The sequence below is a fragment of the Methylophaga sp. genome, assembly GCF_030651745.1.
The window spans coordinates 1-57,671 of the sequence record NZ_JAUSCC010000079.1; the positions used below are offsets into that span (position 1 = coordinate 1).

Sequence of the window (57,671 nt, forward strand, 5' to 3'; positions counted from 1 at the left end):
TACCCAAAAATGCAACTCATCATCGCCATCGGCCCGCTTGCCCCAGCTGAATAACAGCCAGCCACTGAATCCCAACATAAGTGGTGCCAGATAAGCAGGTAAACCAAAAGCAAACAGCAAAGTATCTGCAAGCCATGCGCCGACAATACCACCACGGTTAGCGATAAAGTCATCCGTTCCGGTGGTTGACCAGCCAGGATCGGTAGGTTCGTAGGTGATTAAAGACAATAATAGATAAGCCGCCAATGCCAGCGCCAGGATCAGCGCTGCTTCCCGAAGTCTGAAGCCGACTGCGCCAGCGGAGACATCTGGTTTATTTTTGTCGTTTGCCCGTGTCGCTTGTGCCAATGTGATATTTCCAATGAAGCCAATTGATTAAACGCAGATTCTAACACAGGTTTTACAAGCTGATGCTTGTCCAAAGGCAAAGCAATGGGTACTCTAGGGCCTCTTTATCTTTCACAGCCGCCGCTGTTGTGAATTGAAAAAACGTCACACAAGGCGCGAGGAGTGAAGTTTAGTTATTCTAAATAGATGACGAGCAACACCGGGTGGCGTTTTTTCAATCACAACCCGAAGGGCTGGGACTCTTTTTCCGGCCTCCTGCGTTGGAAATGATTTATGTAGAATAACTACATCGCATCCTTTCCGCCTTGTTGGACGAAAAAAGAGCCTCCAGCAGTGGTGGCTGTGAAAGATAAACAGGCCCTCATCGCCTGCTTTTTCATTTGATACTGGGAGACACTCTTATGGCGGACAGCAAACACTGCCGACTACTGATTTTGGGCTCAGGCCCTGCGGGTTATACAGCCGCGGTTTATGCAGCTCGAGCGGCATTGGATCCAGTATTGATAACCGGTATTGAACAAGGCGGTCAATTAACCACCACAACGGATGTCGATAACTGGCCGGGTGATGCTGAAGGCGTACAAGGTCCAGAGTTGATGCAACGTATGCAAAAACATGCTGAACGTTTTGGCACCGATATTATCTTTGATCATATCCACACAGCCGATCTCAGTCAGCGCCCATTCAAATTAATCGGTGATGCTGGTGAATACACTGCGGATGCATTGATTATCGCCACTGGTGCTTCTGCAAAATATTTGGGCATGGAGTCCGAAGAAGCCTTTAAAGGTCGTGGTGTTTCCGCCTGTGCCACCTGTGATGGTTTTTTCTATAAAAATCAGCCTGTCGCCGTTATCGGTGGTGGCAACACGGCTGTGGAAGAAGCTTTATATTTATCCAATATCGCCTCAAAGGTCACGGTAATTCACCGTCGTGACAGCTTCCGCAGTGAAAAAATTCTCAGCAATCATCTGTTGAAGAAAGCCGAAACGGGCAATGTTGAAATTCTGTGGAATCACACACTGGACGAAGTGCTTGGTGACAATGCAGGTGTGACCGGTATTCGTGTTAAAAACACCGAAACCGGTGATACGCAGGAAGTCCCGGTTCAAGGCGTGTTTATCGCCATTGGTCATCAACCCAATACATCCATGTTCAAAGGTCAACTGGAAATGCAGCACGACTACATTGTGCTCAAAAAAGGCACTCAAACCAGTATTCCCGGTGTATTTGCAGCGGGCGACGTCTCTGATCCGATTTATCGTCAGGCAATCACCTCAGCCGGTGCCGGCTGTATGGCAGCGCTGGATGCTGAACGTTTTCTGGAAAGCGAAAAATAATAACGATAAGGCAGGTTCCCCCTGCCTTTATCATTTGAGGAGAGAGTTATGGCACTTTATCAACATATTCTGATTGCGGCAGATTTTTCCAACCATACCGACATGGTGATTCATCGCGCTAAAGCCCTGGCGGAGGCAAACAATACACGGCTGAGTTTATGTCATATCGTTGAAGATTTTCCCCTGACTGATTTTGCCTATGAGCCGATGATCAGTGTCGATGCAGATATGCGTGATGCCTTGCTGAATGCAGGTGAAAAACAACTGTCTCTTTTGGGAGAAAAGTTTGGTATTGACGTCGATAGCCAATGGATTGAATTTGGCAGTCCAGGTCGCGACATCGTGCGTATTGCAGAAGAAAATAATGTAGATCTTATCGTCGTCGGCTCTCACGGTCGCAAAGGCATTAAAATGCTGTTAGGTTCGACGGCAAACGCAATATTACATCATGCTCGCTGTGATGTATTAGCCGTTAGATTACAGGACAAAAATTAAGCCAAAATGACTTTTCGCTTACTCACTTTAGTGAATGTTTCTTGCTGGGCGAGTAAGCCAACTGAGGTTTCCTTATCGGCCGGCCGAGTTATAGATTGTTACTGAACTTAATAAACCCAAACACTAATTTGCTTGAATAAACCTCGTCAAGAAGGATATTTTGTGTCAACGCCATCCTCATTCCCCCCCGTTTACACTGAAGCATTTCATCAGGCATCTGAAAACCTGAGACGCACATTACCGTTTATCAATCAGCATCAAACTCCTGTTAACCCGGTTAATTACGCGGTCTGGTATGAGTATGTGGCTGGCAATAATCAACAATTAAAAAAAGCCATCGATAATCGTCTGCAACAACAACAGAAGATCACACCTGAACTGACACAGAAACTGTACGAAAAATATGTGTTAATGGGTTTTCCCGAAAAGCTTGAAGCCACTAATAATGGCCTCAGACTAGTGGTCGACAACACCATGAATCAGATCAATAAGGTTGAATTAGCTGCTGGTGATTTCTCTGACGATCTGGCTATTCAGCAAACCAAACTTGAACAATCTGAAGACATTACCGAAATTAAAGGCGTGCTTTCAGAAATCCTGGAAAACACCCGTAAACTGGGTCAATCCAGTAGTGATTTAAAACAGGAATTAGCAGCCACCACTCAGGAAATACTTCGCTTGAGATCTGAATTAGAGATCGTAAAACAACAGGCAAAAACCGATGGCCTAACCGGTTTGTTAAATCGTAGCTGCCTGAATAAAAAACTAAGTGATCTTTGTCATGATGGCGGACAGACTTTCTCAATGGGCTTATTTGATATTGATCACTTTAAGCAGGTCAATGATAAGTTCGGTCATTTGCTCGGTGATCGTGTGTTGCAGTTTTTTGCCAGTCTATTGAAAAAACATTGTCAGGGCACCTCACATATCGCAGCTCGTTTTGGTGGCGAGGAGATGGCAGTCATCTTTATCGACATGCCAGCCCACCAGGCATTAGAAATTGCTGACTTGATTCGCCAGCAGCTTGCCAGCAGTAATCTCAAGAAAAAAGACAGTGATGAAACCATTGGTACGGTAACGGTTTCTGTTGGTCTGAGTCAGTATCAGCCGGGGGATACTACATTGAATATTGTTGAACGTGCCGATGTGGCGTTGTATGAATCAAAAGCTGCAGGCAGAAATTGTATTACGCTACGTTAATCAGAACTTATAAAACTGGCTGTTAAGATAATCCACAACCTGTTTTTGTTGTGCCGGAGTCCAATTCACATCAGCTGCAATCGCACAATTCGCCACCCGTTTTTCCAAACCATCCAGCGTTTTCACACCTCGTTCAGCACGAGTATAAAGCGAATTGGGCTGACCACCAGTTAAAGAAGCGTGACATTGCATACAGTTGGCATCATGCAATGGTTTTCCCTGTGCCAGCGCCGTAGCGCTGACAGTCAGGAAAAACATGGCCAGCAGATAACGCATCAATCAGACAACCGCTCGGGTTTGTAAAGCAGCAATACGTAAAGATGCCGGAGGATGCGAATCATAAATAGCCGAAACCAATGGATCAGGTGTCAACGTACTGGCGTTTTCTTTGTATAAAGCCACCAGCGCAGTAATCAGATCATCCGCATTGGAAACCGATGCGGCATAAGCATCCGCTTCAAATTCATACTTGCGTGATAAAGAAGTCATCAACGGATGCAAAAAGAAGCTGAATACCGGAATCACCAGCATAAACAGAATCAACGCAATCGCATTGTTTTGCATCTCAACACCCAGACCGGTATAGAACCAGCTTTGTGTAGAGGCCCAACCCAGCAATGCCAGACCAATCAGGCTTAACACGGCCATCAATCCCATGTTTTTAATCACATGTTTGCGACGGAAATGACCTAATTCATGTGCCAGTACCGCTTCGATCTGATCTTCATTCAAAGTATTCAGCAAGGTATCAAAGAACACGATGCGTTTGTTGTTACCTAAGCCGGTAAAGTAAGCATTACCGTGACCACTGCGTCGTGAGCCATCCATTACATAAATGCCCTGGCTTTTGAAACCACAGCGTTGCAACAGGTTTTCCACCTTCTGTTTCAAATCAGCATCATCCAACGGGGTGAATTTGTTAAACAGCGGAGCGATAAAGGCCGGATAAGCCCACATCATAACGATTGCAAACCCCATCCAGGCTGCCCATAAATACAACCACCAGAATTCGCCGGTGCTGTTCATCAGCCATAAAGTCACCCACGCAATCGGCACGCCTAACACCAGCATTAACAATAACTGTTTGGCAAAGTCGCCCATAAACAAAGCTGGAGTGTTGCGGTTAAAACCGAATTTTTCTTCCATTACAAAGGTGCGGTACCAGGACAATGGCAGCTCTAGCAATGAGCCAATCAGCATAAAGCTCAGAATTAAAACCACACCAGTCGTCATGGCTGACCAACCCATACTTTCCCAGGCACCGGACAATAATGCCAAACCACCGCCCAAAGTCCAGAGAATCAAAACGACCGCGCCAAACCAGCTTTCACGACGCATTTGAGCACCTTTGGCAACGGTGTAATCGGCAGCCTTCTGATGGGCAGCCAAGCCAATTTGCTCACGAAATGGCGCAGGTACTTCATCACGATTCAATAAAACATGACGACGTTGACGTAATGACAACCAGATCTCGATCCCCGTCATCAGGGCGAGAGCGATTAAAAATATCCAGCTAAATTCATTCATAATTTTTTAAACCAGTTAGAATCCTATAAAGTGCTCGTTACATTAGCCTTTGATACAATCAATGGCAACATAGTTCACCCATTCTGTAGTAATAAAAAGACGGAGCTCATGGCCAAAAGCAAACACAACCTGATCTGGATTGACCTGGAGATGACCGGTCTCGATACCAATAACGACTATATTATCGAAATCGCCACAATTGTCACTGACAGCGAACTCAACATTTTGGCAGAAGGCCCGATTATTGCGATTCATCAACCTGATGGTGTGCTCGCGGGCATGGATGAGTGGAATACTAAACAACATGGCGGCTCAGGTCTGACCGAGCGGGTTCGTAATAGTGTTGTCACGGTAGAACAAGCTGAGCAGGAAACCCTGGAGTTTCTCAAAAAATACGTCCCGGCCGGTACATCCCCCATGTGCGGCAACAGTATTTGTCAGGATCGTCGTTTTATGGCGCGGTTGATGCCCGATCTGGAAGCCTATTTCCATTATCGCAATCTGGATGTCAGCAGCTTCAAGGAAATTGCGCGTCGCTGGGCACCCAAAGTTGAAAAATCATTTAAGAAAAAATCGTCACATCTGGCAATGGATGATATCAAGGATTCCATCCGCGAACTGCAGCACTATCGCGAGCATATGATTAAAGTACCAGAGTAAATTCGCCACGCAGAATCAGCTCCATTCACGGCAATTTCACGACAGCCACAGGATCATCATTACACTCAATATAAATTTGAATGTAATGATGCATCGAAAATTACTTTTACCGACTAAACATTGCATTGCCTGCCACCGACCGTTCAGCTGGCGAAAAAAATGGCGTGACTGTTGGGAGCAGGTTTTGTACTGTTCCGAACGCTGCCGCCGTAACCGGAAATCAGTAAATAATCTATGAAACCGCTACTGGGTTTTCCGGACAAAATGGTGTTGCTTGATTGCGAGACCACCGGTGGTAATGCCATTCGGGATCGGCTCACCGAGATTGCCTTGATCGAAATCACCAATGGCGTGGAAACGGATCGCTGGCAAACTTTAATTAATCCCGGTATCAGCATTCCTCCGTGGATAAGCAAACTCACTGGCATTACCGATGCGATGGTGGCAGGACAGCCCACTTTTGCCGAAATTGCCGAGGAATTACAACAACGTTTGGCTGACAACGTTTTTGTTGCCCATCATGTGCGCTTTGATTATGGCTTTATTCGTGAATCGTTTCGCCGCCTCGGCATAACTTTTTCAGCAAAGACATTGTGCTCGGTAAAGATCAGTAGACTGCTTTATCCAGAACAACGCCGTCACGGTATTGATGCCATTGTCGCCCGCCTCGGTTTGACCATCAATCAACGCCATCGGGCTATGGATGATGCACAGGTCATTCTTGAATTGCTCCAGCAAACACAACACGATTTTGATGAACCTGCCATCCAGCAAGCCTGTCAGCAACTGTCGCAACAAACCCGTCTGCCCAGTCATCTCGATATTAATGAAATCAATAAATTACCCGAACGGCCCGGTGTCTATCAGTTTTTTGATGAACAAGGTGCACTTTTATATATAGGTAAATCCGTCAATATCAAACAACGTGTTTTGAGTCACTTTGTGATAAACGGCAAACAGCGCAACAGCGATATACAACAACAATTGCAGCATATCGACTTTATTGAAACGCCTTCCGACTTTGGTGCGCAATTACTGGAAAATCAGTTAATCAAGAGCAAAACGCCACGTTATAACCGGCGGCAAACCAAAGCCAAACGGCTGTATCAAATCGCCTTGGCAACGGATGAAAATGGCTATCATCGCACCAGTATTGAGATGGCCGACTTACATCAATCACCAAATATCAGCCAGCGCTATGGCCTGTTTCGCAGCCAGAAGCAGGCAGAAAAAAAACTGCTTGAGCTGATTGGCGAACACCAGCTCTGTCAGAAACTTTGCGGTCTGCAAAAAACCAAAAACGGCTGTTTCGGTTATCAATTAAAAAAATGTCGTGGTGCCTGCTGTGGCGAGGAACCGGCGTTGCATTACAACTTGCGTCTGCAAACCGCGTTATCTGGTATCAAAAATCAGGTCTGGCCTTGGAAGGGTCCGATAGTGATTACCGAATTGCCAGCCGATGGCGATTATGATGCAGCACAGTTTCATCTGGTCGATCAATGGCTGTATTTCGGCACCATCAAAAACCAGCACGATGCTTACGAACGGCTCCAGCAGCAGTATGCTGAACCACAATACTTTGATCTGGATGCCTACAAAATTCAGTTACGTTTTTTATTAAAACTTCGTCCCAAACAATTATTGATTGAAAACTTGCGTTTACCTGCAGAGGAGGCTTAATGATCACGACCAGCCATCGCATTTTAGGCTATGCGGGACTCCTACCTTTCTTTGGACTGGCGATTCTGAGCTGGCTAGGCTTTTTATATGCTTTTGACTGGCTGCTCAGTTATGCCGCGTTAATTTTCAGCTTTCTGGGTGGACTACTCTGGTATGTCAGCAGCATTAATAAACTGCCACGCCATGTTGTAATAGTAAGTGTCTCCACCATGTTATGGGCCTGGTGCTGGTTGTTATCACCTACACATTACTGGCTATGGCTGGCCGCATTATCCTTTATCGGTCTGCACTTATATGAACGGCAACAACTCAGGGAAATCTACTCTGCCGAACTGATGCAGTTACGGGGCCATCTTTCTTATGGCGCAGCATTTTCATTATGGCTGGCAGCGCTTTCAACGTTAAATGGCTGAGCTGAGATATCTCAATATTATCCTCGGTGATCAGCTTGATGCCGACAGTCTGTTGTTTGATGATTTTGATCAGCAACATGATCGGCTGTGGATGGCCGAAGTAACCGCCGAGTCAACCGATTATCTGTCCAGTAAGCAACGCACAGTACTGTTTTTATCGGCTATGCGACACTTTGCAGAACAACTGCAAACTGACAAATACCCACTGATTTACTGGTCATTAAACGATCAAAAATCCAGTTTTCATGACGCTTTATCAGCGAGCTTAAAACAGCATTCATTTGAAAAAATCCGCTGCGTATTGCCCGGCGATGTCCGAGTGATGAATGAATTGCAGCAATGTGCCGCTGATGTTGATATCGAAATTGAATGGCTGGCCGATCGGCATTTCATCAGCAAAAAAGGTGAATTCAAAACCTGGCTTGCCGAACGCAAACAACCACGAATGGAATTTTGGTATCGACAGTTGCGTAAAACCCGCCACATCCTGATGGATGATGACCAGCCAATTGGCGGTCAATGGAATTTTGATAAGGACAATCGCAAAAGTTTTAGCAAAAATGGCCCGTCTAAATTACCAGCGCCACTGCTGTTCGAAACAGATAAAATCACCCGACAAGTCATCCAGGATGTTGAAAAATATCTCCCCAATTTCTACGGCAATATCGAAAAGTTCAACTGGCCGGTTACCCGCCAGCAGGCATTAGCGGCATTGAATGATTTTATCCAGCATCGCCTTGTGCATTTTGGTGACTATCAGGATGCCATGTGGACCGATGAACCCTGGCTGTATCATTCGCGTTTATCGACCTGCCTGAATCTGAAACTGCTCTCCCCTGCCGAAGTTATCGATGCAGCAGAAAAAGCCTATACCGACAATAAAGCGCCATTGAACGCAGTAGAAGGTTTTATCCGGCAAATTCTCGGCTGGCGTGAATATGTTCGCGGCCTGTACTGGAGCTATCGCGATGACTGGCTACAAATGAATGCACTGAATGCCCGGCGTGATCTGCCAGATTTGTATTGGCATGCCGAGACCAAAATGACCTGTCTGCATCACAGCGTCAAACAGGTGCGGGATCATGGCTATGGTCATCATATTCAGCGACTGATGGTGACGGGTTTGTTTGCGTTGTTATGGGGTGTCAAACCCAAAGCCATTCACCAATGGTATCTGGCGATGTATGTCGACGCCGTGGCCTGGGTGGAGATTCCGAATACATTGGGCATGAGCCAATATGCCGATGGCGGTATTGTCGGCTCCAAACCCTATATTGCCAGCGGTGCCTATATCAATCGCATGTCTAATTACTGCCAAAGCTGCCCATTTGATCCCAAGCAGGCCAGTGGCGACACAGCTTGTCCGTTTACCACGCTGTATTGGCATTTCGTTGACCGGCATCAGGACTTACTCAGTAAAAACCCACGCCTCGGTATGCAGGTCAAAAACTGGCACAACAAATCTGCAGATGAACAACAGGCCATCACACAACGTGCTGAAATCCTGTTCAGAAATTTACCGTAAGGAAACGTTATGCAAGCAACTCAACTGGTCTGGCTACGCAATGATTTACGCCTCGATGATCATCCGGCATTGGCACTGGCTGCTGAACATGGCCCAATCAAAGTTGTGTTCTGCGCCACACCTAAACAATGGCAACAACATGATGAATCCCCGGCAAGATTAGGGCTTCGTGCAGCGGTATTACAGGATATTGCTGATCGACTTGCCCAGCTCGGCATACCGTTTCATTTACTCGAAGTCGATTATTTTGCCGATGTGCCAGATGAGTTACTCAAATTCTGTCAGCAACAGAATATTACGGATATCTGGTTTCAAGCAGAAACGCCGCTGGATGAACAGCGTCGCGATCAGGCTGTTAGTGATGTATTAACCAAAGCCGATATCTATGTACATCTGCTTGCCGAAGATTTACTGGTCGCCTTACCTGTTAAAACCCAGCAGGATGAGCCATTTAGAGTATTCACGCCGTATTACCGTCGCTGGCTGCAAATCCTCGAAGATATTCAACAAACTCCGTATGCCGAACCAAAATCACAGGGAAAAGCCTTAAAGTCGGAGTTACTGGAATGTAATTGGGCCGGAAAATTTCGTGATGATTTATGGCCCGGCAACGAACAAAAAGCGTTAGAACGTCTCACAGCATTTTGTGAAATCAAATTGGATGTCTATAAAACCCAACGTGATTTCCCCAATAAACCGGCCACCAGCACCTTGTCACCCTATCTGGCCAATGGGCAGTTAGGCCCAAGAAGATTGCTGGCAACCATCCAGTATTACTGCGGCGAAGCCAAACGTGACTGGCGTCATGATGACTGGTTACGCGAACTTGCCTGGCGGGATTTTTATAAACAATTATTTCTTTATTTCCCGCGCCTCAGCATGGGTAAAGCCTTTAAACTGGAAACTGAAAAAGTGGTGTGGCGTGATGATGAAGCTGGCTTCAAAGCCTGGTGTGAAGGTAAAACCGGCTTTCCGATTGTTGACGCTGCGATGCGCCAACTCAATCAAACAGGCTGGATGCATAATCGACTCAGAATGATCACCGCCAGCTTTCTCAGCAAAATACTGCTGCTAGACTGGCGGCGTGGTGAACAGTATTTTATGCAAACCTTAATCGATGGCGAATTTGCCGCCAACAACGGTGGTTGGCAATGGAGTGCATCAACTGGTGTCGATGCCGCACCGTACTTTCGGGTGTTCAACCCCACCCTGCAATCCGAACGTTACGACCCACAAGGTTTATTTATCAAACGCTTTGTACCGGAATTAAAGGATGTGCCAATCAAGCAACTGCATAATCCCCCAGCAGATTTACGCGGACAATGCGGTTATCCGCAACCGATTGTGGATTACAAACAAGCCCGAAAAGATGCCATTGCAGCGTTTAAGGATCTGCCGAGAGAGTAGAAAGTTCAGTGACTTTTCAGATGTATCTGAAACTATAAACAGACTACATCGTTTTAAGTTTTCTTATGTGTGGTCTGGTTGACCACCATTTAATCAAAAGTAATATTAAAAATACGTTTAAAAAGATATTTAGAGGGATTTTTAAGAAATAAAATGCTTTCCCTGTTTTGACCGGCAGCTCCCAAAGTAATCTGGAAACTAGAGTTAAAACGAAAAGAAATGATAGAAATTTAATCCCATTTAGGCCGGTCAAAGCTAAGGTAAGTAACAGGACAATACCTGTGGTGGTTATCCCTACCCATGTTTCTGTATTCAAAGCACTTCCTTAAAATCAACCTAACCTCAGCCAGAATCAATCAAATTAAAACAAACTGGCTTACACCTTAAACCTTGATTTATGAATCTAGTTTGCACTCTATAAGCTGGTCAATTCCACGGCCAGTATATTGACTAACGATAATAAAAAGTTCTGATGCTAATGATCTGGCTTCATCTGATAACTCGTTAAGTTTTTCTATGGAAATAGGTTCAGCTTTTTTTCGTAAATCAAAAACAACATCTTCATACTCACTCTCATTGTATTTTTTCAATACAACAGGATTATGTGCTACCAGATTCCTGAACTTTTTTAGCTGCTTTGAACGGATCAATAGCATTTTCAACTCATCTCGTTTTTCATCCTTATCTGAAATTCTGGTGACATGATCAATTAACTTGTTCAATCGTTGTTCCAAGGAGTAATTTTTAGTTGTCACTCCCGTAAACCAATTTTCAAATAGCTTAAATGTAAGTAGCTCTATATCTCCGAAGGAAACAATAAGTCTCCCCACGTAAACTTCCCATTCCGTAAATTGCTCATTCATAATAAATATACTTAACTCCAGAAATGAGCGCTGTTTTGTAATCAAAAATGTTGGGCTTCGCAGGCTCAGCACCAACCTACCATAGATTTGGTAAATTTTTCTCGGTGCACTCTGTGTCTCTGTGGTTAATTCATTAAATCACGTCCCAATAACCCCACCATCCTCTTTGGTAATTAACACCGTGGCGGAACGAGGTCGGCCATTAGGTTTATGATCGGGCCAGTTGCTGGCCGCATTGGGGTTTTGAGGGGATTTATTGATACCTTGTCTTTGCAGAACATCCAGCATTTCACCGGGATGCTGGATATTGACCCACATGGTTTTCATATCCGGCGTCATGATAACGCCGGTAACTTCACACCCAACCGGTCCCGTCAGAAAACGACGGATTTCTCCGGTCTGCGGATCGGCCGCCAGCATCTGGTTATTACCCACCTCTTTGAACGGCCCATCATTCAACACGCTGGGACTAACATCAGTCTGAATCCACAACACACCACGATCATCTACATATAAACCATCCGGACAGGCAAACTGTTCGCCTTCACCTTCGCCGCCCAAGACAAACACTTGCCAGTTGAATTCAATGGCGGTGGCATCGGCTTCACTGAATCTGATGATATGACCAAATAGATTCTGATCACGTGGATTGGCTGCATCTTTGGCAGGTTTGCCTTCATTGCCGCGTTCACTGTTGTTGGTAAGCGACACAAAGACTTCATCGGTATGCGGATGTACAGTGATCCATTCAGGACGATCCATTTTAGTGGCGCCAACAATATCTGCTGCCGCACGGGCGTGAATCAACACGTCAGCCTGATCGGCAAAACCATTTTCAACAGTTAAGCCATTCTCGCCAAACAGCAGCGGTAACCAGCGGGCGCTGCCATCTTCTTCAAAGCGTGCCGCATAAAGGATTCCGTCATCCAACAAGCGGCCATGACGTGCTCCCAGGGTGCCGTCCCATGCATCGCGGGTAATGAATTTATAAATGTATTCAAACCTGGAATCGTCGCCCGAATAAAACGCCAGGCGGCCGTCTTTGCCTATTTTGTGGGCCACATTTTCATGTGCAAATCGGCCCAGCGCAGTGCGTTTGACCGGAATGCTTTGCGGATCATAGGGATCAAATTCCACTACCCAGCCAAAGCGATTGACTTCGTTTGGCTCTTTATCCAGATCAAAACGTGGATCAAACTGCTGCCAGCCGTAATAGCTGAACCCTAACTTATAACGCTTCCATCGGCGTTCGGTATCGGCGTCTCGGGGCTGTTTTGGATCATAAACAAAGTAGTAATGAAAATTCTCTTCGCAGGTCAGATAAGTACCCCACGGGGTTTTGCCATTCGCACAGTTATTGAATGTGCCCAATACGTTTTTTCCTTCCGGATCAGCCTGGGTTTTCATCAAGTCATGGCCTGCCGCCGGTCCACTTATCTGCATTTGTGTGTTGGCAGTTAGACGGCGTGCGTATTGTGATGGGCGAACAATTTGCCAGTTCCCATTCTCCCGTTTGACTTCGATTAGGGAAACACCATGGGCGTTTTGTTCTTTGGCGACTTTGTCGGCGCTATAGGTTTCCGGTGAATGGCTATGACTGCCATCGCTATGGATCACATCCAAATCCACATATTCATGATTCATCACCAACAGCCCATGTTCGTTATTATCTGAGCCTTTGGGTAACGGAAAATACTGCAATGCATCATGGTGCATACCAGCCTGTTGCAATTGATCGGCAGCGCTATTGCTGGCATCCATATTAAACGCCGGACCAGACGAAATCGGGTCGCCCCAACGGTAAAACACTTCCGCCCTATAACCTTCCGGTACTATCAACTCATCCAGTAAATCAGCCGTTTGAATAGGCTTAAAACCAAGCAGTTGAGCATGATTGCGGAGCATAGTGGCGGCAGATGACAGTGGCATGGCGGAAGCCAGCATCGCCCCCAGACTGAATTGCAACACTGAACGTCTAGACAATTGCTTTTGCAGAAGTTGATCGAAATGATTTCCTGACATGTTGGTTCCTGGGGTTTCGGAGTTGGCTTAACAGACCCTGGCTATTTTCAGAGGATTCCATGACCAGACGATGACAGTCAGCAATGCTGTTCTAATGCCCACAAAACATGCTCACGAACTAACTCAGAAGGATGCTCAAGCCGGGCGTTTAATGCCGCAACTACCCTATCTGATGTGTCGGCATTACCCAACGCGATCGCAATATTTCGCAACCAGCATTCATAGCCGATACGCCGTATAGGGCTTCCTTCCAGTCGTTGGAGAAATTCTGATTCGGTCCAGGCAAATAAATCCACCAGCTTTGGTGCATCCAGCCCTTCGCGTGGTAAGTAGGCTGACTCAGTCGTCATCTGGGCAAATTTGTTCCATGGACATACCAGCTGGCAATCATCACAGCCATAGATACGGTTGCCCATCATTGGGCGAAATTCCAAAGGGATACTGCCGCGAAGCTCAATAGTAAGATAAGAAATACAACGCCGGGCATCGAGTTCATACGGAGCAACGATTGCCTGCGTCGGACAGATACTAATACAGGCAGTACAACTACCGCAATGCTCGGTTACTGGCTCGGTTAATGGCAGTGGTAAATCGGTATAAATTTCCCCCAGGAAGAAATACGATCCATTTTGACGGTTTAATACATTGGTATGTTTACCTATCCAGCCCAGACCGGATTTCTGTGCCAAGGCTTTTTCCAGCACGGGTGCACTATCAGTAAAAACACGATAGCCCATAGCCCCAACGGCCTCTTCAATCCTTTGTGACAGGCGAAGTAAACGCTTACGCATCAATTTATGATAATCGCGTCCAAGTGCATAACGGGAGACAAAACCAAGTTTGCTATCGCCAATTACCTGCCAGGCATCAGCTGCAGTTTCCGGCCAGTAATCCATTCTCGCCGTGATAACGCGGACGGTTCCTGGCACCAACTGTTCCGGATGAGTCCGCAAACTGCCATGGCGTTCCATAAACGCCATCTCGCCATGAAAACCACGCGCAAGCCATTGCTGTAATTGTTCTTCTGCAGCAGACAAGTCAATATCACTGACCCCGAGCTGTTGAAAACCCAGCGAACGCGCCCAGATTTGCATATCTGCAAGGAGCGCACGGGGGAACTGCACTGTATTTGGATCGGCCATGCGGGCTATTATAGTGAACTGAATTAATTCCTCCGGACTATTATTGTTATGTCGAACTTGCCCCACGAGCTCTATACGGCCGTACAGACCCGTGAACTGGAACAAATAGTCACACAACAGCACGCTATTTCTTCAGCGACATTAATGTCTCGTGCGGGCACGGCAGCATTGGATGCCATTAAAAACAACTGGCCTCTCGCCAAACACATTCTGGTGGTTTGCGGTACCGGTAATAACGGTGGCGATGGCTTTGAGTTGGCAAGACAGGCTTTAGCAAAAAAATATCACGTCAGCATATTTCAGCTTGGTGATGAGCGAGCAATGAGTGAAGAAACCACTGCAACCCGCCAAGCCTTACTTGCCACCGGTACTGAAATTCAACGTTTTGAAGGCAAATTACCAACCGCAGACCTAATTGTTGATGGACTTTTTGGTACAGGCCTTAATCGTGAAGTAAGTGGTGACTACGCTTTAGCTATTGAAGCAATCAATCAACACGATGAGGGTATTCCGGTGTTGGCACTGGATATCCCCTCAGGTATTCATGCTGATACTGGCAAAGCATTGGGCACAGCCATTCATGCCACTATCACGCTGAGTTTTCTGGGATTAAATACCGGTTTGTTTACCGGTGACGGGCCAAATTACGCTGGCAAAATCTGCTTTGATTCATTAAAAGTACCATCATCTATTTATGCGGCTTTAACCCCGACTGCTCGTCGAGTCACACTTGAAAGTAATGGCGCAGGACTGGCACCTCGTGATCGGACAGGCCATAAAGGTTTGTATGGTCATTTGTTCATTATCGGTGGCGATCACGGTATGTCCGGTGCAGCCCGACTTGCTGCTGAAGCAGGGGGTCGCGTCGGAGCGGGTCTAATCAGTGTTGCTACACGCAGTGCTCACAGCCCCTACCTTAATCTGACTCGTCCAGAAATCATGTGTCACGGTGTGGAAAATGCCGGAGATCTGGAAGCATTATTAAGCTCGGCCAATGCATTAACAGTTGGCCCTGGTTTGGGACAAGGTGAATGGGGAACGACATTATTTCAGAAAGCCATCGAAACAAACCTGCCCATGGTTGTCGATGCAGATGCCCTGAATCTTTTGAGTAAAAATCCGCAACATTATGATAATTGGGTGCTCACACCACACCCTGGTGAAGCGGCACGTTTATTGGGTTGCAGCTCAAAAGAAGTTCAGTCAGATCGCTTCGCCGCGGTTGAGGAATTACAAAAACGTTATGCTGGTGTGGTGGTGTTAAAAGGCTCCGGTACATTAATTTCCAATGGCGAAGCGCCTACTTGCCTCTCCACCTGGGGAAATCCTGGCATGGCAAGTGGCGGTATGGGTGATGTTCTGGCTGGAGTTATTGGTGGTCTTTTGGCTCAACATTTTTCATTGATGGATGCAGCTTGTGTAGGTGTCACATTGCATGGCATGGCTGCTGATAAAGCCGCTGCTCAAGATGGAGAGCGCGGCACTCTGGCAATGGATTTAATGCCGCAGCTCCGTAAATTAGCCAACCTACTTTATTGATATGATTTTTCTCGCTGACGAACAAGCCACATTGGATTTGGCCGCAAAACTGGCGGCCTTATTGCCTGAATCGGCATTTTCAATTCATCTGAAAGGTGATCTGGGTGCCGGCAAAACCACCTTTGTTCGGGGACTGCTCCACGCTCTGGGGCACTCAGGCAATGTCAAAAGTCCGACCTATACATTGGTCGAACATTATCAGCTGAATGAGCGGGATGTTTATCATTTCGACCTTTATCGCCTCGCTGATGCTGAAGAACTGCTTTATCTCGGCATAGAAGATTATTTTTCGACTAATGCGCTGTCATTAATCGAATGGCCGGAACAAGGCAAAGGTGTGTTACCTGAGCCGGATCTGCTTATCTCATTGAATTATCAGACTTCCGGACGGCAAGTGACGTTTACTGCTTATTCGGAAACCGCTGCACAGATCTGCGAAAAACTTCACAATTAATTCAGCTTTACTCTGTATCTCATTTAAAAATATAGAAAAAAGTCTTGATTTTTTATTCCTTCAATCACAAACTAAGGCTGTATAAATTGCAGGAACCGACTATGTCTCGTTTATTTTTGGGATTGATTATGCTGATGTTAACTGCCACTGCGCATAGCGCATCGGTAGAAAACATCCGTGTGTCCCAAAATGACAATATGACAAGAGTTGTTTTGGATTTGGATAAAGCCTTGGAATATAAAAGCTTTACTCTCACTAATCCGCATCGTTTAGTCGTGGACATTAAAGCTGCCAGAGTTAATAAAGCGCTAATCGCCCCCACTTTCAACAGTGCCGTCGTCGATAAAATCCGCCATGCTCAACATGATCAAAATACCTATCGACTGGTTTTTGATCTGAAACAAGCCACAGATTATGAAATCCAGGCGCTGGCACCGGAAGGTCAGTACTCCCATCGTTTGCTGGTTGATTTAAAACACGGCCCTGCCACTGCTGTTGCCAGCAATAAACCTGTACAGCAAAAGCAAACAACAGAAACACCCGCTGAAAAAGCCCAGACTCCTACACCAACTCAACAAGCCGCTGCAGAAGAAGCTCCACAAACGGTTCAAACAGCTACCGCAACACAGACAGAAATGAATACCACCGTGGTACGAAGCCGACCGGTCTTACCACGTCGGGATATTGTTATCGCCATTGATCCTGGTCATGGTGGCCGTGACCCCGGTGCTATTGGTCGCAGCGGTACGCGAGAAAAAGATGTGGTACTGGCCATTTCACGGAGACTGGCAAAACTGGTCAATGATGAACCCGGCATGCGTGCTTATATGACGCGCGATCGTGATGAATTTATTACCTTGAGACAACGCATTCAACGTGCCAAACAAAACGGTGCGGATATGTTTATTTCCATTCATGCTGATGCGTTTCAACGTACCAGTGCACAAGGCTCTTCGGTCTACGTGTTATCTCCACGTGGAGCCAGTAGTGAAGCCGCCCAGATTCTGGCAGATCGTGAGAATGCGGCCGATTTGGCCGGTGGTATCAGCCTTGAAGACAAAGATGATTTGCTGGCATCGGTATTACTTGATCTGTCGCAGACTGCCAGTCTGGAAGCCAGTCTGGAAGTCGGTAACAGTGTTTTGAGCGGACTGAAACGAGTTGGCCCGGTACATAAAAAACAGGTTGAGTCAGCGGCGTTCGTAGTATTGAAATCTCCGGATATTCCTTCAGTTCTGGTCGAAACAGCGTTTATTTCCAATCCTGAAGAAGAACGCAAACTCAATGACGCGAATCATCAAAACAAGCTGGCCCAAGCCATGTTGACCGGGATCCGCAGTTATTTCCAACGTAATCCGATTACCCAGCAGGTTAAACCGCAGCAGCATATTGTCAGCCGCGGCGATACCTTAAGCACCATCGCTCAGCGCTATCGGGTGAATATGACAGAACTTAAATCCACCAATAATCTGCAAACCAGCACCCTGCATGTTGGTGATATATTAAAAATTCCTTGATAATTTCCGACTGCGGATTTCCTGTTCGCAACTGTTAAACTGTGTCGATGCTGACACCAAAACGAATTCATGCCCTCCCCTTACAACTTGCCAACCAGATTGCAGCTGGCGAAGTTATCGAACGCCCGGCATCTGTTATTAAAGAACTGGTGGAAAACAGTCTCGATGCTGCTGCAAGTGAAATCGAAGTCACCATTGAAGGCTCCGGCAGCCAATTAATACAGGTGCGAGATAACGGCTTCGGTATTCATCCTGATGATCTCGGTCTGGCATTAAGTCGTCATGCCACCAGCAAAATTTCTTCCAGTGACCAGTTAAGTCAGATTTCCAGTTTAGGATTTCGCGGCGAAGCCCTGCCAAGTATCAGCTCGGTGTCCAATCTGAGTCTGATTTCCAGACAACATGAAAGTGACTGCGGCTGGCAAATTCATCATGAAGCAGATATTGCCGCACCGGTAGCACATCCTCCTGGAACAACAGTTGCGGTGCGTGATCTGTTCTTTAATCTGCCTGCCCGCCGCCGCTTTCTTCGCAGTGCCCGTACTGAACAGCAGCAGATCCTCATCACCTTACAACGCTTGGCATTAAGTCGATTTGATGTGAAGTTTCAATGTAATTTAAATGGCCAACAAAAATTAAATCTGCCGATTGCTGAAACACCGCCACAACAATTAGCCAGAATCGGCAAGATCTGCGGTCAACCTTTTGTCAAACAGGCGCTGGTAATTGATCAGCAATTTGATTTGATTGGCATAAAAGGCTGGTTGGGCCATACCGAAGCTCATCGGCCGCAAGCTGATCAGCAATACTTTTTTATTAATGGCCGTGTCATCAGAGATCGCTTGATCAGCCAGGTCATTCGTCAGGCGTATGGTGATTTGATTCCACCAGGACGGCATCCGGCCTATGTTCTTTACCTGACGATTCCATTGGATCGCGTCGACGTGAATGTGCATCCGACCAAACATGAAGTACGCTTTCGGGAAACCCGCCTGATTCACGGGTTGATACATCGTGCAATAAGTGATGAGTTACACCGGCAAATCAACTTCACATCGCCAAATAGCTCATCACAACCAGCTGAGCAGCGAATTGCAGAATCTTCGTCCAGTTATCAAAACCATACATTATCAAACGTGCAGATTGCATCGCCGTTGCAGGCTTCGTTTCCGGCAAATGCAACCATTGCAAAAGATACATTTCAGTTATTGCAGCTATTACATCAGCGTTTTGCCTGGGTGTTTTTTCAGCAACGGCATTATCTGATTGATTTGCCCAAAGCCATGTCAATATCGCGCCAACAACAGTTTTCCCGACATTTACAAAAACTGCCATTAAAAAGCAGGCCGATATTAGTACCATTGAATATTGCTTGTACTGCAGCTCAACAAGCTGCCGTTGCTCAACATCAAAGTTTGCTGAACGATTTTGGCTTTGAATTGCAACCTCAGGGTGATGCACTGACCATCAAAAAAATCCCTATTGCGTTGGCACAGCTGGATTTGAAATCAATGGTGCACAATGTGATTGATGCCGTCAGCAAAAAAAACAGCGATGCACAGTCACTTGGTCAACTGTTATTGAACTTGCTACAAACAACTGACAATATTCAACCGCAACAGGTTGAACAATGGCTGCAAAATGTATCTCCACCGGAATGTATAAATCAGCCATGGTGCCGGGAACTTGATCTGCTAACACTTGGTAGCTTATTCTCGGACTGATTAAACATGCACTGAGGCGGTTTTCACATGGATCGAGCCCGTACAGGTTCCACAATAGTCGCAGCGATTCTGGCTGTTATCGTGATATTACTGTTTGGCTATTTGTTATGGAGCGACGCGCCACCCAATCGCAGCGAACTCACCGTCGATCCCCCGATCGAAGTTATCGAACCGGATTTACCGCTGGAAATTATCCGTTCCGCCGAACAAGAGCTACCCGGCAGTGAAGCCATCCGTGAACGGGAAGCAGCGGAGTTTGTGGATCAACTTGCCGGCGCTGATGACAGCACCATCATTGTTAATGAATATCAGGATATGTTTGTCCGACCAGATAGCATTATTGCCCTGCCGGAACTCGAACAACGTACCACCACTTTAAAAAGCCTGATGGATGATAAATCCCTCAGCGCCGATACCCCGCTGACACTTCGCTATACCGAAGAAATCAGGGAACAAACTACCCTGCAGGAACTGGAAACCGAAGAAGAGGATCATATTGCTCCCATCACCATTGTGACCGAACAAGGCGAGACTATAACGGCGCCATTAGTCGAGTTGTTGCAACGGGAAGATATCGATCAATCGGCTCCTGTGACACAGATCCGTCAACAGCAGCAAATCAAACAAATCAAAGCCAGCGAACTGGCTGATGCTGATATTGCAGAGGATCAGCAAATGTCTGTGACCATCAGTCGTGGTGTACAAAAATTGGATATCACGGATTTGATTGATAGTGATAATGCCGAAATGCAGGATAGTCTGTTTTATCTGCACCGGGTAACCGAAGAAGATATTCAAGGTCTTTGGGGAATCATTCAAACAGGCTTGATTCGGAATTTCCGTCAGGGCATTCGACTGCAACGTAACGGTGCTGAACAAAAAGTCAGCGTGCTTATCCCTGCCGATGCCGATGAACCCTTACCGGATGGTCTAAGTTCTTTTTTAGGATTAATCCTGCATCAAAAAGTCTCGACCAGTTATGTGTATAACTTCAATACCCATACCATGGGCCATGATCCCAACCTGATTCATCCCGGACAGGAATTGATTTTAATTCGCTTTTCGGCTGATGAATTAAAAGACATTTACCAGTTTTTTGCTGAACAACGTAGTAATGAATCCCAAACCTTTGCTATTGGTAATTGATGATTGTCGAGATCATCTTAATTGTATTTGTACTCGGTATTATTGCCTTTGCATGGTGGTTTCCATTTGAGTGACACGGCGTTTGTTAAACTCACCGTAACGCAACATCACACTCGGTAACACCAATAAGGTAAGCAAAGTTGACGAAATCAAGCCGCCAATAATAATGGCCGCCATCGGCCCCATGATTTCGCGCCCCGGACTGTCGGCATTTAAAGCAATTGGCAGCATTGCCAAAGCAGTAACCAACGCCGTGATCAAAATAGATGGAAGTCGCTCAAGCGCACCTTGAATAGCGGTTTCCATAACCCAGGATTTACCTTCCACTTCAATCAGATGCTGATAGTGCGACACCAGCATAATGGCATTACGTAAAGTGATACCAAATAACGTGACAAATCCCACCAATGAACCAATGGATAACACCCCTCCCGTTAACCATGCAGCCAATACACCGCCCAATAACGAAAACGGTAAATTGAGTAACACCAGCCAGGTATTTCGCACACTTTTAAGTGCCATATACAACAGAATCAGCACCACCAGCCCTACCAGAATGGAATGCACTAACAAATCCTTACGAGACTCGGCTTCTGCCACAGCCGTACCGGTAAACTCTGGATAGGTATCCGCATCAAACTGCACATCCTGATGCACTCGCTGCTGTAACTCATTGAAGAAAGAACGCAGATCACGGCCACTGACATTACAGGTGATGGTCTGCAAGCGTTGTGCCCCATGATGCAGAATCGCATGACGGCCAGAAACCTGCTGTACTTCAGCGACATCACCTAAGCTCAGCATCCGACCATCCTGAGTGCGTAATGGCAATGTTAATATTTGATGCGGCTGCTCGCGTAATTGCGGGGGCAGCACCACGTAAATATCAAATAAGCGGTTACCTTCAGCAATTTGACCCACCTTGATGCCATCAAAAGCAGTTTTGATATTTTGCATTACCGTGGCAGGTTGTAAGCCCCATTGTGCTAATTCTTCGAGTTTTATACGCACTTGCATCTGCGGTTCACCAGGAGGTGCACGCAATTGAATATCGGTTGCACCATGGATATCAGCCATGACTGCTGCGACTTCACGGGCTTTGTAATCCAGCGCATCAAGATCATTACCATAAATATTCACTACCACCGGTGAGGTGTAGCCGGAAATAGTCTCGTCGATACGTTCCGTGAGAAAGGTATTGACCTCGGAGCTGATCCCCGGAAACTCTTCCAGAATTTCGCGTATTTCATCCAAAATCGCTTGCTGTTCAGGGCCAGAAAGTGGCTCCAGATCTACTTCATATTCGCTGTAATGCGTGCCAAAAGTATCTGCACCGCGCTCTGCCCGTCCGGCCCATTGTGAAGTCGCACGCACTCCAGGAATGGCCGCCACCTGTTTTTCAATCAAACCACCGATTCGTAACGATTCCTGCAATGAGGTTCCGGGAACACTGGCAGTATGAATAATGTAATGACCTTCGCGCAGCTCAGGTAAAAACCGCCCGCCAAAAAATGGCAACAAACTGGCTCCAGCCACACATAAGATCAGCACCGCCAACATTAGTAGTTTGGGGAACTGGCAGGTCACTCGTAATACCCGGCCATAACCGATTTGTAACCAGTGAATCAATGGTGGCTCTGTGGTGCGAGTCACACCGATCCGGCTTAATAAGGCATGACAAAGTGCCGGAGTAACCGTTAATGCCACTAATAACGATGCCAGAATCGCCAGAATATAAGCCTGGCCTAAAGGTTCGAACATTCGTCCTGCCACGCCGCCCAGCGTCAATAATGGAACAAACACCAGCATCACAATCAAACTGGCATACACCACCGAACCACGCACTTCCATGGACGCTTCATAAACGATTTGAATAACCGGCCGCGGCTCTTTTAACGCCGCATTTTCCCGCAGTCGCCGGAAGATATTCTCCGTATCAATAATGGCATCATCGACCACTTCACCGAGGGCAATTGCCAAACCGCCCAGCACCATAATATTGATATTGACGCCAAATTCGAGCAACACGATCAATGCCGCAAACAATGACAACGGAATCGCTGTCATCGAAATAATGGCTGTGCGTAAATTAAACAGAAACAAAAACAGCACCAGCAGCACCAGAGCGCCGCCGACCAGTAAATGGTGACGAATATTTGCCAGTGAGGTTTGAATATAGTTGGCCGGACGGAATAAATCTGCATGCAACTCGATGCCGTCGACCTCAAAACCATCCCGAAACTCATTCAGAGCAGTTTCAATTCCTTGAGTTACGGCCAAGGTATTGGCTTTATATTGACCGATAACCATCAACACAATGCCAGCCTTACCGCCAATAGCTGCACCACCAATTGCGGGTGCCGGTCCATATTCAATCGTCGCCACATCGCCCAAATAAAGAACCGACTGGCCTTGTTGACGAATCACCACTTTTTCCATGGCTTTGGCAGTAACGGGCTGACCAATCACTTGCAGCATCATGCGTTGATTGGCGTTTTCAATAAAACCGCTGCCCTGCAATGCCGTGGCTTCTCGTGCAGCGGCAACAATATCCAAAGCCGATAATTGATACAGCGCCAGCTTTTGCGGATCTAGCTGAATTTGCATTTGCCTTTCAGCCCCACCAAACACATTGATATCGGCCACACCATCTACCGCAAGCAATCTGGGGGTTAAAGTCCAATCCACCATTTCCCGCAAGCGCATCAAACTTTGCTGATCTGAGGTTAAGCCGATAGTCATAATGGTGCCGGAAGACGACTCAAGCGGTACCATCAGGGCAGGACCGACACCTTGCGGCAACTGGCCTTGTGCCGGCATTAAACGTTCAGAAACCAATTGGCGGTTGAGATAAATATCGGTGCGATCTTCAAAGGTAATAATGACCACCGACAAACCGGGCGTCGATGAGGATCGAACAAACATCACATCCGGTAAGCCACCCAAAGCATTCTCAATAGGCTGGGTGACCAGCGTTTCTACCTGTTCGGCGGTAAAGCCCAACGCCTCGGTCTGGATAATGACTTGTTTCGGGGCAAATTCAGGAAACACATCCAGACTGGCTTTATAAATCTGATAACTACCATAACCCAGCATCAATAATGCTAGTGCCAGCACTACGCCTCGTGCCCGAACCGAAAAAGCAACCAAATGAGAGAGCATCCGTGTTCCTGTTAGTTAGCAAAGTGGGAGTGACTAGTGAGGCCGCTAGTCATCATCATCGTCTTCATCATGGATTTGCCATTTGAATTCTTCTGATAACACCGTCTGAGCGCCTGCAGTGACTATTTCATCTCCCGGATAAATGCCATGTTGCAGATAGATACCTTCAACCGATTCAATACCGTCAATCAATGAAATCCGCTGAAAACGCTCTTCGTCGAGTCGCAGATATGCCCAGGGTTGCCCCGCGTACCAGATAACCGATTGATATGGGATGATGACACCGGATAAAGCCGCGTCAGAACTGGGCACCCAGACTTGCAACTGGCCTCCTTCTCTTAATTGTGAAGTTTTATTGAGGAAATACCACGTTTCGCCACTTAATACCGGATCAGCGGCAAAAGCAGCAGCAACTAATTGGGCTTGGCCAACGGTTTCGGATGGATTATTTTGCTGCCAGCGTATGGTGTTCACCTTTTGATTCAGGCTTTGATTCACCGGCAAAGTGACTTTAAGTAAGGCCTGCTCCCTAGTCATCAGCAAATTAAAGTCATCAGTGCCTTTGATCACCCAATCAGCGATAGGTTGCGGCCATTGCTGACGTATTTCGGCATGACAGTTGTTGACCAGTTGTTGCTTTAAAGCCAATTCAGCCTGAGCATGCGTTAAATTGGTTTGGGCGAAGTGAACTTCTTTTGATGCCACACTACCGGTGGCTTGTTGCAGAGTTTTAAGTCGTGATAATTCTTTGCTCATCCCCTGTTCATTAACCTGAGCGAGACGCTGATTCATTTCAAGCTCTGTACAACGCGAGCGAGCTAATCGCAGATCCTGGGTTGGCATTACTATCGCCACCGCGCGCAGCTCCGGAGTAAGGAAACTCTCCATCAACCTCTGGGTTTTAATTGCAGCCATTTTCTGCGCTGCTTCGGTCAGCTCAACCGAGAGCGCAGAACGATGATTTAACTCATTCTCGTCATCATCATCGTCAGAAGAATTTTCACTAGAGTCGATATCCGGCTGGATTTGCTCATCAATAAAGGGCAAAACAAAATACAGCGCTAGCACTACCGCTAAAACACTGGCTATCCACAACAAAATCCGTTTATTCGTGTTCATTATCTATTTGTTGCCCCACTGCAAAAACCACACGGCATTACAGCATGACTACATAATTGTCACAAGGATAACTTCCTGCATCAACTAACAGGACTTGACAGCTAGTTAAGGGACGGGTTTAATACCGCACCTTGTTGGCTCGATAGCTCAGTTGGTAGAGCAAGGGATTGAAAATCCCTGTGTCCCTGGTTCGATTCCAGGTCGAGCCACCACGAATACCAAAGCCTCAGACGCGAAAGCCTCTGGGGCTTTTTTATTTGGTTTGGCAACTCCTCAACATCATGCTCAGCGCACTACCGACAATAGCTAAGCTTGTTTCAGCAAACTGAAGAAATATTATTGCGCCCGAGTTATGGCATCGGCTCAGGGTAGTCACCGCACTGCTATCATAACAATGCCCAAACAGAACTACTATAGGTATCACCAAAAGCCAAGATCACGTGATTTATAGACTGGCTTCCTAAACACCGAACTAATGATGGCTTTATAAGCTCCTCTAAGGTCACTCAAATCGACTTTGACCACGACCTGCAAGTCGGATACTCCAAAAGGCATCAGAAGGGTAAATGCGGCATTTATATTAATGGCAGAGAATGCCGGAACTTGCATCAGATGAGCCCATAAACGGATAACGCTGTGCAATCGGGGATTAAAACTAATTTGAGAGGGAATTACACTCGGTTTTTATGAACGTTCATGGATTTAAATATTAATCTAAGCTTTTATAAAAGCTGGAGGCATAGTCACTAAATTGAAAGTTGCTAGGGCCTGTTTATCTTTCAGAGCCACCACTGCTGGAAACTATTTTTTTCGTCATACAAGGCGGAAATGATGCTGTGTAGTTATTCTACATAAGTCATTTCCAACGCCGTAGGGCGGAAAAATAGTCCCAGCCCTGTGGGTTGTGGCTGAAAATCCACCACTTATGTCCAAGGATGGACGGTATGCCGGCGCGCCAGGGAGGCGCGCGCCGGTCTGCGTTACTCGTCGTTTATTTAGAACGACTAAACTACACTCCTCGCGCCTTGATTGGTGGATTTTCAGTCACAACAGAGGCGGCTATGAAAGATAAACAGGCCCTAGCTCAATAACGCAATCTCAGCTATCAACGCCTGCTTGTGCTGGTCAGACATCCAGCTGGCTTCAATGCTGTTTAATGCCAGCTGTTTGAGCTGGGCCTTAGTTGCACCAAGCCCGCTGACCAGGGCTTCATAGTTCGCATTCATGTATCCACCAAAATAAGCTGGATCATCAGAGTTAACCGTCACACAAAGACCTTTTGCCAGCAAATCCAGAATATTGTGATCGGCCATGCTGTTAAACACACAGAGTTTAAGGTTTGATAGCGGGCAGACGGTCAATGGAATACGTGATGCAATACATTGGGTGACCAGCTCCGGATCTTCTGTAATTCGCACACCATGATCAATACGTGTCACCTGGAGTAAATCAATGCTATCCCGAATATACTGCGCCGGCCCTTCTTCACCGGCATGAGCAACGGTTAACAGACCTTGCTCTCTAGCCTTAGCAAAAACGTTAACAAACTTCTGTGGCGGATTACCGGACTCTGCTGAATCGAGTCCGACAGCATCAATTAAGTTTAAATAGGGCCGAGCCAGTTCCAATGTCTCAAAGGCTGATTGCTCTGAAAGATGGCGTAAAAACGACATAATCAGTTTGTAGGTAATTCCCAGCTCTTGTTCGCCTTGCTGCAAGGCTTGCGTGATACCTTCGATTACGACTGAAAAACTGACACCGCGTTGCGTATGGGTTTGCGGGTCGAAGAACACTTCAACATGACGCACATTTTCAGCTTTGCAGCGCAGCAGATATAACCAGGTCAAATCAAAAAAGTCTTGCTTGATTAACAGCGTATTACACGCCTGATAATAGAGATCCAGAAAGGACTGTAAATTATCAAACTGATAGGCCGCTGCAACTTCATCGACACTATTAAAAGGTATTGCAACCTGATTGCGTTCAGCCAGTTCAAACAAAAACTCAGGCTCCAGGCAGCCCTCCAGATGCAAATGTAATTCGACCTTTGGTAATGCCTGGATAAAGGTTTTCATGTCGTTACTTAGCATCAGTCTTATTTCTTGTAAGGGTGATGGCGCAGCCAATGTTCAGCAATATCAATGCGACGTGCCAGCCAGACATGATCGTGCCCTAATATGTAGTCTATGAATTTCACCAGCCCTTGAAAACGACCAGGACGCCCTGTTAAGCGGCAATGTAAACCAATATTGAGCATTTTCGGGCTGGTTTCGCCTTCCTGATACAGACAATCAAAGCTGTCCTTCAGATATTGATAAAAGTGCTCGCCAGTGTTGAACCCCTGCGGTGAAGCAAACCGCATATCATTACTGTCCAGCGTATAGGGGATGGTCAGCAAAGGTTGTGCAAACTCATCACACCAATACGGTAAATCATCGGCATACGAGTCTGAGTGGTAGATAAAGCCTCCCTGCTCAGCGACTAATTTACGGGTATTGGGGCTATCACGGCCGGTATACCAGCCTAATGGTGCTGAGCCTGTCACACGAGTGTGAATATCAATCGCCTCACGCATATGTTGACGTTCAGTTTCTTCATCGACGTGTTGATAATGAATCCATTTCAAACCATGTGAGGCAATTTCCCAGTCCGCTTTTAACATCGCTGCAACTGCTTCAGGATTCTTTTCCAGTGCCGTTGCTACGCCATATACAGTGACGGGAATATGGTGTTTGGTGAATAAGCGATGCAGTCGCCAAAAGCCCGCTCGGCTGCCATATTCGTATATCGATTCCATCGACATATGACGGGCACCTTCATAAGACTGGGCGCCGATAATTTCCGACAGGAAGGCTTCAGAGCCAGCATCACCATGTAAAATGCAGTTCTCTCCACCTTCTTCATAATTAATCACAAACTGCACGGCAATTCGGGCTTTATCAGGCCAATTGGCATCTGGCGGCGTGGATCCGTAGCCGATCATATCTCTCATAACTGTTTCCTACTCAAATTCAATATCCAGCTTGTTTTGGGTTAATAACAGGCCATCTTGATCGATATAAACGTAGTTGCCGCTGCAAAACGTCAACCCTAGAAACTCCGCTTCTGCTGAATTTTCAATCAACTCCTTGCCCTGACATTTATAAGGGCACGCCCCCAAAGCCCACAGACCTAATGGCATTTCAGCAATAATCACTATATCTCGAACATAGCCATTCACAACAATCGCCTGCCAGCCGTTTTCAACAGCAAGTGTAGCCATTCGGTCACCAAACACTGCGCAATATTTAGCGTTATTATTCACCACTAAAATTCGGTTATTTCCGGCCTGCTCTAATACTCGCCAGACCTGGCTGTTTTCTTCATCAATATTGATAATGTGAATACTGCCAGCCGCCCGTGGTTTTCCTCCGAAACTTTTCAAGCCTGGCAAGGCGACACTGACCAAATCAGTGTAATCATCACAAATATCGGCGGTTCCAATCAGCTGCGCCACTTTCTATCCTTTAATTAATGTTTGTCTTTTAACAACCATGCGGCCAACAGATCTCGTTCTTCCTGAGTCATTGCTGTCATATTGCCTAACGGCATAAAGTCAGAATAAACCGTCGCATTCAGCACCCGATCTTTTGCTGAAAATAATTGCTGTGGTGTTTCCAGCACAATACCTGCTGGTGCTGCGTTAAAACCGGCCTGGGTCGGTTTGGCAGCATGACAACTCATACAATGTGTTTGAACCACTCGCATCACTTGCTGATCGGTAACGTCGGTTGCAGATTCAGCGACTTGATAAGTTGCTGGTTTCATAACGATAAGCAGCACCAGTGTCGCGAAGAAAGCGATGACCAAAATGCTCGGCTTGGTGATGCCTCTATTTCTCAGATTGAAATAATGTCGGGCATAGGCAGTAATTATCCCGATACAAATCAACCATAACCAACCCAATTCATTGGCGTAAACAAATGAATAATGGTTGCTGATCATGATAAAAATCACCGGTAAGGTGAAATAATTATTATGTAAGGATCGAAGCTGGGCTTTCAGGATCTGAATGCTGTCCGGAGGGATATTTGCTTTTACAGCTGCCACAAACTGTTTTTGAGAAGGCATGATGCCCCAAAAAACATTGCCCGCCATAATACTGCCGATGGCTGCTCCCATATGAATATACGCCGCTCTGGGAGAAAACAGTTGAAACGCCAACCAGCTTAATGCGGTAAAAAACAGCACCATCACCACGGCAAAATACAGACCTTTTTTCGCTAGTGGCGTGCGAATCAACAGTTCATAAAAAGACACCGATACAGCAATCATTACCAGTCCGGCAATAATGCTCACATTCGCACTGCTGATCCCCGTTGTCGGGCTGATCATAAATGACTGGGCATTGGCATAATAAACAATCCACAGCATCATCATGCCTGTGAGCCATGTTGTGTAAGCTTCCCATTTAAACCAATGCAAGGTTTGAGGCATTTTTTCCGGCCCCAATTCATACTTGGCTACTTCATAAAAACCACCACCATGGATCGCCCACAAATCGCCTTTTATGCCTTTTTGTTTCTTCCATTCTGGCGGTGCACGTAAATTATTATCCAACCAGACGAAATAAAATGATGCGCCAATCCAGGCAACACCAGCGATAACGTGTAACCAGCGAAAAACGAGGCTTAACCAGTCTAATAGATACGCCGTCATATCATTAAAACTCGTTTAATCAATCGATTTGTCATGTACCTTTTTCCCCAATATGTAGGTTTTTTCTATCAACCTGTCATCCCCCAAACACATCATTGCAAACAGCTTTTCTTCCAAGGTTTCACAAAGTGAATATCGATAGCTCATGACACTGGTTGAGTTGGGATTAAGCACAATAAAATCTGCTTCCTTGCCCCTTTCAAAATTACCAATATAACTATCCAGTTTTAACGTTTTTGCATTGCCTAAAGTCACCCAGTAAAACGCGGTTAACGGGTGAACACTATGGCCTTGTAACTGCCCGACCTCATAGGCGGCTCGCATCGTTTTCAGCATTGAAAAACTGGTGCCAGCTCCAACATCGGTCGCCAGACTAAATTCAACAGCAAATGCCTTGCAGCGTTCTACATCAAACAAGCCACTACCTAAAAACAAATTAGACGTCGGGCAAAAAGCAATGCTTGCCCCATATTCCGCCATGGTTTGCAGTTCGGTATCTTCAAGGTGAACCCCATGTGCCAGCACCGTTCTGTCAGTCAATAAGCCATGCTGCTTGTATACATCCAAATAACCCTCGCAGTTCGGATACAGTGACTTCACCCAGGCAACTTCAGCTTTGTTTTCTGAAATATGGCTATGAATATAAACATCCTCAAACTGTTGTTTTAAGGTTGCCGCGTTAAGCAATTGCTCGGGAGTTGATGTCGGCGCAAACCGTGGTGTGATGGCATAAAACAGACGTTCATAGCCATGCCACTTTTCTATCAGTCTTTTTGTGTCGTAATAACTTTGCTCAGCAGTATCAAGTAACTGATCCGGGGCGTGGCGATCCATCATCACCTTGCCAGCAATCATTCTTGCCTTGTATTGGCTGGCCACCTCAAAAAACGCATCAACAGATTCAGGGTGTTTTGAACAAAACACCATCGCCGTGGTGGTGCCGTTAATAAAACATTCGTGTAAAAACCGCTCTGCAACGTCACGTGCATAGCGTTTATCGCCAAACCGCATTTCTGCCGGAAACGTATAAGTGTTTAACCAATCCAGTAACTGTTCACCATAAGAGGCGATCATATCGATTTGTGGATAATGGGTATGGGCATCAATCATTCCAGGAATGATTAACTTTCCCTTGTTACTCTCATCCACCAGCACATCATCTTCCAATAGCGGTTGTAACTCACTTGCCAGGCCCAACTGTTCAACCAGGCCATTGTTGACGATCAGCAAACCATCTTGGATATAGCTATAGCCTGTTTGCTGTTTTGCATCAGGCTCATCGGTAAAGTGCAGAAAATCTGCACGAATTGCGTAGCGCATGCTTTTTTTAACTCCCCCTATATGTGGAATAACCATATTGGTTCAACAATAGCGGGACATGGTAATGAGCATGCGGATCGCTCAGGGCAAAATGGATGCTTATTTCCGGATAAAAAGTCTCCAGATTGATCGAGTCAAAATAAGCCTGTGTCAGAAATAAAATGCGATAAACACCTGCTTCGCATGGCGTGTCCTGAAGCCAATTGCCAATGCGACCATCAGCATCTGTTACAGCCTGATCCAGTAACAGCCACTGATCATCATTTTTCTTATACAAACTGACGTTTAACCCCTGTACCGGTTTGCCATCAGCTAAATTCAAAACATGGGTGGTAATCGGCGCTTTCATTTTGACTCTCCTGTTTCAGCAAACTTAGCCGCCAAACGTAATTTCATAATCGCTTCCTGCTCGCGAGCTGCATTGGCCAGCTCGGTATCACGTGAATTGGCCAAGCGTTGCGTTAAAATCGCCAACATTTCTTCAGCAGATTTGCCGCTGGCACAGACAATAAAAATGAAGCCGTTCTGTTGTTCATAACGTTGATTGCCTTCATACAATGCCGTGATGACATTCTCATCGGCTTGCAAAACCTGACCTTGCTCTTTGGTCGCCGTGCTGAATTTGTCTTTTAATTTCTGTAGATCACCGATTTTGGCATGGTGACCAAAAGCTTCGAGATAATCTGCTTCAGTCATTTCGGTCCATACCGCGACACATGCGTTTTCGACGCTTACATAATCCTCGAACGGTCTTAATTGAATAACCTTCTGTGCCCAATTACGGCAATAGCAGCAGCTCATTAAAAAGTCGCAGGCTACATCAGCGGAAAGTGCATTAAATTCACTGACAGTCATAATCCACTCTTGATCTGGTTCATATTCAAGCCGCGCTTGGTGCTATTTGTACTATTGCTGCGGTTGCCAATTAAGTGATGTCTCAGCTGTATCAATTGACCAGCAATCGATACCGCAACTTCAACGGGTAATTTGCCAGGGATCTCCGACAAGCCTACCGGCGCTGTTAATTTACTAATCTGCAGTTCCGTTAAACCTTCGTCGCGCAAAATGGATTTAAACCGTGCAACTTTTGATTTAGAGGCAATCAAACCTACATAGCTGGCATCATCCCGTTTCAACATGGTTTCGATTAACTGAAAATCCAGAGTATGTTCATGGGTAAAAACCAAGCCTGAAAATCCCATAGGAAGCGATTCTGCAACTTCAACAGGATTATTGGTCAGCACTTTTTCAGTGTCATTGAGTGGCAGTTTTTCCAACCATTCGGCACGCTGATCTACCCATATTTTTTTACCGGGCAACTCATCGAGTAATGGCATCAATCGCTGGGCAATATGTCCGGCACCAAACACCGCTAAGGTGAACGGTTCATTGGGAAATATTTCAAATAAAATGGTGATTTTACCGCCACAACACTGGCCGGTTTCAGGCCCGAGAATGAACTGTTTCAGCTCATTATGACGATCCTTTATCTTCAACAATTCTCGGGCATAGTCGATCATGTCATGCTCTAATCGACCACCGCCGATGGTGTCCCATATCTCCGTTTCACTGACCACCATTTTGGCATCATGATCCCGCGGTGATGAGCCTTCGATACCCAATACCGTTAATAATGCGTAAGCGACATTATGTTGTTGATTATTACGGACAGCTTGTGCCCAAGTCAGTTTACTCATTGGGCAATGGCCTGTTGTGCCGACTCTACCGCCCACAACACTTGTTCAGGCGTAGCTGGAATAGGTAAATATGGACTGATTTTATGCTCTGCGACACTGCCACAGGCATCTCTGAGAGCACACCAAACCGACAATGCCAACATTAATGGTGGCTCGCCAACCGCTTTTGACGAATAGATGGTATCGGCATGATTGTCCTGTTTATATAGTTTGACATGGAAGGCTTCAGGCACATCAAAGGCTGTGGGGATTTTATAGTTTGCAGGGGCATTGGAAAGCAGATGGCCTTTATCATTCCATAGCAATTCCTCACTGGTCACCCAGCCCATACCCTGAACAAATCCACCTTCAATCTGACCGATATCAATACCAGGGCTCAGCGATTTACCGACATCATGCAAAAGATCTACGCGTGTTACTTTGTATTCGCCGGTTAAGGTGTCAATCTGAACTTCTGAACAGGCAACGCCGTGAGCAAAATAGAAATACGGCTTACCTTTTCCGGTTTCACGGTCATAATGAATAGTAGGCGTTTTATAAAAACCGGTTGAACTGAGCTGTACCCGATGGGTATAGGCAAGCTGGACAAACTCCGCAAAAGGCATACTGGCTTCGCCCAATAACACTTGATTATCCACAAATAAAATTGCTTGTGCTGGCAAGCCAAAATGCTCAGCAGCAAATTCAACCAATCTGGCTTTAATATTGATGCAGGCATTCTGAGCGGCCTTACCGTTTAAATCGCTTCCAGATGATGCCGCCGTCGGAGAGGTATTTGGCACTTTATCGGTTCGGGTGCTGGTCACCATGATCTTTTCAAGATCAACTTGAAATTCATTGGCCACAATCTGCGCCACTTTGGTGTACAAACCTTGCCCCATTTCAGTGCCGCCATGATTCACATTAATCGAACCATCGGTATAAATATTCACCAGAGCGCCGGCCTGATTAAGGTGTTTCACGGTAAATGAAATACCAAATTTAACCGGTGTCAGCGCCATTCCTTTCTTCACATAACGACTGCTTTTATTAAAAGCATTAATCGCGTGACGACGTGCCCAATAATCAGAGGATTGTTCCAGCTGCTCCATCATATCGTGCAGGATATGCTGCTCTACCGTCTGTCCATAATGTGTCTGATTACGCTGCTGGCAATACAGATTACGTTTACGAATAGTCAGCGGATCCTCACCGGTTTCAACGGCAATCCGATCCATTATCGCTTCAATAACTGCCATACCCTGAGGGCCGCCAAAACCACGAAATGCAGTATTTGAAACAGTATGGGTTTTACAGAAAAGACCGGTAATTTCGGCATTATTCAAATAGTAGGCATTATCAGCATGAAACATGGCGCGATCGACAATGCCCTGAGACAGATCCGCAGAATAGCCACACAGACCTGCCAACGACATTTTCACCGCCTGCAACATGCCTTGCTCATCAAACGCAACATCATAATGCGTCAAAAAGTCATGACGTTTGCCCGTTGCCACCATATCATCACGCCGCACCATCCGGTATTTCGCCGGACGTCCATGCTTATTAGTAAATAAGGCTGCAATACAGGCAAGATGAGCTGCCTGTGATTCTTTACCACCGAAACCGCCGCCCATTCGACGCACTTCAGCAGTCACTTTGTGAAACGGTAGATCTAATACTTCAGCAACCATTTTTTGCACTTCGGAAGGATGTTGGGTCGAAGTATGCACATGCACACCATCCTCGGTTGGTAAGACATAACACGCTTGCCCTTCCAAATAAAAATGTTCTTGTCCGCGCACCATAAGTTCACCAGTTATACGATGAGCGGCTGATTGCAGAGCCGTTTCTACCTGGCCCATTTTCATCACATGTTTTGGCAATACAAAACTGTTATTGGCCATGGCTGCTGGAACATCGACAATAGCTGGCAACACCTCATATTCCACTACGGCTTTTTGCACAGCTTGCAGGGCGAGCTCAATTGATGTGGCACCAACCGCAAAAATTGGATGGCCAACATACTCGACGGTATCTTTCACCAGCAGTTCTTCATCATGGATCACAGCACCGATAATGCGTTTACCGGGAATATCCTGCCAGGTCATCACATCAACAACGCCTTCTGAATCTCGCACAGCTTGTAAATCAAGATGGCTGATTCTGGCATGAGCATGCGCGCTGCCACCTACCGCAATATGTAATGTATTGGGCAACTCCGCCATATCATCTATATATTCCGCTTTGCCCATCACCTGCTTCATCGCACTTTCATGGACAACCGATTGACCCGCAACACCTTTGGCTTGTCGTTTGTTTCTATCTAAGTTATCGGTGAGATTACGCATAATGAAACACTCCAATCTCCATCGATTCGTTGATCTCTGCAAACGCTTTCTGTAATAAATTTTGAGCGACTTTTAGTCGATATTTATCGGTAGCGCGGACATCGGTCATTGGTGCGAAGTCATTGTTTAGCGCTGCCATCGCGATTGATAAAGTATCAGCACTCATTGCCTTGCCAATTAAACTTGCCTGGGCTGACTCAGCATATTTGGGTATTGCCGCCATACCGCCAAACGCTAAACGGGCTTCACTGATAATGCCTTGCTCAATTTTGAAGAAAAACGCCGCCATCACAGCAGAAATATCATCGTCATAACGCTTGGAGACTTTGTATAACTTTAGCTGTGTATCGGCTTTAGGCTTGGGAATCGATATGGTCCGAATATATTCGCCTGCCTTTAGAACCGTTTGTTTATAGCCTTTAAAAAAATCATCGATCGCCACCAGTCGACGCGAGTTAACCGTAGCTAACTCCAGCGAAGCTCCCAGCGCCAATAAAATCGGCGGGGTATCACCGATAGGTGAAGCATTAGCGACATTGCCTCCAATCGTGCCCCGGTTACGTATTTGCAGCGAACCAATCCTGTCAAATAATTCGACCACTTGTGGATACCATGTCTTCAACCATGGCATAACGGCACTATAGGTAGCAGCACCACCGATATTTAAAACGTCACCCGCCTCACTAAGCTCGGATAATTCAGCCACATTGCTAAGCGATACCAGACAATCGAATGTCTTATATTGTTGAGTAATATCCAAAGCTAAATCGGTCGCACCCGCAACAAATCTGGCCTGTGGATTTTCGGCTAATACGGTTTTTAATTCGGCTTCATGCTGCGGAGCAAAATAACTGCCCTTTTCACTTTGCAAACTGGCACAGCTTTCCAGCTCGGGTATTTGCCAGGCCGTTGTTGCATTAATCACATTGTTCACATCGGACTGCTGGAATGATGCAAGGGCGGCATCGACAATCGGACGATATCCGGTACAACGGCATAAGTTTCCAGACAATGCTTCTAATGCATCAGCCCGCGAACAGCTTTGTTGCTTTTCTCTCAAGCCAACTAAAGACATCACAATACCAGGCGTGCAAAAACCGCACTGTGACCCATGATGTTCAACCATACACGCTTGAACCGGGTGCACCTCAGCAGATGCATTCACTCCCTCGACACTGACAATATGCTTGCCATGAAGATCACCTAACAGAGTGATGCAACTGTTTACCGCTTTGTAAGTTGCTCTGTCGGCATTTACTTCACCAATTAATAACGTGCAGGCTCCGCAATCCCCAGATGCACAGCCTTCTTTGGTTCCTGTTAGACCTTTTTTAGTGCGAAGGTAGCGCAACACGCTCAAAGTTGGATCGATATCCGACTCGGTAACCCACTCACCATTCAACATAAATTTAATCATTTAAACACCCGAATTTAATACTTTTGCAGCCTATCAAGGCTTAACGTTGAATCAACTCATTCAACATCTCTGGTGGGTTTAATGCAATTTTCTGACCAAATGGTTATATTTTTACACCGAGACCGTTAATTTTTCAATTAAAGTCTATTAATTCGTTGAAACAAACAATCTGAGCGTTAATCAGTCAAGTTTTGTAGCGGTTAATTCAGTGACTAAAATCAAGCATGCTTGCATGAAAAAATGACTCTATCTGGTTATTCTTAATCAGCAATTATTAATTAATACAAAACACCCTTGCCAATCAGACTTGACCATTTAATCGATAAATAAACATAAATCATTGCGTTAACGTGCAAGAGGTAGTAAAAACACCATGATGTTATACTGAAAACATAAAGCTGACTAAATCGATATAAAAAGAAATAATTTATGGCCAAAAAAGAAAACATGAAATCTTCAAGCAAGCCGAGAAAGAAAAGTACCGAAGTTATTCTTCAAGCAGCCGAAAAAGTGTTTGTCGAAAGAGGCTATGGTGGGGCGAGTATGCAGGCGATTGCTGATGAAGCAGGCTTACCCAAAGCGAATATTCATTACTACTTCACCAGTAAGGAAAAACTGTATTCAGAAGTGCTGACCAAAATCATTGCCAGCTGGAACTCGGTGATGGATAGCGTCAGTGTCGATGATGATCCTGCAAAAGTACTGGAACAGTTTATCTACACCAAGGTAGAACTTGCCTATCGCTTTCCTCAGGCATCTAAACTCTTTGCCATGGAAATCATTCAAGGTGCTCCCCACTTAAAAGACTATATCCGCATGGATATGCGTAACTGGGTAAGAGAGAAAAGCAAAGTTTTCCAAACCTGGATGGATCAAGGAAAAATGAAAAATGTTGACCCTGTGCATTTGATTTTTCTTATCTGGTCATCCACCCAGCATTACGCTGACTTTGAAACACAAGTCTTAACCATTATGAATCGAGCGGAATATGAAGAAGAAGACATCCTCAATTCAAGCCGATTTTTATCCTCAATCATCCTGACGGGTGTGGGCTTAAAACCTTCTCACGAAAAACTTTAAATTAAGAATTAGCAATGGCAAGAACAATCTGGATTAAAAACCCTTTAGCAATCTGGACCGGTAATGATTCCGATGCTGGGGGTGGCGTTGTCATCAAGGACAACATCATTGTCGAACTTGTAGCAAAGGGAAAAACACCCACTGTTATATACGATGAGACCTTCGACAGTTCGGAATGTGTTGTTTTGCCGGGTTTGATTAATTGTCATCACCACCTTTATCAAACCCTGACCAGAGCCTGTCCTTCAGCATTAAATAAAGATCTGTTTCCATGGTTACGCAGTCTGTACACCATTTGGGCTAATCTGGATGAAGAAGCCATTTATCTGAGTTCACAGCTTGGTCTTGCTGAGCTGTTACTGTCGGGATGCACCACCGCTGCCGATCATCATTATTTATTTCCTCAAAGCGTACCCAATGCCATTGATATTCAGGTTGAAGCTGCAAAACCACTGAATATGAGAACTTTGTTTACCCGTGGGTCGATGAGCTTGAGTGTAAAGGATGGAGGCCTGCCACCTGATCATGTTGTACAGGATCACGATACGATTCTAGCGGACTCTGAGCGCGTCATCCAGCGTTATCATCAAGCCCAGGAAGGTGCGATGATGCAAATTGCGCTTGCCCCCTGCTCTCCTTTTTCAGTAACGCCCGAATTAATGCGTAGCAGTGCAGAGCTCGCAAGACAATATGGTGTGAGACTTCATACCCATCTGGGTGAAACCAATGATGAAAATGATTTTTGCCTAGCCCAGTTTGGTAAACGTCCCGTCGAATATTTAGAAGATGTTGGTTGGCTGGCCCCCGATGTCTGGCTGGCTCACGGTATTCACTTCACTGCTGACGAAATCACGAAACTAGGCCATCACAACGTCGGAATCAGCCACTGCCCTAGCTCAAACATGTTATTGGCGAGTGGTATTTGCCATTCGTTAGCGTTAGAACAAGCTGGAGCCATTATTGGCTTAGGGGTCGATGGCTCGGCCTCTAATGATGGATCAAATATGATTCAGGAGTTACGTCAGGCCTTATTTATCCAACGCCTGAAGTACCCTGCTTCATCAATAACTCATCAAAAAGTATTCGGTTGGGCAACGCAAGGCGGAGCCAACATTATGGGACGTAGTGATATCGGTGAAATTGCCGTTGGCAAACAAGCCGATCTGGCACTGTTTAAACTCGATGAAATGCGTTTCTCCGGCCATGGTGATCCGCTTGCCGCATTGCTGTTATGTGGTGCTCACAAAGCAGAACATGTGATGGTAGCCGGTAATTGGCGAGTAAGCCATGGTGCGATAAACGATCTCGATATTGAATCACTGATGCAAAAACATCACGCCAAAGCACAGCAATTGCAATTTGGCTAAACACTCAGCGTAGACTGAACCGTTTAATCAAATCGGCATGTTGGGGAAATTGTTCCAATAAAACAGCTTCGGTGCCTAAGGTCGTATCCATATATTCAAATCCAGGGGCCACAGCTTCACTTAATAAACCATATGTCGCACCAGGGTTAAGCGTTGACGCCTTCCAGATACCACCTTTAACGGTAAACTGCAGTTGCTCTCCATTTAAAATATCAGGGCCCAATACCACTGTTTCTACCGTACCGTCCGCATCAATCAGATAATAGGTCATCGCACCACCCAGGTGATAATAATGAATGATGTCTGATTTATTGAAATGCCAATGACCAATTGGCGAGGTATCCGTCAACATATAATAGATTGAGGTCATGCTGAATCGCGGACCATCACCGAAATCAATTTTAGGGCGATGAGATGCTTCAAAAGTGCGTCTAAAATAACCACCCTCGACATGACTTTTTAAGTCCAATATTTCCATCACTTGCTCTTTTGTCACCGGTTCCGCTCCTATTGCCTGACTCATTATCATTAGCCCTGCACAACATCCCATAAAGTAGTTCATTTTATCCTCGCTCAGTATGCAATTTGATTAGTAGACTGTGGTGTAAATTTTTCTAACAAAACCGCAATCACAATTCCGGTCGCAATGGGGGTTTGTAAAAATATTGCTACCTGAGGGCTTAGCGTGTCGATTCCCATAGCAAAATGGCTCAGGCTTAAAGCTGTAAAGATCGTCGCCGTTGCAATGCTCCAGCTACGGACATTATTGCTGCTTGATTTAATAATCTGAAAACCAGAAACACAAATCAATGCAAACATAAGCCCCAACGCACCAAATAACAGTGCCCCAGGCATAACCTGAAATAAGCCCCCCAGAATGGGAAACATTGAGGCCAAGATCAAAAACAGAGCAACATAAAGTCCAACATAACGACTGGCAACGCCGGTCAATCTAATCACCCCATTATTCTGACTGAATGTGGTGCTTGGAAAAGAGCTGAAGATAGACGCGATAACCGAATTAAAGCCATCCGCCATCACCCCGCAGCGAACCCGCTGCCAATATGATGGTGTATTTATCGGTTGTCGGGATAACGTTGAAGTGGCGGTGATATCGCCAATTGATTCTGCCACCGTGACAAAATAAACCGGTAGTAAAATAAAAAACACCCCCCAGTCAAAGCCAAAAGGGTAGTTAAAAACCTGTGGGATAAACACTAACGGTAGCTCAGCCAAGGGAGCAAAATTGACCTGCCCTGTTAGCAAGGCAAATAAATAACCCACGCCTAAGCCAATACTGATAGCGGATAACCTAAGCCAAGGGCTTTTACTGCGGGTGAATAATAAAATGATCAACACCACACCAATAGACATAATAAAAAATGGTGTTGTTGAATGATTGGCTGCAACCGTCTGCTGATATTCTCGTGTCAAATTTGCAAACATTGCAGAGACTAAAGAAATACCTAATAGCACCACAGCAACGCCCGTTACTGTTGGGGTAAGAATCGTTTTTAATTTGGTTAAAAACAAACTTGCCAGCATAACCGTGAGACCACCAGCTGCTGCTGAACCGAATAATATTCCCAAGGTTTGATGAATATCGTATCTGTCCTGCAAACTTGCTGATGCCAGAATAAGTGCACCAATGAAGGTGAAACTAGTGCCTTGTATACATAATAATTTAGCCCCGATTGGGCCAAATCTGACCACCTGAATGATGGTACCGATACCTGAAACAAAAAGGGATGAACTGATAATGAAGTTAGTCTCTGCCGGACCTAAGCCCATGCCTATACACACCAGCAGCGGTGCCGTCATAATGCTGACAAAAATGGCTAAGAAATGTTGAAAAGCCGTGAGACTTGCTTGCCAAATGGGTGGTTTATCTTCAAGCCTGAATAACAACTTCGAATTAAGCCCTTCAACATCATCAACTAATGCACTATCGTCTAACCCGTATTTCATCAGAACTACCTTTAAGATGAATTAAGCCGTGTAAGCCAACTAAATTAAAACGTGGTTGTTGAATCTAGTTATTTGAGAAAACTCCCCGGTTTTACGATGGTAAAACCGGGGAGTCACTCGATTAGACAGGCAATCCTTTACCCAACATCAGACCAGCAACTTAGAACTTATAAGTCGCCGTGATGCTGTAGTTACGTGGTAACTCTGGTAGAACAATTTGAGAACCGAACAAGTCCGGGAAGTTTGAACGGAAATACTTTTCGTTCGTTAAGTTTTTAACCATTGCTGAGATACCCCACTTTTTGGTGTTATAGCTCAAGCCAGCATTAAACAAATCATAGGCAGGCAATTTAACCGCTTGCGAATGACCAGAGTAAACAGAGTCAGCATGGAAGTAACTTAAGGTTGAAACAAAGCCATTTTTAAAGTCATAGGCAGCACTTAACGAGTAGCTATTTTCAGGAAGACCTTGCTTATAGTTGCTCCCTGTCGGCGTACCAATATACTGACCACCATAAATTAACGATGGATCGGTAACACCGGTTAAGTCATCAGCCCCGTAGAAACTAAATTGCCCGTTGTTTTCTTTAGTGGTCAAGTTAAGCACTTTGAGGTGAGTAAACGCACCGGTAAAGCTTAACTGGTCTGTTGCAAGAAAACGGAACTCAAACTCTGTTCCTTTGGTTTCGGAAGTTGAGTTGGTCACGATTGATTGAGAGTTGGTGTCGGTACGTTTTTGCTTGTAATGCGATAAAGCCATAAACAAACGACCATCCAGGAAATTACCTTTAATACCCACTTCCTGTAATTCAGAGGTATCGGTAAATGCATCCGCAGCAATATTCGATGCGGTAAGCTCTGAACCTTGACCAGCGACCACGGTAAACTGCTCAGAGAAAGTGACATAAGGTGTTAAACCATAATCAGTTTTATAGTTTGCACTTAATGTCCAGGAAGTACCATTTGAGCTACCAGACTCACTCTGTGCTGCACTGGTACTGCCATCGCTTGTCCACAAGATACCTTCAGGTGTTTTACTTTTAGCTTTAATGTAGTCTTCACGAATCCCGGCTAATAAACCCAGACCAAAATCAAACTCATAATCAGCTAAAAATGCTAATCCGTAATCAATGTAATAACCATCATCGTAGTTATCATAGTCCTGACCTGTTCTGGTCGCTAATAATCTACGATCACGCGCGGTAGAAGGCCCAGTCAAATCACGACGGTCAAAAAATTCGTGAGTGAAATCATCGCCGTGTTTAAATTTGGTGTAACGAACAGAAGGTGAAAGTTGATAAGATGACTTAACCCGTTCTCCTTGATTGACGTAACTTAAAATCACCTTCTCTTCAAATACCGAACTATCATGGAATTGAGCAAAACCGTAGGCGTTTTCACTCAGACTTTCATAGGTTTCATAAAACACCTTGTTGGTTAGAGATAACTTTTCATTAAAGTCATGTTCTAAATCAAAATAAAGCAGATAGTCTTCATTGGTTAATTTATCATCTTCCGCCACTAATACCTGACTACGTTTTAATTTTGCAGTGCCGGGATTTTCTAAATTAAAGGCAGGGTTTACAGTGGCATCTGTAAGGGATCCAGGATTATTACCAAGCCAAGTGTTGATACCACCGAAGACAGCATTATATTCGTCATGTGAAATTGAACCATCGCCATTGGTATCTAATGATTGGGCCTGACCGGTGATGTAAGTTCCGTTGTCAATCAAATCCTGTGTGACACGGTTCCAACCAGCAACCTGGTTACCTTCAAAATTATGGTACATACCACCAAATTCGATTCGTGTTGTATCGCTTAACTCGGTATTAAACGACGCTTGGAAAATCGATTGATCGGTTTCTGTATTTTCATAATAAGAACCAGAATTTTCCTGTTCAAAATAAACGTAATAGCCTGCATTTCTATCACCAAGATCAACCGGGCCACCAATCTCACCCGTCATAATCTTCTTATCCCAGCTACCTGTCGTAATAGACAATTGGCCGGTGTCTTTATCTAGGTATTGTCCTGTTTCTGCACGCGATGATTTAGGTACAAAGTTGAGATAACCACCGATTTTAGATGGCCCCATAATCGGAGAAGCTGGACCACGAACAATATCAATACGATCTGAAGCACCAATCGGGGTTGGATAGTTACCTGGGTTATCTAAGCGTTTCATACCGCGGAAATACGTTTCGCCAGGTGTTCCCCTGACATCTAACGAACCAGCGACACCAAAAAATGACTGAGTAAAGGTACCGGGAGCCAAGATAACCAAATCGTTAAGATTGGTCATACCGTAACGCGACATCGTTTCGGCGCTTATTGTTGATACCGAACGCGGAGTTTCTTCAATGGTTTTATTAAAACCAAAAATAGAATCGACTGGATCAGTAAAAATTAACCCAATATCTTCAACGGTGTCTTCCGTGACGACTGTATCCAGCTCAACCACATCTTCAGCAAAAGCTGCGCCACTAGTTAAACCAACTAATATATTTAGTGCCCCTGCATATCCAGCTGCCCTAAGATAACTTCTCATAACATGACTCCTCAACGACATTAATGTGTAAATATCCCGCGCTGAATATTTACTAGATTTAACGAACATTAACTCTTGAGCAAATCCCATGCCACAAACCTGTCCACGTGGACAGGTTTTAATAAATCTACAAAAAACAGCGGACAATCCTTTATTTACAGTGGATTAACCAGAAAAAATAAATTCACAACTCTCGTAAACTATCCAAATGGTTTACTAAAAAAACGACTCCTTTTTGTTCCAAAACTGTGCACCTGAACACAGTTTCGCACCAATTATTCTCATTTTTGCCACAGAGTGACTTATTTGTAGCATTTATATCGCAAACACTTTTTGGGGCTGTATCTGGAGTAACAAACCCTGATCGTAACTATTTGACCGTTGGGTTAAATGCCTGCTGTAAAGCAGCTACAATCCGCTCATTAAACTGCTTGGTTAAACGGCTCTCAGGTGCTAGCCAGTCGAAAGCATGGTAGGCCCCCGGCATTACCATTAATTCGGTTGTTATCCCTGCATTGATCAGACGTAGTGCATAGCCGATATCTTCTTCTACAAACAAATCAATACTGCCTACACCTATAAATGCAGGTGGTAAATCTGCAACACTTTTCGTTCTGGCAGGAACAGCTTGATGCGGAACATCATCGACACCGGATGTTTGGCCGAGAAAGGCTTCCCAGGCAATCCGGTTGTATTCTCTGGTCCAGAGGATCTGGCCGATATGGTCAGGAACCTCACGTGACGTGGCGGTGCGATCATCTAACATCGGATAAATCAGCATTTGAAACATCACAGGCACTTGTTGGCGATCTCTGGCAGTAATTGCCAACAAGGCTGCATGCCCGCCACCAGCACTCTCACCCATAACAGCAATTCGATTGTTATCCAGACCTAATTCACTGGCATTATTGTGCATCCACAATAATCCACTGTAGTTGTCTTCTATCGAGCCTTGATAAGTTGTTTCAGGAGCTAAGCGATATTCCACCGTCACAATGACACAATCCAGTTGGCTCGCCAGTGTTTGTAATTTAGCAATATCATTCTGGGCGGATCCCATCACAAAACCGCCTCCATGCGTATGCAAAATTCCGGGTCTGTTTGCCCCTTTTTCAGCATTGATAATGTAAATAGTGATGTCCGGATCTGTTTTAACAGTGCTCGGAATGTTCCGTTGTGTAACTGATACCTCGGAATTTTGAGCTCCTGTCCAGGGTGTTGGGGGTTGCCGGTGCTTAAGCAGCTCTTTCGTAATCGGTGGCAGGTTAATATTTTGCGCGGCTTGTCTTAGCTCTGGAGCAACAACAGCATAATCAATACTTTCTTGATCGGCGTAAGTGCTCATCGATAGCAATGTACCGATCATTACTGCCATTATTGTCGTAAATAGATGTTTCATCACGCAGCTCCTTTAAGTGTGGAAATATTCAATGTAATTTCTGCGCATTCGATATTATCAAAATGAAAACCCCACCCGTAATAAAACTTGTCCAAAAAGTCAGAATGTGATTTATTCTTGATAGACCTTATCTTCTTCTCTCAAATAAGACGCTATGAAATCACAAACACTATTGCCTGGTATCTTTATTGCCTTCTGCTCATTACTAAGCCCATACATCAGCGTTGCCGATTCCTTATATAAAGAAGCATCCGTAAGCCTGGATACAGGGATTGAAGGCATTATCTGTCAACCAGAAGCTGCCAGCCCCATACCAGCAGTATTAATGTTGCATGGCTTTGCCAGCTCCAAAAATGAAGTAGGAAATCTGTACCAAAGATTAGCCAAACGTTTATGTGAGAAGGGTATAGCCTCGTTACGTATCGACTTCCTCGGTAATGGCAATAGCACTGTTCTCAGCATGGAACAGAGCTCTATTGAAACCATGCTTGAAGATGCTGAAACAGCATATCAATATCTCAATACTCAGCAGTGGATCGACTCCAGCCGTATGGGGATTGTTGGGTTTAGTTTAGGTGGTGGCATCACCATCGTTACAGCAGCACAGCATCCTGCTCGTTATAAATCGTTGGTAACATGGTCGTCTGTTGGGGATTTTCATCAAGACTTCCTGTCTTTACGGGGTCAGGATAATTTTGACCATGCGGCCAAACATGGTCGAGTGGACATTGATTTAGGCTGGCGAAAAGTCTCTTTGGGACACGGTTTCTTCACTGCATTAGATAACTATAAATTAAGCGATGAAATCAAAAAATATTCCGGATCATATTTAGCCATTGCTGGCAGCGAGGATTTCTCTTCGTTCTATACAAATGCTTATGTTGCTAGCGCTGCTGGTAAACATAAACAGGGCATCATTATTGAGGGTGCAGATCATATATTTGGGGTGCTTGAGGAAGACCAAACTACGGCCGAACAAGTCATTAATACGACCTTAGAGTGGTTTTTAGACAGCTTATAAAAAATTATTAAGAGGAATGGATTTTGAACACTGTAAAAAAATATACCGGCGTTTTAGCAGTACCCTTTTTTTTGTTCAGCTTATTTTCTGCCCCAATTCACGCCAGCGAAAAAATTATTATTGATGCCGATGTCGGCATTGACGATGCAATGGCGATCTTATTTGCCATCGCTTCACCAGAGATTGATCTGCTAGGCATCACCACCACATATGGAAATGCCACCATTGAAAACAGTACCAGAAATGCCAGCTATCTAATCGAAAGAACCGGTTTAGATATCCCTGTTGTTCAAGGTGCCGGCTTTCCATTGGTAATTCCGCCGGAGCCACCGGCAGACTTTGTTCATGGGCTTAATGGGCTCGGTGATATCGATATGCCAGAACAGGCAAAAGCCCCTCTTGCTGATATCACTGCTGCTGAATTTATTATTCAGCAAAGTAAACTTTATCCCAATGAGTTAACACTGGTTCCCGTTGGTCGATTAACCAATATTGCTCTGGCATTACGCCTGGATCCCACATTACCCAGCCGCATTAAACGCTTGGTGTTAATGGGCGGTGCGTTTGAGGTTACTGGTAATGTCACGCCGGTTGCAGAGGCCAATATAATCGGCGATCCTCATGCCGCTGACATCGTATTTCAAGCAGACTGGGATGTCGTGGCAATCGGTTTAGATGTCACCACAAAGATCGTAGTCAATGATCATGATCTCAAGTCAATCGAACAGGCCACCCCTGTTGCAGGTGGTTTTATTCGCGACTTCAGTCAGTTTTACCTCGATTTTTACCGTTCTAATGGGGTCACCGAGGGGTTTTATGTCCATGATCCGGCCGCTTTATTGTATGTTATCGATCCACAATTATTCACCACCAAAACAGCGGCTATTCGTGTGGCTTCAGAAGGAATTGCTTTAGGTCAAACCATCGCAGCAATCCCTCCAATGAACGAACGTGACGGCGACTGGAAAGCGGTTAAGCTCAATCGTTTTGCCGACACAGTCAATGCTGAGAAAGCACGTGAGTTATTCTTATCCCGTTTATCGAACGTACAATTTGTTCAATAACATACACGGCTGAACAGTTCCGTTTCATTCGGTTTTTTGTATAAAGGCTGCGATGTCCTTAATGACGCTGTCAAAATCAACGGCGATTTGCCCAGCACCCGACTCCAACGCACCAATCATCATCAAATTATCGGGCATATTAAAATTTTCGACCGATTGTCCATCAATATCTCGATGAGGGTCATTTGGAGCGAGGGTGAAATACTCCCCCACTCTGTCAGCATAAATTCCAGCCACTTCAATCGTTCCATAAAATGGCTCACTTTCATAATAGGCAAATACTGGCTTGTTCAAACCACGCATATAACCCATTTCAAAAGCTGTTCCCACATCCATGCTTGGCCCACGAAATCGCACCATATTGGCTGCGATGAAATCAGCTTTATCCATCAACTTTAAATTTTCGTAATAAATACGCAGTCCAGTCTCATAATCCGGCTTAAAGTCGGGGATTTCATTATCAAGCGGATATAAGCCGACCAGTTCAAATGGCCATTGCTCAGATTGATTGAGTGCTTGGATCTGTTGCTGCTTCTGCTTTCCGGCACCAACAGGATCAGGTAAAAACACTTCCGGTCCAGCCAAATAAATGTAATAAACCGGTTTATCGGCATAGGCATTCACTGCCACAAACAAGCAAGCAATCATCAGCAACAATATACGTTTCATTTTAAAACCTCCCTGATTCACATCAATATCGAATAACGAATGAACATTAAAAAAACAACGCACCCAAAGCGGGCGCTTGCACAGTTTCGGGTTCTCTTCGGTAAACAAAACACAGAGTGATAACACTGCTTTTTTGCTGCTAAGCAGAGATTTTGGCAAATCCACATTTGGGTTAACGCCTGTGTAAATAAGGCCTACCGACGAAATACACCCAACGTTTACATTGCTCCGTTACAACTGAAACGATAAAAAGGCATAAAATTTGCTAACCATTTGGTCAGGTTTTGATATTAACTAATACGGGATAAATCTACAAATGTCTTTTTTAAAGCACGCTAAATCTACAATCTTTGTTTTACTTTCGATGCACGCCATGAACAGTATGGCTGCCGACGTTCCCTCTACAGAGGTCACTCAAATTAAAGCCGTGGTGGTGACTATGTTTGAAGTTGGCGAGCCTACCGGGGACAAAGCTGGTGAACTGCAACTGTGGTTAGAAAGAGGTGATTTCAAAAACCAGCATGCTTTTCCTTTGGGTGAATATGACATCTACACCAATGATGATGGCCTGATGGTGATGTGTACTGGTGGCGGTATTCCTAATGCAACTGCATCGATCATGGCTTTAGGTTTGGATCCCAGATTTGACCTGAGTAAAGCCTACTGGTTAGTTGCCGGTATTGCTGGCGGTGATCCTGAAGACATTTCTCTTGGCAGTGCTGCATGGGCGAAACATGTGGTGGATGGTGATCTTGTCTATGAAATTGATGCCCGTGAAATTCCCGAATCATGGCCGTACGGCATTATTCCGTTAGGCGCGAAGAAACCTGCCGAAAAGCCTGAAGATATTTCAACTGGTTGGACACTTGATACCGTGGTATTTGATTTAAACAGCAAGCTTGCTGACTGGGCTTTTGAACAAACAAAAGATGTAAAAATCGACGATACAGAAGGCCTCAAAACATATAGATCTATCTATAAAACCTTCCCTAATGCTCAAAAACCACCTTTTGTAACCATTGGTGACACTATGAGTGCCAGTACTTATTGGCATGGCAAATATTTAAATCAATGGGCGAATGATTGGTTAAAACTCTATGCCGGCCCCGATGCCAACTTTATGACCAGCAATATGGAAGACTCCGGTACGTTGACCTCGCTGATGCGTCTTGCTCGTCTCGATAAAGTTGACCCTGACAGAGTGATGATTTTGAGAACCGTCAGTAACTTTACGATGGCCCCAGAAGATAAACCTACTAGCTGGAGTGTCACGGCTCCCTATCCTGATGAAGGCTTCCCCGCTAAAGATGCCGCCTATGTGGTGGGAAATACCGTTATTCAAGCCATCATGAACAATTGGGATGTCTATGAAAATACGCTTCCCTATGAGGCTGAATAAGCAATCGCTATAAGAAAAATAAACAGCAAAGATCAGTGCTTTAATAAGGCTGCTCTTTGCTGTTATCAACCATCCCTTTGGAGCTAAGGACATGAAAACGTTTTATTTACTATTCACACTGTTTTTAAGTTTAGTATCTACTGCCCATGCAGAATCGTTTAATGACGTATTTGCAGAGTTCAAAAAAAGTGCCTCTCCGGAAGAGTTGTACACTTTTTTATATGCTGTGCCCAAAGGGGGCGATTTACATAACCATTCAACGGGCTCCAATCTATCCGAGTGGTGGTATGACGAAATTTTAGAGCAAGAAAAAAATGGCTACATTTACTACACAAAAGTAAAAATTAACAACTGCAGACCCTATGGCACCAACGAATTTGGTGGCTCTCCTTACCTGCTACTTTTTGTGAATATCCAAGACTTTGAATACAACCAACTCGATAGCTGTGAACAATCTGAATACAAACGTATTCAAGATCTCAACGAAATAGAAAAACAAGCCTGGTTGGATAGTATTCGTCTGGATAAAGACTCTGAAGGCCGCAATGAATTTTTCCAAACCCATTGGGAACGCATTAACTCATTAATGGCCAACCCATATATGCAGGTCAATTTAATCGTTAAAAACATGCAGGCTTTTGGTGCCGAGGGCATGTTGTATTTAGAGACTGACGCTGGCGTGCGTGGTTACGTACACCCGGATGGCAGTCCGTTCGATGAAGAAGAAGTTTATCAGCTCTACCTTGATCGTTTTGCCCAAAAAGACGCACTTGCTTCGGGGGTCACCGTCCGTTTGCATTACGCCTTATTACGTTTTCTTCCCAATGCTGAAGACGATTTAAAGTGGATGTATGAATATGTGGCAACTCATCCTGAACTCTATGTTGCCGTCGATATGGTTGGACGTGAGGATAATGACAAAGGCCATCCTTTACGCTTCTTATCGACCTTACGAGAACTGAGACACCATTATCATGATGTTAACCTGTCGATCCATGCCGGTGAAAAAGACAAGCCTAATAAAAATGTCCGCGACACACTGTTATTGGGCGCGTCACGCATTGGCCATGGTGTTAATTTAATCAGTGATCCCGATACACTACTGCTGATGCGTAACAACAGTTACTTGATTGAAATCAATCTGATCAGTAACTTACTTTTAGAGTACGTTGATGATTATTCCCAACATCCTTTCCCGGAATATCTCCGAATTGGCATACCGGTTGCCTTAGCAACCGATGATCGTGGTATGTGGGATTCAAATATGACGGATGAGTATTACACCGCTGTCACTAACTTTAATCTTTCATGGTCAGAGCTGGTGCAATTAGGTGCAAATTCACTGAGTTATTCGTTTCTTGATGAAAAGACCAAACAACAGCTTTTAGATGAGTATTACCAACGTATTGCTAAATTTGAAAAAGCATTTAGTCAGCAAAAAATGGCTTCGCTAAGCAAGGTTAAACCAGAGAGCTATTCTTTTGCATGCAAACAATTTTCAATCTGTAGATAACATAAGAAGACACGATGCCACCAGCAAAACTACCTGATGATTTTGATGCAGAACTTTATATCGATTTGATGTCACCTGTTGTCGGCCTGGATCTCGATGATGAGACGAAGCGTGAAGTGGCAAAGCTGCTGAAGATTGCACATTCCATGGCGAGCGTTGTCTATCAGGCACCTCTGGATGACAATCTTTTCGATATAGCTGGCGTCTTCACACCAGGTGGTCGGAAACATGACTGATTCCATTTGTTACGCCAGTGCTGTGGATATCGCTGATCAGGTTAAAACCCAGCAGATCAGTGCTGCTGAGGTGGTGGAAAGCTTTATTGCTCGGATTGAATCGTTAAACCCGACGCTAAATGCCTTTACGGAACTATGTCATCAGCGGGCTCGTGATAAGGCTGCAGATATTGATAGACGTATTGCTCAAGGCCAGACAGTGGGTGTGTTGGCAGGTGTTCCTTTTGCCGTTAAAAACCTGTTTGATATTAAAGATGTGGTAACGGTTGCGGGCTCGAAAATCAATCAGGCCAATGCTAAAGCGACCGAAGATGCAGTATTGATAAAACGTCTTGAAAACGCCGATGCCGTCTTGATCGGTGCCTTAAATATGGGCGAATATGCCTATGACTTTACCGGTGAAAACAGCCACTATGGTAATTGTCATAACCCTTGGGATCCCAGCTGCATGCCCGGTGGTTCATCATCGGGCAGTGGCAGTGCAACAGCAGCAGGTCTGGCACCGATATCATTAGGTTCAGATACCAATGGCTCCATTCGGGTGCCCGCTTCTTTATGTGGCATTTTTGGTTTAAAACCAACCTATGGCCGCCTGCCCAGAAGTGGCAGTTATCCCTTCACCGACAGCTTGGATCATCTCGGAGCTTTTGCCAGAAATGTTCAAGATCTGGCAACTGCATTTGATCTGATGCAAGGCTTTGATAGCGAAGATCATGCCTGTGCTGACCAAGCCAAGCTAAATACGCTTGCAACATTAGATAAAGGTATCGATAACTTACGTATAGCCAGAGCCACAGGTTACTTTGATACAACGAATTTTCCTGAAGCTACTGCAGCCGTCGATTTAGTGTGCAGATTATTAAGCTGTGACAACACAACGGATATTCCAGGGGCCAATGAAGGGCGCTCAGCCGCTTTTTTGATCACCAATGCGGAAAGCAGTGCACTACATCTATCTCGCTTGCAAACCCAGGCTGACGATTTTGATCCTGACACACGCTATCGCTTTCTGGCGGGCGCCATGATTCCTGCCGCATGGTATTTAAAGGCGCAAGCCGTCAGACAATGGTATCACCAGCAAGTATTGGAATTATTCAAATCTGTCGACGTAATCATTGCGCCGGCAACGCCTTGCACAGCTCCAAAACTTGGCCAGAAAATATTAGTTATCAATGGCAAAGAGCATCCATTGAGACCAAATTTAGGCTATTTCACTCAGCCGATTTCTGCTATCGGCTTACCGTCATGCGTCGTGCCGACCATCAACCAGGCCAATGGCATGCCCATCGGCGTGCAAATTATTGCTGCGCCTTGGCGTGAAGATATCTGTTTACGGGTAGCAGCCTATCTCGAATCACAAGGCTTAACGGCTCAACGTCCCATCAATATCACTTAAAGATTAGCGATCGAGACCACTGAAACGTCGTCGACTACTCCATTATAAAAATAGATATTTACCGGTAAAAATCACTGCAATAACGTAAACCGCTGCAGGACACTGACGATACTGTCCAGTGAAAATCTTGATCAATGCATAACTGATAAAGCCAAGCCCGATGCCATCTGAAATCGAAAAGGTCAGTGGCATTGTGACTGCAGCTAAAGCCGCAGGCGCACTTTCACTCAGATCATCCCAATCGACTAATGACAAGCTTCGAGTCATCAATACTGCCACAAACAGTAATGCCGCCGAAGTGGCGTAAGGCGGAATACTTTTTACGATTGGCACAAACCAAAGTGCTAATAAAAACAGTAAACCCGCGACGACGGCCGTTAATCCAGAACGACCACCAGCTTCCACACCTGCAGAGCTTTCAATATAGCTTGTTGTAGACGAGGTACCCAATAAAGCGCCTATCGAAGTTGCTCCAGAATCGGATAACAACGCCTTGCCCAAACGCGGTAATCTGCCCTTTTCATCTAACATATTGGCCCGGGTTGCGACCCCGACCAGCGTTCCAGCCGTATCAAATACATCCACCAATAATAAGGTGATAATGACAGTGACCATTGACACCTGAAAGGCGCCGGCAATATCCAGTTGTAAAAACACTGGTGCTGGTGACGGCGGCATGGAAACAATGCCATCTATGTGTACATCGCCGAAGGCCCATCCCAATAACGTGGTCGCTAAAATGCCAAAAATGACTGCGCCGGTAACCTTTTTAGCCGCTAGAGAAACAATCAGCACAAAACCAAATAAGCAGACTATTGAAGAGAAAGCCTGCATATCGCCTAATGAAACCAGGGTGGCAGGATTATCAACCACAATCCCTGCATTTTTTAGGGCGATTACACCCAAAAACAAGCCTATACCTGCAGACATACCTAATTTGAGATTCAACGGGATGGAATTAATCAACCACTCTCGTACTGGCAGAAGACTTAATATGATGAAAATAATACCGGATAAAAATACGGCACCTAGCGCGACTTGCCAGGTATAGCCCATGCCGAGCACAACGGCATACGTAAAAAAAGCGTTCTGCCCCATACCCGGTGCCTGAGCAATCGGATAATTTCCCAACACCCCCATTAATATCGAACCAATCGCCGCCGCCAAACAGGTTGCTACAAATACCGCGCCAAAATCCATGCCGGTATCCGAAAGCATGCTGGGATTAACCACAATTATGTAAGCCATGGCTAAGAAAGTAGTTATACCGGCTACTACCTCTTTTTGTATTGAGGTACCTAAATTACTCAGATTGAAAAAATCATTAATGAATTTCATGTTTACTCTATAAAAATCGATGATAATCGGTATTGTTTAACGTTCCGCAAACCAACTGCAATTACCAGACCATATAGTCAGGATTTTTCAGGCATTCCTTTTAGATTAAGTCAAAACGGCTAAAACACTTGCTGTAACGCATATCATCCGTAATGAATGAACATACTTAAACCAATCCGGGTTGTAGAGAGAGGCCATAAACTAAACTTTATGCACAAAATTAATACACAACCGCACCAATAAAGCGCTTTGCTTTATTAATAAAACCCTTACGCAGAACTCTTTTAATAAAGGATGGCTTATCTATCCGCCGAGATAATCGGGCTTAAACACTGGGTTTATATAGCACTAATTATTCGTTGCTAACATACTTTCCGAGCCACACTTAAAACCTGTCTAAATGGTCCACTTATTGCTAATAGTGTTAAATTACGCAATCAGGCTTACCATCATCATGACTCAATACTTCCAGAAATTAACTCAATCCTTTCTATTAATCTGTTTGGCTTTATTCAGCCTCCAGGCATCTGCCTTTCCCGTTATCTACGATACCGATATGGCCATTGATGATTGGTTTGCATTACTTTATTTAGCGAAAAATAAACAGAGTGAACTGAAGGCTGTAACCATATCCTGTAGTGGTGAATCACACTGTGAACCAGGCGAACGTAATGCGATCAGCTTGCTTGACCTGATAAAAACACAAGGCCCAATACCGGTAGCAGCTGGTGATGCCTATCCGCTTGATGGTTATTTTGTGTTTCCTGAACCTTGGCAAATAGATTCGGACACACTGTCAGGTGTCCCCATTGATCCACCAAGCTATGCCCCCTCCACTCTCTCGGCAGTTGAATTGCTGCACACCACCATCAGCCAAAGTGAAGAACCGATAACAATTGTTGCTGTTGGTCCACTGACCAACATCGCACAATGGTTGATGAGCTATCCAGATGACGCTGAAAACGTCAGTCGTCTGGTCATTATGGGAGGCTCTCTTGATGCGAAAGGCAATATTATTGTGCCTGGCTTTACCGATGATCATCCTAATACCAAGGCGGAATGGAATCTGTTTGTCGATCCGCTGGCAGCTCAAATCGTCTTTGACAGTCCATTAAATATTGATCTGGTTGGCCTGGATGTCACCAACCACGTCAATGTCACTCATGAGTATGTGGCTCACTTCAGTACGCTTGCCAATACACCAGAAGCTAAATTCGCAGACCAAGTCTATAAGAAAAATGACTGGTTTATTGACTCAGGTGAATACTATTTTTGGGATGTATTAGCCGCTCTGACAGCCACACATCCAGATTTATGTGTGCCTGAAATGACCGCACTAACCGTCAACGTCGACACCATCAAACAACCAAAACATCTCGCCACCAGTGATTTGAGCATGCCTGCACTGCGTTGGGATGGTAAACCGCGATCTCACCTGAATGCCGCAACTGCCGGAGTTATCAGCCGCAGTGAAGCAGGTCGGCCTATTGCTGTCTGTGTTGAAACCAATGCTGAAAAAGCACTGAAAATATTCACCGACACCTTAACGGCTGAAGACTAATCAACCTCAACCATTAGAACCAAGACATGAATACAACTATTAGATTAATACTGTTTTTTTTGTTTTCAGCATCGCTTCATGCCATGCCAGAGCAAGATCCACTCCCTATCAAAGTCGTTGTGTTAGTTAATTTTGAAATTGGAGAAGTCACAGGTGATACCGCTGGAGAATTCCAGTATTGGCTGGAAAGAGGAATAGATGGTCAGTCACCATTAAGCTGTGTACCCCTTATATACAGTACCTTCGATGCCTGCCTTGATGAAAAGAATGGTGTGTTAGTCACCTTCACCGGCCTTACCGCCGATAAAGCAGCGGCAAGTGTGATGGCTCTGGGGCTGGATCAACGGTTTGATTTTCACAAAAGCTACTGGCTTATCGGTGGTATAGCCGGTATCGATGCTAATAACGGCACATTAGGCTCTGCTGTTTGGGGAAATTGGATAGTCAACGGGGATTGGGCCCATGAAATTGATGCCAGAGAAATGCCAGCAGATTGGGAGATTGGCTATATCCCATTCGCCAGAAGTAAACCCTATGAACAACCACCACAAGATACCGAAGGAAAAGTATTTAGATTAAGCAGCCAACTGAGCAATCTTGCTTATTCCATTACCAAAGATACGCCTTTGGTCACCTCTGAAATGGCCCAGGAAATCGCACAGCACTATACCAACAAGCCAAAAGCCTCGGGGCAACCAATCGTCATGCAAGGCGACAATGTCTCAGCCAGCACGTTTTGGCATGGTGACATCTTGAATCAATGGGCAAATGACTGGATGACTTATTGGACGATAGGTCAAGGCGAATTTGTCACCAGTGCAGTTGAGGACAGCGGCATCATGGAAGCCATACGCTTTTTAACACAAGGCGGTAAAGCTGATATGTCGCGAGTGATGTTGCTCAGAACCGCCAGTAACTTCACCACACCACCACCGGGCGTCGATGCTGCGACCAACTTAGCTCGAGAAATGTCAGGTTTCGGTGCCATGGGGCCAGCGGTAGAAAACCACTGGCGCGTGGGCAGTACGATGGTGCGGGAGATCACTTTTAATTGGAATGACTGGAAGGATAGAACATGGAAATAAAACTCGGCCCGCTGGTTTCACGACTGTCCCATAAGGTAAATAAATACACCTTGCTGGGTTTGCTCAGTGTTATCACCAGCCCAGCTTATGCATATCCTGTGATATTGGATACTGACTTTACGCTCAATTCCATTATCTATTTTGCTAAAAACAACAATACGGACCTTCAAGCCATTACCATCGCCTGTAGCGGTGAAGCCCATTGCGAGCCGGGTAAACATAATGCGATTCGTGTTTTAGACCTGCTTCCATCTCATCCTGAAGTACCGGTTGCCGCTGGCGATGATTATCCATTAGATGGTTTTTTCGTTTTTCCAGCTCAATGGCGAGAAGCTATCGACAACTTCGGTAGCAGCAATGTGATAAATAGCGAGGCGAGCAATGTTAACCTGCCACCCGCCAGCTATAAACCGTCTGAGTTATCTGCTGTTGAACTGATCCACCAAACGATCTCACAAAGTACAGAAGCCGTCACCATTGTGGCTGATGGGCCATTAACCAATATTGCACAGTGGCTGCTGCAATACCCCGCTGATGTCGACAAGGTAGACCGTCTGGTGATTATGGGCGGTGCACTTAATGCTGGTGGCAATATCATTGTCAAAGGCTTCACTGACGATCACCCGAACACCAAAGCCGAGTGGAATTTTCTAATCGATCCGCTGGCCGTAAAAATAGTCTTCAGCAGTGCTTTAAATATTGTGCTGGTTCCGCTTGATGCCACCAACTATATGCTGGTTACCAACGAGTACGTCACCCAATTTGACAGCTTAGCGCATACACCTGAAGCAGAATTTATCAGTAATATCTACAAAATCAACGGTGAATTCATCGCCTCTGGTGAGTACTATTTCTGGGATGAACTGGCAAATCTGGTAACAACTCACCCGGAGTTATGCGGTGATGCTGTTACAACGCCTCTTGAAGTTAAAGTCGATTACCTAACCGAACCAGACTATGTGCAAACAAGTGACCTGTCGATGCCAGCAACACGTTGGGACGGCAAACCAAGACAACACATTAAAGCGGAAACAGCCGGGGTAATCAGCCGCAGTGAAACCGGTCAGCCGATTACCGTCTGCATGACGACCCAGGCTGAAAAAGCATTCCACCTATTCACCGAAACATTGACTCAATGAGAGGAGTTGCAGGTAATGCAAACCTGATTAGGGTAACCATTACCTGCTTTCTTGCATACGCGATTCTTTCAGGATTATTGTCACAGATTGGCACGCTAAGCGCTGCCATGTCTGACTTCTTCAGCAAACCTTTAACTGAG

50 protein-coding genes and 1 tRNA gene (1 of these 51 running past the window's edge) are annotated in these 57,671 nt (G+C 45.3%); 27 read left to right on the forward strand and 24 right to left on the reverse strand.

Translation table 11 applies throughout. From position 1 onward, the window contains the following. On the reverse strand, window positions 1–348 hold a 348-nt coding region (locus tag Q7V21_RS09450; RefSeq protein ID WP_304917056.1), incomplete at its 3' end, for a DNA translocase FtsK 4TM domain-containing protein. A gap of 401 nt (window positions 349–749) precedes the next feature. Here Q7V21_RS09450 and trxB point away from each other — a divergent pair. The 3 genes from trxB to Q7V21_RS09465 all read left to right on the forward strand — a co-directional run bounded on the left by trxB (window position 750) and on the right by Q7V21_RS09465 (window position 3,383). Then, window positions 750–1,688 carry a thioredoxin-disulfide reductase gene (gene trxB, locus Q7V21_RS09455; RefSeq protein WP_304917057.1) on the forward strand — a complete coding sequence of 313 codons (939 nt, stop codon included), beginning with the start codon at window positions 750–752 and terminating at the stop codon, window positions 1,686–1,688. A gap of 48 nt (window positions 1,689–1,736) precedes the next feature. Then, a complete protein-coding gene (locus tag Q7V21_RS09460) occupies window positions 1,737–2,183 on the forward strand; it encodes a universal stress protein (protein ID WP_304917058.1) in 447 nt (148 codons plus the stop codon). A gap of 162 nt (window positions 2,184–2,345) precedes the next feature. After that, entirely contained in the window at window positions 2,346–3,383 is a 1,038-nt protein-coding gene (locus Q7V21_RS09465; RefSeq protein ID WP_304917059.1) for a GGDEF domain-containing protein, read from the forward strand. Here Q7V21_RS09465 and Q7V21_RS09470 read toward each other — a convergent pair whose 3' ends face one another. Both Q7V21_RS09470 and Q7V21_RS09475 read right to left on the reverse strand, forming a co-directional pair. After that, window positions 3,384–3,659 (reverse strand): hypothetical protein, encoded by a 276-nt coding sequence (locus tag Q7V21_RS09470; protein WP_304917060.1) that lies wholly within the window; start codon window positions 3,657–3,659, stop codon window positions 3,384–3,386. Between the two features lie 3 nt (window positions 3,660–3,662). Next, a complete protein-coding gene (locus Q7V21_RS09475; protein WP_304917061.1) occupies window positions 3,663–4,910 on the reverse strand; it encodes a M48 family metallopeptidase in 1,248 nt (415 codons plus the stop codon). A 108-nt stretch (window positions 4,911–5,018) separates the two neighbouring features. Between Q7V21_RS09475 and orn the strand changes: the two genes are divergently transcribed. From orn to Q7V21_RS09505, 6 genes are all read left to right on the forward strand, one after another. Further along, a complete protein-coding gene (gene orn, locus Q7V21_RS09480; protein ID WP_304917062.1) occupies window positions 5,019–5,570 on the forward strand; it encodes an oligoribonuclease in 552 nt (183 codons plus the stop codon). 88 nt (window positions 5,571–5,658) lie between these two features. Further along, window positions 5,659–5,808, forward strand: coding sequence for a DUF2256 domain-containing protein (locus tag Q7V21_RS09485; RefSeq protein WP_370654058.1), 150 nt, complete (start codon window positions 5,659–5,661; stop codon window positions 5,806–5,808). Next, window positions 5,805–7,250 carry an exonuclease domain-containing protein gene (locus tag Q7V21_RS09490; protein ID WP_304917064.1) on the forward strand — a complete coding sequence of 482 codons (1,446 nt, stop codon included), beginning with the start codon at window positions 5,805–5,807 and terminating at the stop codon, window positions 7,248–7,250. The genes Q7V21_RS09485 and Q7V21_RS09490 overlap by 4 nt, the downstream gene beginning before the upstream one ends. Then, a complete protein-coding gene (locus tag Q7V21_RS09495; protein ID WP_304917065.1) occupies window positions 7,250–7,663 on the forward strand; it encodes a DUF3429 domain-containing protein in 414 nt (137 codons plus the stop codon). Before Q7V21_RS09490 ends, Q7V21_RS09495 begins: the two co-directional genes overlap by 1 nt. Continuing rightward, a complete protein-coding gene (locus Q7V21_RS09500) occupies window positions 7,656–9,188 on the forward strand; it encodes a cryptochrome/photolyase family protein (protein ID WP_304917066.1) in 1,533 nt (510 codons plus the stop codon). Before Q7V21_RS09495 ends, Q7V21_RS09500 begins: the two co-directional genes overlap by 8 nt. Window positions 9,189–9,197: 9 nt before the next feature. Beyond that, window positions 9,198–10,595, forward strand: coding sequence for a deoxyribodipyrimidine photo-lyase (locus Q7V21_RS09505; RefSeq protein WP_304917067.1), 1,398 nt, complete (start codon window positions 9,198–9,200; stop codon window positions 10,593–10,595). A 395-nt stretch (window positions 10,596–10,990) separates the two neighbouring features. On the opposite strand, the gene Q7V21_RS09510 is transcribed toward Q7V21_RS09505, so the two are convergent. From Q7V21_RS09510 to queG, 3 genes are all read right to left on the reverse strand, one after another. Further along, window positions 10,991–11,458: a hypothetical protein gene (locus Q7V21_RS09510; protein ID WP_304917068.1), complete on the reverse strand. Its 468-nt coding sequence runs from the start codon at window positions 11,456–11,458 to the stop codon at window positions 10,991–10,993. A 138-nt stretch (window positions 11,459–11,596) separates the two neighbouring features. Continuing rightward, window positions 11,597–13,480 carry a PhoX family phosphatase gene (locus Q7V21_RS09515; RefSeq protein WP_304917069.1) on the reverse strand — a complete coding sequence of 628 codons (1,884 nt, stop codon included), beginning with the start codon at window positions 13,478–13,480 and terminating at the stop codon, window positions 11,597–11,599. 77 nt (window positions 13,481–13,557) lie between these two features. Beyond that, window positions 13,558–14,622 carry a tRNA epoxyqueuosine(34) reductase QueG gene (gene queG / locus Q7V21_RS09520; RefSeq protein WP_304917070.1) on the reverse strand — a complete coding sequence of 355 codons (1,065 nt, stop codon included), beginning with the start codon at window positions 14,620–14,622 and terminating at the stop codon, window positions 13,558–13,560. Window positions 14,623–14,670: 48 nt separating this feature from the next. On the opposite strand from queG, the gene Q7V21_RS09525 reads away from it, so the two are divergent. The 5 genes from Q7V21_RS09525 (at window position 14,671) to Q7V21_RS09545 (ending at window position 21,002) form a co-directional block, all read left to right on the forward strand. Further along, window positions 14,671–16,161: an NAD(P)H-hydrate dehydratase gene (locus Q7V21_RS09525; RefSeq protein WP_304917071.1), complete on the forward strand. Its 1,491-nt coding sequence runs from the start codon at window positions 14,671–14,673 to the stop codon at window positions 16,159–16,161. Continuing rightward, on the forward strand, window positions 16,157–16,615 hold the full coding sequence (tsaE, locus tag Q7V21_RS09530; RefSeq protein WP_370654059.1) for a tRNA (adenosine(37)-N6)-threonylcarbamoyltransferase complex ATPase subunit type 1 TsaE: 459 nt from the start codon (window positions 16,157–16,159) through the stop codon (window positions 16,613–16,615). Before Q7V21_RS09525 ends, tsaE begins: the two co-directional genes overlap by 5 nt. A 101-nt stretch (window positions 16,616–16,716) precedes the next feature. Continuing rightward, on the forward strand, window positions 16,717–18,132 hold the full coding sequence (locus Q7V21_RS09535; RefSeq protein WP_304917073.1) for an N-acetylmuramoyl-L-alanine amidase: 1,416 nt from the start codon (window positions 16,717–16,719) through the stop codon (window positions 18,130–18,132). 47 nt (window positions 18,133–18,179) lie between these two features. Beyond that, window positions 18,180–19,856 carry a DNA mismatch repair endonuclease MutL gene (gene mutL / locus Q7V21_RS09540; protein WP_304917074.1) on the forward strand — a complete coding sequence of 559 codons (1,677 nt, stop codon included), beginning with the start codon at window positions 18,180–18,182 and terminating at the stop codon, window positions 19,854–19,856. A gap of 27 nt (window positions 19,857–19,883) precedes the next feature. Then, a complete protein-coding gene (locus Q7V21_RS09545; protein WP_304917075.1) occupies window positions 19,884–21,002 on the forward strand; it encodes a hypothetical protein in 1,119 nt (372 codons plus the stop codon). 39 nt (window positions 21,003–21,041) lie between these two features. On the opposite strand, the gene Q7V21_RS09550 is transcribed toward Q7V21_RS09545, so the two are convergent. Together Q7V21_RS09550 and Q7V21_RS09555 are read right to left on the reverse strand one after the other, a co-directional pair. After that, a complete protein-coding gene (locus Q7V21_RS09550; protein WP_304917076.1) occupies window positions 21,042–24,164 on the reverse strand; it encodes an efflux RND transporter permease subunit in 3,123 nt (1,040 codons plus the stop codon). Between the two features lie 45 nt (window positions 24,165–24,209). Further along, window positions 24,210–25,283, reverse strand: coding sequence for a hypothetical protein (locus Q7V21_RS09555; protein WP_304917077.1), 1,074 nt, complete (start codon window positions 25,281–25,283; stop codon window positions 24,210–24,212). A gap of 136 nt (window positions 25,284–25,419) precedes the next feature. On the opposite strand from Q7V21_RS09555, the gene Q7V21_RS09560 reads away from it, so the two are divergent. Then, a tRNA-Phe gene (locus Q7V21_RS09560) sits at window positions 25,420–25,495 on the forward strand. Between the two features lie 867 nt (window positions 25,496–26,362). Here Q7V21_RS09560 and Q7V21_RS09565 read toward each other — a convergent pair. From Q7V21_RS09565 to xdhA, 10 genes are read right to left on the reverse strand one after another with little or no spacing between them, the layout of a single operon-like run. Continuing rightward, a complete protein-coding gene (locus Q7V21_RS09565) occupies window positions 26,363–27,373 on the reverse strand; it encodes an adenosine deaminase (protein ID WP_304917078.1) in 1,011 nt (336 codons plus the stop codon). 5 nt (window positions 27,374–27,378) lie between these two features. Beyond that, the gene (gene puuE, locus Q7V21_RS09570) at window positions 27,379–28,275 is read right to left on the reverse strand and encodes an allantoinase PuuE (protein ID WP_304917079.1); all 897 of its coding nucleotides are present in this window, start codon (window positions 28,273–28,275) and stop codon (window positions 27,379–27,381) included. A gap of 9 nt (window positions 28,276–28,284) precedes the next feature. Beyond that, window positions 28,285–28,779 carry a ribonuclease E activity regulator RraA gene (rraA, locus tag Q7V21_RS09575; RefSeq protein WP_304917080.1) on the reverse strand — a complete coding sequence of 165 codons (495 nt, stop codon included), beginning with the start codon at window positions 28,777–28,779 and terminating at the stop codon, window positions 28,285–28,287. 14 nt (window positions 28,780–28,793) lie between these two features. Beyond that, on the reverse strand, window positions 28,794–29,981 hold the full coding sequence (locus Q7V21_RS09580; protein ID WP_304917081.1) for a urate hydroxylase PuuD: 1,188 nt from the start codon (window positions 29,979–29,981) through the stop codon (window positions 28,794–28,796). A 15-nt stretch (window positions 29,982–29,996) separates the two neighbouring features. Further along, a complete protein-coding gene (gene guaD / locus Q7V21_RS09585; RefSeq protein WP_304917082.1) occupies window positions 29,997–31,301 on the reverse strand; it encodes a guanine deaminase in 1,305 nt (434 codons plus the stop codon). A 7-nt stretch (window positions 31,302–31,308) separates the two neighbouring features. Continuing rightward, a complete protein-coding gene (uraH, locus tag Q7V21_RS09590) occupies window positions 31,309–31,650 on the reverse strand; it encodes a hydroxyisourate hydrolase (RefSeq protein WP_304917083.1) in 342 nt (113 codons plus the stop codon). Then, a complete protein-coding gene (gene uraD / locus Q7V21_RS09595) occupies window positions 31,647–32,156 on the reverse strand; it encodes a 2-oxo-4-hydroxy-4-carboxy-5-ureidoimidazoline decarboxylase (RefSeq protein WP_304917084.1) in 510 nt (169 codons plus the stop codon). Before uraD ends, uraH begins: the two co-directional genes overlap by 4 nt. Further along, complete coding sequence (gene xdhC, locus Q7V21_RS09600) at window positions 32,153–32,998, reverse strand: xanthine dehydrogenase accessory protein XdhC (protein ID WP_304917085.1); 846 nt, start codon at window positions 32,996–32,998, stop codon at window positions 32,153–32,155. Before xdhC ends, uraD begins: the two co-directional genes overlap by 4 nt. Continuing rightward, entirely contained in the window at window positions 32,995–35,328 is a 2,334-nt protein-coding gene (gene xdhB, locus Q7V21_RS09605) for a xanthine dehydrogenase molybdopterin binding subunit (RefSeq protein ID WP_304917086.1), read from the reverse strand. Before xdhB ends, xdhC begins: the two co-directional genes overlap by 4 nt. Then, a complete protein-coding gene (gene xdhA, locus Q7V21_RS09610) occupies window positions 35,321–36,745 on the reverse strand; it encodes a xanthine dehydrogenase small subunit (protein ID WP_304917087.1) in 1,425 nt (474 codons plus the stop codon). Before xdhA ends, xdhB begins: the two co-directional genes overlap by 8 nt. A 429-nt stretch (window positions 36,746–37,174) precedes the next feature. On the opposite strand from xdhA, the gene Q7V21_RS09615 reads away from it, so the two are divergent. Continuing rightward, window positions 37,175–37,825: a TetR/AcrR family transcriptional regulator gene (locus tag Q7V21_RS09615; RefSeq protein WP_304917088.1), complete on the forward strand. Its 651-nt coding sequence runs from the start codon at window positions 37,175–37,177 to the stop codon at window positions 37,823–37,825. Between the two features lie 14 nt (window positions 37,826–37,839). Further along, window positions 37,840–39,192 (forward strand): 8-oxoguanine deaminase, encoded by a 1,353-nt coding sequence (locus Q7V21_RS09620; RefSeq protein WP_304917089.1) that lies wholly within the window; start codon window positions 37,840–37,842, stop codon window positions 39,190–39,192. 4 nt (window positions 39,193–39,196) lie between these two features. Here Q7V21_RS09620 and Q7V21_RS09625 read toward each other — a convergent pair whose 3' ends face one another. The 4 genes from Q7V21_RS09625 to Q7V21_RS09640 form a co-directional block, all read right to left on the reverse strand. Then, window positions 39,197–39,688, reverse strand: a complete 492-nt coding sequence (locus tag Q7V21_RS09625; RefSeq protein ID WP_304917090.1) for a cupin domain-containing protein — start codon at window positions 39,686–39,688, stop codon at window positions 39,197–39,199. A gap of 77 nt (window positions 39,689–39,765) precedes the next feature. Then, window positions 39,766–41,160 carry a uracil-xanthine permease family protein gene (locus Q7V21_RS09630; protein WP_304917091.1) on the reverse strand — a complete coding sequence of 465 codons (1,395 nt, stop codon included), beginning with the start codon at window positions 41,158–41,160 and terminating at the stop codon, window positions 39,766–39,768. Window positions 41,161–41,320: 160 nt separating this feature from the next. Then, entirely contained in the window at window positions 41,321–43,711 is a 2,391-nt protein-coding gene (locus Q7V21_RS09635) for a TonB-dependent siderophore receptor (RefSeq protein WP_304917092.1), read from the reverse strand. A 370-nt stretch (window positions 43,712–44,081) separates the two neighbouring features. Then, the gene (locus Q7V21_RS09640; RefSeq protein WP_304917093.1) at window positions 44,082–45,110 is read right to left on the reverse strand and encodes an alpha/beta hydrolase; all 1,029 of its coding nucleotides are present in this window, start codon (window positions 45,108–45,110) and stop codon (window positions 44,082–44,084) included. Between the two features lie 154 nt (window positions 45,111–45,264). Between Q7V21_RS09640 and Q7V21_RS09645 the strand changes: the two genes are divergently transcribed. Next, window positions 45,265–46,131, forward strand: a complete 867-nt coding sequence (locus Q7V21_RS09645; RefSeq protein ID WP_304917094.1) for a S9 family peptidase — start codon at window positions 45,265–45,267, stop codon at window positions 46,129–46,131. Between the two features lie 23 nt (window positions 46,132–46,154). Continuing rightward, window positions 46,155–47,195, forward strand: coding sequence for a nucleoside hydrolase (locus Q7V21_RS09650; RefSeq protein ID WP_304917095.1), 1,041 nt, complete (start codon window positions 46,155–46,157; stop codon window positions 47,193–47,195). A 24-nt stretch (window positions 47,196–47,219) separates the two neighbouring features. Here Q7V21_RS09650 and Q7V21_RS09655 read toward each other — a convergent pair whose 3' ends face one another. Then, window positions 47,220–47,864, reverse strand: a complete 645-nt coding sequence (locus tag Q7V21_RS09655) for a nucleoside 2-deoxyribosyltransferase (RefSeq protein ID WP_304917096.1) — start codon at window positions 47,862–47,864, stop codon at window positions 47,220–47,222. Window positions 47,865–48,180: 316 nt separating this feature from the next. Here Q7V21_RS09655 and Q7V21_RS09660 point away from each other — a divergent pair, with 316 nt between their 5' ends. From Q7V21_RS09660 to Q7V21_RS09675, 4 genes are all read left to right on the forward strand, one after another. Beyond that, window positions 48,181–49,263: a purine nucleoside permease gene (locus tag Q7V21_RS09660; RefSeq protein ID WP_304917097.1), complete on the forward strand. Its 1,083-nt coding sequence runs from the start codon at window positions 48,181–48,183 to the stop codon at window positions 49,261–49,263. Between the two features lie 91 nt (window positions 49,264–49,354). Next, a complete protein-coding gene (locus Q7V21_RS09665) occupies window positions 49,355–50,776 on the forward strand; it encodes a hypothetical protein (protein ID WP_304917098.1) in 1,422 nt (473 codons plus the stop codon). A gap of 14 nt (window positions 50,777–50,790) precedes the next feature. Beyond that, on the forward strand, window positions 50,791–51,012 hold the full coding sequence (locus tag Q7V21_RS09670; RefSeq protein WP_304917099.1) for a DUF4089 domain-containing protein: 222 nt from the start codon (window positions 50,791–50,793) through the stop codon (window positions 51,010–51,012). After that, window positions 51,005–52,408 (forward strand): AtzE family amidohydrolase, encoded by a 1,404-nt coding sequence (locus Q7V21_RS09675; protein WP_304917100.1) that lies wholly within the window; start codon window positions 51,005–51,007, stop codon window positions 52,406–52,408. The genes Q7V21_RS09670 and Q7V21_RS09675 overlap by 8 nt, the downstream gene beginning before the upstream one ends. A gap of 42 nt (window positions 52,409–52,450) precedes the next feature. On the opposite strand, the gene Q7V21_RS09680 is transcribed toward Q7V21_RS09675, so the two are convergent. After that, window positions 52,451–53,746, reverse strand: a complete 1,296-nt coding sequence (locus Q7V21_RS09680) for an NCS2 family permease (RefSeq protein WP_304917101.1) — start codon at window positions 53,744–53,746, stop codon at window positions 52,451–52,453. Between the two features lie 454 nt (window positions 53,747–54,200). Here Q7V21_RS09680 and Q7V21_RS09685 point away from each other — a divergent pair, with 454 nt between their 5' ends. The 4 genes in view from Q7V21_RS09685 to Q7V21_RS09700 are tightly spaced (at most 26 nt apart) and all read left to right on the forward strand, a layout consistent with a single transcriptional unit that may run on beyond the window. Next, entirely contained in the window at window positions 54,201–55,307 is a 1,107-nt protein-coding gene (locus tag Q7V21_RS09685) for a nucleoside hydrolase (protein ID WP_304917102.1), read from the forward strand. A 26-nt stretch (window positions 55,308–55,333) separates the two neighbouring features. Further along, a complete protein-coding gene (locus Q7V21_RS09690; protein WP_304917103.1) occupies window positions 55,334–56,392 on the forward strand; it encodes a purine nucleoside permease in 1,059 nt (352 codons plus the stop codon). Then, the gene (locus Q7V21_RS09695; RefSeq protein ID WP_304917104.1) at window positions 56,383–57,531 is read left to right on the forward strand and encodes a nucleoside hydrolase; all 1,149 of its coding nucleotides are present in this window, start codon (window positions 56,383–56,385) and stop codon (window positions 57,529–57,531) included. Before Q7V21_RS09690 ends, Q7V21_RS09695 begins: the two co-directional genes overlap by 10 nt. After that, window positions 57,528–57,671 carry the 5' end (the start) of an MFS transporter gene (locus Q7V21_RS09700; protein WP_304917105.1) on the forward strand. The gene runs 1,044 nt beyond the window's last position, so 144 of the gene's 1,188 nt are visible here — the first part of the coding sequence; it begins with the start codon at window positions 57,528–57,530; the stop codon falls past the right edge of the window. The genes Q7V21_RS09695 and Q7V21_RS09700 overlap by 4 nt, the downstream gene beginning before the upstream one ends.

Bases quoted from the DNA above. Each gene is read 5' to 3' on its own strand.
- trxB (WP_304917057.1), top strand. From the start codon at position 750: ATGGCGGACAGCAAACACTGCCGACTACTGATTTTGGGCTCAGGCCCT.
- Q7V21_RS09460 (WP_304917058.1), top strand. From the start codon at position 1,737: ATGGCACTTTATCAACATATTCTGATTGCGGCAGATTTTTCCAACCAT.
- Q7V21_RS09470 (WP_304917060.1), bottom strand. From the start codon at position 3,659: ATGCGTTATCTGCTGGCCATGTTTTTCCTGACTGTCAGCGCTACGGCG.
- Q7V21_RS09475 (WP_304917061.1), bottom strand. From the start codon at position 4,910: ATGAATGAATTTAGCTGGATATTTTTAATCGCTCTCGCCCTGATGACG.
- orn (WP_304917062.1), top strand. From the start codon at position 5,019: ATGGCCAAAAGCAAACACAACCTGATCTGGATTGACCTGGAGATGACC.
- Q7V21_RS09485 (WP_370654058.1), top strand. From the start codon at position 5,659: ATGCATCGAAAATTACTTTTACCGACTAAACATTGCATTGCCTGCCAC.
- Q7V21_RS09490 (WP_304917064.1), top strand. From the start codon at position 5,805: ATGAAACCGCTACTGGGTTTTCCGGACAAAATGGTGTTGCTTGATTGC.
- Q7V21_RS09495 (WP_304917065.1), top strand. From the start codon at position 7,250: ATGATCACGACCAGCCATCGCATTTTAGGCTATGCGGGACTCCTACCT.
- Q7V21_RS09500 (WP_304917066.1), top strand. From the start codon at position 7,656: ATGGCTGAGCTGAGATATCTCAATATTATCCTCGGTGATCAGCTTGAT.
- Q7V21_RS09505 (WP_304917067.1), top strand. From the start codon at position 9,198: ATGCAAGCAACTCAACTGGTCTGGCTACGCAATGATTTACGCCTCGAT.
- Q7V21_RS09510 (WP_304917068.1), bottom strand. From the start codon at position 11,458: ATGAATGAGCAATTTACGGAATGGGAAGTTTACGTGGGGAGACTTATT.
- Q7V21_RS09515 (WP_304917069.1), bottom strand. From the start codon at position 13,480: ATGTCAGGAAATCATTTCGATCAACTTCTGCAAAAGCAATTGTCTAGA.
- queG (WP_304917070.1), bottom strand. From the start codon at position 14,622: ATGGCCGATCCAAATACAGTGCAGTTCCCCCGTGCGCTCCTTGCAGAT.
- Q7V21_RS09525 (WP_304917071.1), top strand. From the start codon at position 14,671: ATGTCGAACTTGCCCCACGAGCTCTATACGGCCGTACAGACCCGTGAA.
- Q7V21_RS09535 (WP_304917073.1), top strand. From the start codon at position 16,717: ATGTCTCGTTTATTTTTGGGATTGATTATGCTGATGTTAACTGCCACT.
- mutL (WP_304917074.1), top strand. From the start codon at position 18,180: ATGCTGACACCAAAACGAATTCATGCCCTCCCCTTACAACTTGCCAAC.
- Q7V21_RS09545 (WP_304917075.1), top strand. From the start codon at position 19,884: ATGGATCGAGCCCGTACAGGTTCCACAATAGTCGCAGCGATTCTGGCT.
- Q7V21_RS09550 (WP_304917076.1), bottom strand. From the start codon at position 24,164: ATGCTCTCTCATTTGGTTGCTTTTTCGGTTCGGGCACGAGGCGTAGTG.
- Q7V21_RS09555 (WP_304917077.1), bottom strand. From the start codon at position 25,283: ATGAACACGAATAAACGGATTTTGTTGTGGATAGCCAGTGTTTTAGCG.
- Q7V21_RS09565 (WP_304917078.1), bottom strand. From the start codon at position 27,373: ATGCTAAGTAACGACATGAAAACCTTTATCCAGGCATTACCAAAGGTC.
- puuE (WP_304917079.1), bottom strand. From the start codon at position 28,275: ATGAGAGATATGATCGGCTACGGATCCACGCCGCCAGATGCCAATTGG.
- Q7V21_RS09580 (WP_304917081.1), bottom strand. From the start codon at position 29,981: ATGACGGCGTATCTATTAGACTGGTTAAGCCTCGTTTTTCGCTGGTTA.
- guaD (WP_304917082.1), bottom strand. From the start codon at position 31,301: ATGCGCTACGCAATTCGTGCAGATTTTCTGCACTTTACCGATGAGCCT.
- uraH (WP_304917083.1), bottom strand. From the start codon at position 31,650: ATGAAAGCGCCGATTACCACCCATGTTTTGAATTTAGCTGATGGCAAA.
- uraD (WP_304917084.1), bottom strand. From the start codon at position 32,156: ATGACTGTCAGTGAATTTAATGCACTTTCCGCTGATGTAGCCTGCGAC.
- xdhC (WP_304917085.1), bottom strand. From the start codon at position 32,998: ATGAGTAAACTGACTTGGGCACAAGCTGTCCGTAATAATCAACAACAT.
- xdhB (WP_304917086.1), bottom strand. From the start codon at position 35,328: ATGCGTAATCTCACCGATAACTTAGATAGAAACAAACGACAAGCCAAA.
- xdhA (WP_304917087.1), bottom strand. From the start codon at position 36,745: ATGATTAAATTTATGTTGAATGGTGAGTGGGTTACCGAGTCGGATATC.
- Q7V21_RS09615 (WP_304917088.1), top strand. From the start codon at position 37,175: ATGGCCAAAAAAGAAAACATGAAATCTTCAAGCAAGCCGAGAAAGAAA.
- Q7V21_RS09620 (WP_304917089.1), top strand. From the start codon at position 37,840: ATGGCAAGAACAATCTGGATTAAAAACCCTTTAGCAATCTGGACCGGT.
- Q7V21_RS09630 (WP_304917091.1), bottom strand. From the start codon at position 41,160: ATGAAATACGGGTTAGACGATAGTGCATTAGTTGATGATGTTGAAGGG.
- Q7V21_RS09635 (WP_304917092.1), bottom strand. From the start codon at position 43,711: ATGAGAAGTTATCTTAGGGCAGCTGGATATGCAGGGGCACTAAATATA.
- Q7V21_RS09640 (WP_304917093.1), bottom strand. From the start codon at position 45,110: ATGAAACATCTATTTACGACAATAATGGCAGTAATGATCGGTACATTG.
- Q7V21_RS09645 (WP_304917094.1), top strand. From the start codon at position 45,265: ATGAAATCACAAACACTATTGCCTGGTATCTTTATTGCCTTCTGCTCA.
- Q7V21_RS09655 (WP_304917096.1), bottom strand. From the start codon at position 47,864: ATGAAACGTATATTGTTGCTGATGATTGCTTGCTTGTTTGTGGCAGTG.
- Q7V21_RS09660 (WP_304917097.1), top strand. From the start codon at position 48,181: ATGTCTTTTTTAAAGCACGCTAAATCTACAATCTTTGTTTTACTTTCG.
- Q7V21_RS09665 (WP_304917098.1), top strand. From the start codon at position 49,355: ATGAAAACGTTTTATTTACTATTCACACTGTTTTTAAGTTTAGTATCT.
- Q7V21_RS09670 (WP_304917099.1), top strand. From the start codon at position 50,791: ATGCCACCAGCAAAACTACCTGATGATTTTGATGCAGAACTTTATATC.
- Q7V21_RS09675 (WP_304917100.1), top strand. From the start codon at position 51,005: ATGACTGATTCCATTTGTTACGCCAGTGCTGTGGATATCGCTGATCAG.
- Q7V21_RS09680 (WP_304917101.1), bottom strand. From the start codon at position 53,746: ATGAAATTCATTAATGATTTTTTCAATCTGAGTAATTTAGGTACCTCA.
- Q7V21_RS09685 (WP_304917102.1), top strand. From the start codon at position 54,201: ATGACTCAATACTTCCAGAAATTAACTCAATCCTTTCTATTAATCTGT.
- Q7V21_RS09690 (WP_304917103.1), top strand. From the start codon at position 55,334: ATGAATACAACTATTAGATTAATACTGTTTTTTTTGTTTTCAGCATCG.
- Q7V21_RS09695 (WP_304917104.1), top strand. From the start codon at position 56,383: ATGGAAATAAAACTCGGCCCGCTGGTTTCACGACTGTCCCATAAGGTA.